Source organism: Tunturiibacter gelidiferens (assembly GCF_014201335.1).
Lineage (GTDB): Bacteria > Acidobacteriota > Terriglobia > Terriglobales > Acidobacteriaceae > Edaphobacter > Edaphobacter lichenicola_E.
Map to the genome: position 1 here is coordinate 346,028 of NZ_JACHEB010000006.1, position 48,948 is coordinate 394,975.

General features: G+C 55.2%; 31 protein-coding genes and 1 pseudogene (1 of these 32 running past the window's edge). 11 read left to right on the plus strand and 21 right to left on the minus strand.

What is annotated here, in order from left to right; translation table 11 throughout:
- Window positions 1-1,576, plus strand: partial view of a TonB-dependent receptor gene (locus HDF14_RS14670; protein ID WP_221304698.1) — the final stretch only. The gene continues 1,898 nt to the left of window position 1, outside the view; the window shows 1,576 of its 3,474 coding nt (coding positions 1,899-3,474); its start codon lies beyond the left edge, outside the window; it ends in the stop codon at window positions 1,574-1,576.
- 95 nt (window positions 1,577-1,671) lie between these two features.
- On the plus strand, window positions 1,672-3,981 hold the full coding sequence (locus HDF14_RS14675) for a GH92 family glycosyl hydrolase (RefSeq protein ID WP_183977974.1): 2,310 nt from the start codon (window positions 1,672-1,674) through the stop codon (window positions 3,979-3,981).
- Window positions 3,982-4,154: 173 nt separating this feature from the next.
- Here the strand turns inward: HDF14_RS14675 and HDF14_RS14680 are convergent, their stop codons facing one another.
- Both HDF14_RS14680 and HDF14_RS14685 read right to left on the minus strand, forming a co-directional pair.
- Entirely contained in the window at window positions 4,155-4,850 is a 696-nt protein-coding gene (locus tag HDF14_RS14680; RefSeq protein WP_313899585.1) for a response regulator transcription factor, read from the minus strand.
- The gene (locus HDF14_RS14685) at window positions 4,847-6,292 is read right to left on the minus strand and encodes a sensor histidine kinase (RefSeq protein ID WP_183977978.1); all 1,446 of its coding nucleotides are present in this window, start codon (window positions 6,290-6,292) and stop codon (window positions 4,847-4,849) included. Before HDF14_RS14685 ends, HDF14_RS14680 begins: the two co-directional genes overlap by 4 nt.
- Window positions 6,293-6,422: 130 nt before the next feature.
- Between HDF14_RS14685 and HDF14_RS14690 the strand changes: the two genes are divergently transcribed.
- Complete coding sequence (locus HDF14_RS14690; protein ID WP_183977980.1) at window positions 6,423-9,953, plus strand: carboxypeptidase regulatory-like domain-containing protein; 3,531 nt, start codon at window positions 6,423-6,425, stop codon at window positions 9,951-9,953.
- A 493-nt stretch (window positions 9,954-10,446) separates the two neighbouring features.
- Here HDF14_RS14690 and HDF14_RS14695 read toward each other — a convergent pair whose 3' ends face one another.
- Window positions 10,447-10,845, minus strand: a complete 399-nt coding sequence (locus HDF14_RS14695) for a hypothetical protein (protein WP_183977982.1) — start codon at window positions 10,843-10,845, stop codon at window positions 10,447-10,449.
- 390 nt (window positions 10,846-11,235) lie between these two features.
- On the opposite strand from HDF14_RS14695, the gene HDF14_RS27595 reads away from it, so the two are divergent.
- Window positions 11,236-11,745, plus strand: coding sequence for a GNAT family N-acetyltransferase (locus HDF14_RS27595; protein WP_406707223.1), 510 nt, complete (start codon window positions 11,236-11,238; stop codon window positions 11,743-11,745).
- Window positions 11,746-12,259: 514 nt separating this feature from the next.
- On the opposite strand, the gene HDF14_RS14700 is transcribed toward HDF14_RS27595, so the two are convergent.
- Window positions 12,260-12,934 (minus strand): MBL fold metallo-hydrolase, encoded by a 675-nt coding sequence (locus HDF14_RS14700; protein WP_313899591.1) that lies wholly within the window; start codon window positions 12,932-12,934, stop codon window positions 12,260-12,262.
- On the minus strand, window positions 12,909-13,133 hold the full coding sequence (locus HDF14_RS26070) for a hypothetical protein (protein ID WP_221304699.1): 225 nt from the start codon (window positions 13,131-13,133) through the stop codon (window positions 12,909-12,911). The genes HDF14_RS14700 and HDF14_RS26070 overlap by 26 nt, the downstream gene beginning before the upstream one ends.
- A gap of 81 nt (window positions 13,134-13,214) precedes the next feature.
- Here HDF14_RS26070 and HDF14_RS14705 point away from each other — a divergent pair, with 81 nt between their 5' ends.
- Window positions 13,215-13,886, plus strand: a complete 672-nt coding sequence (locus HDF14_RS14705; protein WP_260698285.1) for a TetR family transcriptional regulator C-terminal domain-containing protein — start codon at window positions 13,215-13,217, stop codon at window positions 13,884-13,886.
- Window positions 13,886-14,440, plus strand: coding sequence for a protein adenylyltransferase SelO family protein (locus HDF14_RS14710; RefSeq protein WP_260698286.1), 555 nt, complete (start codon window positions 13,886-13,888; stop codon window positions 14,438-14,440). The genes HDF14_RS14705 and HDF14_RS14710 overlap by 1 nt, the downstream gene beginning before the upstream one ends.
- Here HDF14_RS14710 and HDF14_RS14715 read toward each other — a convergent pair.
- Complete coding sequence (locus HDF14_RS14715; RefSeq protein ID WP_183977984.1) at window positions 14,399-15,451, minus strand: AraC family transcriptional regulator; 1,053 nt, start codon at window positions 15,449-15,451, stop codon at window positions 14,399-14,401. The genes HDF14_RS14710 and HDF14_RS14715 overlap by 42 nt on opposite strands.
- Before the next feature lie 530 nt (window positions 15,452-15,981).
- On the opposite strand from HDF14_RS14715, the gene HDF14_RS14720 reads away from it, so the two are divergent.
- Together HDF14_RS14720 and HDF14_RS14725 are read left to right on the plus strand one after the other, a co-directional pair.
- Window positions 15,982-19,458 carry an Ig-like domain repeat protein gene (locus tag HDF14_RS14720; protein WP_183977986.1) on the plus strand — a complete coding sequence of 1,159 codons (3,477 nt, stop codon included), beginning with the start codon at window positions 15,982-15,984 and terminating at the stop codon, window positions 19,456-19,458.
- A gap of 277 nt (window positions 19,459-19,735) precedes the next feature.
- Window positions 19,736-20,827, plus strand: coding sequence for an IS110 family transposase (locus tag HDF14_RS14725; RefSeq protein WP_221304700.1), 1,092 nt, complete (start codon window positions 19,736-19,738; stop codon window positions 20,825-20,827).
- A gap of 1,104 nt (window positions 20,828-21,931) precedes the next feature.
- Here the strand turns inward: HDF14_RS14725 and HDF14_RS14735 are convergent.
- The 11 genes from HDF14_RS14735 to HDF14_RS14785 all read right to left on the minus strand — a co-directional run bounded on the left by HDF14_RS14735 (window position 21,932) and on the right by HDF14_RS14785 (window position 38,376).
- Window positions 21,932-22,588, minus strand: a complete 657-nt coding sequence (locus HDF14_RS14735; RefSeq protein WP_183977988.1) for a bifunctional 4-hydroxy-2-oxoglutarate aldolase/2-dehydro-3-deoxy-phosphogluconate aldolase — start codon at window positions 22,586-22,588, stop codon at window positions 21,932-21,934.
- 18 nt (window positions 22,589-22,606) lie between these two features.
- The gene (locus tag HDF14_RS14740; RefSeq protein WP_183977990.1) at window positions 22,607-23,725 is read right to left on the minus strand and encodes a sugar kinase; all 1,119 of its coding nucleotides are present in this window, start codon (window positions 23,723-23,725) and stop codon (window positions 22,607-22,609) included.
- Between the two features lie 30 nt (window positions 23,726-23,755).
- Window positions 23,756-25,108 (minus strand): amidohydrolase/deacetylase family metallohydrolase, encoded by a 1,353-nt coding sequence (locus HDF14_RS14745; RefSeq protein ID WP_313899586.1) that lies wholly within the window; start codon window positions 25,106-25,108, stop codon window positions 23,756-23,758.
- 90 nt (window positions 25,109-25,198) lie between these two features.
- A complete protein-coding gene (locus tag HDF14_RS14750) occupies window positions 25,199-26,803 on the minus strand; it encodes a PLP-dependent transferase (RefSeq protein ID WP_183977992.1) in 1,605 nt (534 codons plus the stop codon).
- Between the two features lie 65 nt (window positions 26,804-26,868).
- Entirely contained in the window at window positions 26,869-27,342 is a 474-nt protein-coding gene (locus HDF14_RS14755; RefSeq protein WP_183977994.1) for a RidA family protein, read from the minus strand.
- A 47-nt stretch (window positions 27,343-27,389) separates the two neighbouring features.
- Window positions 27,390-28,670: an aminotransferase class V-fold PLP-dependent enzyme gene (locus tag HDF14_RS14760; protein WP_183977996.1), complete on the minus strand. Its 1,281-nt coding sequence runs from the start codon at window positions 28,668-28,670 to the stop codon at window positions 27,390-27,392.
- A 32-nt stretch (window positions 28,671-28,702) separates the two neighbouring features.
- Entirely contained in the window at window positions 28,703-29,485 is a 783-nt protein-coding gene (locus HDF14_RS14765) for an RraA family protein (RefSeq protein WP_260698287.1), read from the minus strand.
- Window positions 29,486-29,626: 141 nt separating this feature from the next.
- The gene (locus HDF14_RS14770) at window positions 29,627-33,025 is read right to left on the minus strand and encodes a TonB-dependent receptor (RefSeq protein WP_313899587.1); all 3,399 of its coding nucleotides are present in this window, start codon (window positions 33,023-33,025) and stop codon (window positions 29,627-29,629) included.
- A gap of 208 nt (window positions 33,026-33,233) precedes the next feature.
- Entirely contained in the window at window positions 33,234-33,857 is a 624-nt protein-coding gene (locus tag HDF14_RS14775; RefSeq protein ID WP_183978000.1) for a response regulator, read from the minus strand.
- Window positions 33,854-36,751, minus strand: a complete 2,898-nt coding sequence (locus HDF14_RS14780) for a sensor histidine kinase (protein WP_183978002.1) — start codon at window positions 36,749-36,751, stop codon at window positions 33,854-33,856. The genes HDF14_RS14775 and HDF14_RS14780 overlap by 4 nt, the downstream gene beginning before the upstream one ends.
- A gap of 332 nt (window positions 36,752-37,083) precedes the next feature.
- Complete coding sequence (locus HDF14_RS14785) at window positions 37,084-38,376, minus strand: MFS transporter (protein WP_183978004.1); 1,293 nt, start codon at window positions 38,374-38,376, stop codon at window positions 37,084-37,086.
- A 327-nt stretch (window positions 38,377-38,703) separates the two neighbouring features.
- Between HDF14_RS14785 and HDF14_RS14790 the strand changes: the two genes are divergently transcribed.
- Window positions 38,704-40,236 carry an FAD-binding protein gene (locus HDF14_RS14790; RefSeq protein ID WP_183978006.1) on the plus strand — a complete coding sequence of 511 codons (1,533 nt, stop codon included), beginning with the start codon at window positions 38,704-38,706 and terminating at the stop codon, window positions 40,234-40,236.
- A 21-nt stretch (window positions 40,237-40,257) separates the two neighbouring features.
- Complete coding sequence (locus HDF14_RS14795) at window positions 40,258-41,382, plus strand: lactonase family protein (RefSeq protein ID WP_183978008.1); 1,125 nt, start codon at window positions 40,258-40,260, stop codon at window positions 41,380-41,382.
- Between the two features lie 25 nt (window positions 41,383-41,407).
- On the opposite strand, the gene HDF14_RS14800 is transcribed toward HDF14_RS14795, so the two are convergent.
- From HDF14_RS14800 to HDF14_RS14815, 4 genes are all read right to left on the minus strand, one after another.
- Window positions 41,408-42,496 carry an oxidoreductase gene (locus HDF14_RS14800; protein WP_183978010.1) on the minus strand — a complete coding sequence of 363 codons (1,089 nt, stop codon included), beginning with the start codon at window positions 42,494-42,496 and terminating at the stop codon, window positions 41,408-41,410.
- Window positions 42,497-42,975: 479 nt separating this feature from the next.
- Window positions 42,976-45,666, minus strand: a complete 2,691-nt coding sequence (locus HDF14_RS14805; protein WP_183978012.1) for an ABC transporter permease — start codon at window positions 45,664-45,666, stop codon at window positions 42,976-42,978.
- A 10-nt stretch (window positions 45,667-45,676) separates the two neighbouring features.
- Window positions 45,677-46,021, minus strand: coding sequence for a PadR family transcriptional regulator (locus HDF14_RS14810; RefSeq protein ID WP_183978014.1), 345 nt, complete (start codon window positions 46,019-46,021; stop codon window positions 45,677-45,679).
- 283 nt (window positions 46,022-46,304) lie between these two features.
- Window positions 46,305-48,398: an MBG domain-containing protein gene (locus tag HDF14_RS14815; RefSeq protein ID WP_183978016.1), complete on the minus strand. Its 2,094-nt coding sequence runs from the start codon at window positions 48,396-48,398 to the stop codon at window positions 46,305-46,307.
- A gap of 445 nt (window positions 48,399-48,843) precedes the next feature.
- Between HDF14_RS14815 and HDF14_RS27840 the strand changes: the two are divergent.
- Window positions 48,844-48,948: pseudogene (locus tag HDF14_RS27840) on the plus strand (IS110 family transposase); the annotation flags it as partial.

Consider the following 48,948-nt stretch of genomic DNA (forward strand, 5'->3'; position numbering starts at 1 on the left):
CGCGGCCCTCGGCGTTTTCAACACCTACTCCGAGATCGGTCCGCGCAACGAAACTCCCAGCCGCGCTAACATGTTCGAGTTCTTCGCACAGGACTCCTGGAAAGCTACGCCGAAGCTGCACCTCGAGTTCGGCATGCGATACACCAGCATTCACCCCTTCTACAGCATCTGGAACAACGCCGGAACCTTTGATCCCGCCTTCTACAATCCTGCTACTGCTGTAAAGGTGAACCCCACAACGGGTAATCCGAGCGCTGGCAGCGGTGACCCGCTCGACGGAACCGTTCTATTTGGCAATGGCTTTCCCGCCAGCGCAAACTCTCACGTTCCCATCGCCGTAACTGGACAGTACAACAATCTCTTCCACGATCTTCCGCGGGGCTACGTTCATGTGCAGAAGTACCTCTTCCAGCCGCGTCTCGGCGTAGCGTATTCGCTCAACAATAAAACGGTTCTTCGCACTGGCTTCGGTCGCTACACCAGCCGGCAAGGGACCTCAGACAACGTATTTCTCGGCGGCTTCGCACCGTTGCAGCAGGTGGTTTCGATCACAGGCGGCAGCGTAGACAACCCCGCTGGCACTGCAATCGGCACCGGCTCCTTCCCAACGCTTTCCGGCGACATCAACCAACAGTCCCCGCAACCTGAAGCCTACATCTGGAACGTATCTGTCGAGCGTGACCTTGGCTTCGATACCGTCGCTGATGTCTCCTACGTGGGCCGCCACTCTTTGCATCAGCAGTTTGAATCCGACGTGAACCAGGCGCCCATCGGAACCGCGCAGGCCTTCGGCACCAACGGTGTCAACGCTCATCGTCCGTATCTCGGTTACGCTGCTATCACCGAGGTCTATCAAGGCGACACGGCCTTCTATCAGGGCCTGCAGATCGACGTGAATCATCGCTTCAGCCACAGTCTCGGCTTCGGAGTCGCGTACACCTACGCTCACTCCCGCGACTGCGGCTCCTTCCAGAAGAACATCCTACCCAACGCCGACGACCCCAAAGGACTCTGCGGCACAGCCGACTACGATCTCCGCCAGGTCCTCGTCCTCAACTCCGTCTACCGCATCCCCTTCCGCAGCGGCAACCGCATCGCCAACGAAGCTCTCGGTGGCTGGCAACTCTCACAGGCCTATCAGTTCCAGACAGGCACGCCGTTCAACGTCGCAACCAGTCAGGACATCGCTGGCGTCGGCGCAGGCTTCCAGGGACAATTCCTTCAGATCGCTCCTGGCGCTACGCTCCACGGCAACGGAAAGTTTTCAAACGGCAAAGACAACAACTTCTGGTTCAATCCCAGCGCCTTCTCACTGCCTGCTGCCGGAACGTTCACCTCACAACACAACCGCAACCTGATCTACGGTCCCGGCCAGGCAAGCTTTAACGCAAGTCTGCAAAAGCGCTTCGCAACCTTTGAAGGTCAGGCACTCTCCTTCCGTTTCGACGCCTTCAACTTCCCCAACCACCCCAACTGGGCCGCACCAGACTCCACCTACACCGACGCAGCCTTCGGCAAGGTCACCAGCAAGACCGGCCAACGCGCCATGCAGGCCAGCCTTCGCTACTCCTTCTAACGCTCTAACATTGCAACAGCGCAAGAGCGGGGCCTGCGTAGACAGTCCCCGCTCCTGAAAATCTTCACGGCACTCAAGACATCAAGGGACCCATCATGCAAGCAGCAGTGCACCATATCATCAAGCGTTCCATCCGCCTCTCCCTTACCGCACTCCTGCTTGCAGTTCCACTCGTCGCACAAAAATCAACGCCCGACTACACCCACAACGTCGATCCCTTCATCGGCGTCGACTGGGGCGGCAACACCTTCGTCGGCACCGCCATCCCCTACGGCCTCGTCAAACTCGGTCCCGACATGGAGACCTTCGATGGCCGCCGCTCCGGCTTCGGCTACTCCAGCAACGGAGTGATCCTCGGCTTCTCTCACCTCCACCTCAGCGGCGCACAAGGCAAGTACGGCAACATCCTCGTCGCTCCCGTCACCGGCCCCCTCGACCTCAACGACATCAAATCCCCCCGCACCGACGAGGTCAACCAGATCGGCTTCTACGCCGCGAACCTCACCCGTTACAAAATCAAAGCTGAGCTCACCAGCAGCCGCCGCGTCGGCTTCCACCGCTACATCTTCCCCGCATCACAGCAATCTCACCTCACTATCAACGTAGCCCACGCGCTCGACCTCGGCCCTAGCTCCGAGTCACAGCGCTTCCTCGGCGCGGAGGTCCACCTCACCAGCGATCACGAAGCTCAAGGCATAGCCCGCTTCACCGGCGGCTGGAACAAGGGCGGCGAGTACAAGGTCTACTACTACATGGTCCTCGACACGCCAGCCACCACCGCACAAACCTGGACGGGCACGACCCTCACCTCCGCCAAAGACGCGACAGTCACCACCGACACCCCCATCGGCGCCACCTTCAACTTCACCACACACGCCAACCAGATCATCCAGGCCAAAGTAGGCATCTCATTCATCAGCGCCGATCAGGCAAAACAAAACGTCGAACACGAAATCCCCACCTGGAACTTCGCCGCCACCCACTCCGCCGCGACAGCTTTGTGGAACACCGAGCTAGCCAAGCTTAGCCTCACCGGCGAGACCGACTCCCAGCGCCGCCAGCTCTACACCGCGATGTACCACATCATGCTCATGCCCACCGACCGCAGCGGTGAGAACCCCGACTGGCAATCCAACGAGCCGTACTACGACGACTACTACGCCATCTGGGACACCTACCGCAGCTCCAGCCCTCTCCTCACCCTCATCTCACCCGACCGTCAGCGCGACATCATCCGCTCCCTCATCGACATCTACCGTCACACCGGCTACATGCCCGACGCCCGCAGCGGCAACGACAACGGCCGCACTCAGGGCGGCTCCAACGCCAACGTTGTCGTAGCCGATGCCTACGTCAAGGGCCTCAAAGGAATCGACTACGAGACCGCCTTCGCCGCCATGGTCCACGACGCCGAAGTCCCTCCCGCCAACGCCCAAAAAGAAGGTCGCGGCGGCCTCAAAGACTACAACGAAAAAGGCTACATCACTCTCGCCGACGAGCGCTCCGGCTCCCGCATCGCCGAGTACAGCTACGACGACTTCGCCATCTCCGAAGTTGCCTGCGGCCTCGGCCACCAGAAAGAAGCCGCCCTCTACGCCAGCCGCACCCACAACTTCGAGCACCTCTGGGACAAGGACATGACCGCCGAAGGCTTTCACGGGTTCCTCCGCCCCCGCAATCCCGACGGCACTTGGGCCGCGCCTTACCTCGTCGTCCGCGGCACCTGGCCCGACTTCTTCTACGAGGGCGACATCTGGACCTACTCCATCTATGCCCCGCAAGACATGCGCCGCCTTATCGACATGGCCGGCGGCAACGAGACCTTCGTCCGCCGCCTCGACTGGATCTTCGGTCGCCGCCACTTCGACGTCACCAACGAGCCCGGCTTCCTTATCCCCGTCCTCTACAACTATGCCCTCCGCCCCGACAAGACCGCCGACATCGTCCATCTCCTCCTCGAAAAAGCCTTCACCGACACCCGCGCCGGCATCCCCGGCAACGACGACTCCGGCGCCATGTCCAGCTGGCTCATCTTCTCCACCCTCGGCCTCTTTCCCGTCGCCGGTCAGGACGTCTACCTCATCAGCACCCCCAGCATCCCTGACGCGTCACTCGCTCTCGCCAACGGCAAAAAGCTTCGCATCATCGCAAAGAACCTCGACCCCAACGGCCTCAACCGCTACGTCCAGTCGGCCACGCTCAACGGGGCCGATCTCCCCAACGCCTGGTTCCGCCAAGCCCAAATCAAAGACGGAGCAACGCTGACTCTTACTATGGGTTCCGCCCCCTCTACTTGGGGCACAACCACTCCGCCCCCCTCCATGAGCGACTCAAACACCCACATCTGCTCAGAAACTGAAACTAAGGACGCATCCGTCAACCCAACGCCATCGACGCGGCACTAAGTGTTATAGAACAAGTCTGATGCTGATTTGCAAAAAGCGTTCTTCAAAGAACGGACGGGGTGATCCGTTTCGGCTTTTCGATAGTGATCGGCCAATCCACGATAAGAATGGTCGTTAGAAACAACATTTTTCGAGATCTCTTTATTGTCTATTGCAATAGCCATCGCGGCCCGTTATGCTTCACGAAAGCGATAGCCGATATGGCTTTCGGTCAAGATATAAATGGGGTGAGCAGGGTCGTCTTCAATTTTCTTTCGCAGTTGATTGATGACAACTCGCAAATATTCGCGCTCGTTGCCGTAGGGCGGTCCCCATATGGATCGCAGCAGATTTTCGTGCCTGACGGGTCTGCCGGCATGCTCCATCAAACAACGGAGGGTCTCGTATTCTTTTGGAGCGAGGTGGATCTGTTCACCCTTTTTCTCCACGAGGCGGCGATTGGGGTCGAGCGTGATGTCGCCCACGATGCTGATCAGATCTGGCTCTCCCATCGGTGCGCGGCGACGCCGGATGACTGATCGTAGCCTTGCGGTGAGCTCACGGATCTGAAACGGCTTCGTGACATAGTCAAATGCACCTGCGTCTAACGACTCGACGATATCCTCTTCATCGTCACGAACAGTGAGCATAATGATCGGCAGTCCCGGAAAAATTTGACAGATTCTTCGACACGTCTCCTTGCCTCCCATGCCGGGCATATTGATATCGAGGAGGACCGCGTCATAGCTTACCATGCGCAATTGCACGAGGGCCTCCTCCCCATTGTGAGCCTCCCCAATCGCAAATCCTAACGCTCCCAATGTTTCGAACAGGCTCTGGCGTATTCCTGCATCATCTTCAACGACGAGCACCTTGCTTTTCTGATTCACGCTTTCTCCTTTGCCATGCAGGGTAGTGCGATAGCGAACGTTGTTCCATTCACTTGATCGCTTTCCACCCATGTTCTGCCGCTATGCGCTTCAGCGATGCGCCTCACTACGGAGAGACCGATCCCGGTGCCAGAGATCGTCTTCACCGACCCAGAGCAACGATAAAAACGTTGAAATACCTTCTCTTTTTCGTCATCGGGGATAAACGAGCCTTCGTTTTTGATCCTGATGATCAGTTCCGCTTCTTCTTCCTGAACCGCGATGGCCACCTGAGAGTTGGGACGACCATACTTCGCAGCATTGTCGAGCACTTGGAAGAGGGCCATTTGAAGAAGCTTTCCATCTCCATATATGGCCTTGTGCACCGAGCTCATTTGGAAGTCAATGAAATGCCCATCCAGTTCCTGGGACGATTCCATAATGGTGCTGTGGATCAACCGAGCTACGTCGACTTGCTCGCGCTTGACCCTTAGATCGCCGCTATCCAGCTTCGCGGTAAGCAGCAGATGATTGGCGAGGTCGCTGAGGTGTCCCGCATGGCGGTCAATCAAGCCAACCAACTTTTCTTCAGTGCCCGACAGGGTGTTCATCGCGAGCAGACCGGAGCTCGAAGCTCTGATCGTCGTAAGCGGGCTCTTGAACGCATGTGCGAGGCCGTCCAATATGGCCGAGCGTAGCTGCTCGCTTTGTTTTGCAGCTTCTGCACTTGCTTCGGTCGAGAAGGAACGTGCCCTTTCGATTGCAACTGCGGCAAGCGAGGAGGCTGCATTGATCGAGGCTGAGTCGAGCGAATGCCCGCAGAGGAACAAGTATCCAATAGGCCGGGTTCCTAGCCGAAGGACGCGCCGGGAGACACCTGTGTTCAAGTCATCGTCATTTGTTTCGAGAAAGAAAGCTGAGCGCACTTCGTCATCGGAGAAATCACAATCTCCACTCTTCCACTGATGCATCTCATACGCGTTCCAAAGGGCTACCCCTTTCACTCGCAGGCTGGAACGTATGAGATCGGCGAGTTGCTGATCGACCGCCGCATCCCGATTGAGGAGCAGAATATTCTGGCTGAGTTCGTAAAGCTTCTGCTGTTGAGCCTGGCGCCGCTCTAACTCGCGAGCGTGGTGGCTCACTCGGTCGGAGAGACTGCTGACAACCAATGCGGTTGCTTCAAAGACCAGCAGAGCGATCCAATCGTGCGAATCTGTTATGTAGAACTGGAACAAGGGTTGGGTAAAGAAGTAGTCAAGACAGGCAACAGACAGAATTGAAACGAGGCTCGCTTCGAATAACCCCCAGCGTAGCGCGATGACAACTACCAGAAAGAGATGAATGGAGGTTGCGGCGGAGAGATTAAAGTGAAGGCGGTAGGAGAGAAGAGTCAACAGCATTCCAGCGGCACAGCCGCCGGCAATCCTGCGTAGGACCACCTGGATTGGTTTGGCAATCATTCGGTCGACACTGCCGGAACTATAGCGATTGAGGCATAAACAAACCGTTAAGAAGAAGCTTATGCATTGCTGATGGTGTTCACGGTTCACTGAAAGTGTCGGTCTTTTCCGGCATACGAGGTGATTCGACATGAACTTACTGAGAGGCCTTCTTTCACTAGACACAGCGGCACGCACGTCCCTTGCAGAGGATATGGCCGTGTCGTTTCAACAGCAGAACGAGGTTCAGCACACCCTCAGGCGGGGGGGACGAAGCGTTCTGAGACGCGTTGCGTGCAGCGTCATCTCCATGATTATTTGTGGTCTGTTGTTAGCCGCGGGACCGTTGGCTCATGCGCAATCGACGTTTGGTAGCGTCAGAGGCAATGTATTGGACGCAAGCGGAGCGGCCATTCCTGATGCGCAGATTGTGCTGCGCAGCTCAGATGAAAATACAGAACGAACCGTCGATACGGATACTTCAGGCGGCTTCGTCTTTGAGAACGTAAAGGCCGGCAAGTACACGCTACGTGCTCATCGCGATGGCTTTGCCGATACTGTTGTGTCGGGAATTTCAGTAGAAGCGCGACAGGACTTGAGACTTGGCGCCACACTCAACGTGGCGGCACAGTCGACAACTGTGGAGGTATCGGGAGCAGCCGACCAAATCAATACGGAAAATGGAACGATCAGCGACTCGAAGACGAATGTCGAAATGACGCAACTGCCTTTGAATAACCGCGCAACCACTACAAGTCCGCTCGGTGCGCTTGGCCTGTCTCCCAACGTTCAGACAGATAGTTCTGGCAATATCGCTCTCGGCGGAGCGAGTTCCTCGATGGTGAATTTCTCCGTCGATGGGATTTCAACTGCTAACGTGCGGCAGAATGGGGCGCTGCAGGACGCCTATCCTTCACAGGAAGGAATTGCTGCAGTTAAAGTGACCGCATTCAACAATAGTGCGGAGTTTTCCCAGGTTGGCGATGTGACCTTTACCACCAAGAATGGGACAAGTCAGTATCACGGGAGTGTCTTCGAGTATTTGCAAAACCAGGCGCTGGATGCCGATCCGTATGGCGCTAGCGGAAAAGCCCCCAAGAAGTTCAATACGTTCGGCTTCTCGTTGAGCGGGCCAATTGTGATTCCACATCTGTATGACGGGCACAGCAAGACATTTTTCTTTGCAGACTATGAAGGCAACCGGCGCAGCACTGCGGTGTTCCAGCAATATGTCGTTCCGACTGCGGCGGACAGGAGTGGCAACCTCTCCGATATAGGTGGTCCTACGATTCCATCGACCCAGATTAGCCAGACTGCTAAGGCGCTGCTTGCCTATTATCCATTGCCGAATGTGGCAGGCGCTGTTAACCAGACACAGGCCATCAACTATCAAAACTTTCAAGCCACTCCTGCGCGCACCGACGGTGCGGACGTCCGGGTCGATCAGACGATCTCTTCCAAGCAATCGATTTACGCGCGCTTTAGCCGCAAGAACATCACCACGGACTTCGCGAATCTCTTTCTGCCGGATGATTCGGATTCCATTCACAATCGGAGCTTGTTGATTTCGCATACCTACACGATTACCCCAAAGCTGCTGAATGAGTTCCGCTACGGCTTCACGAATGTTACGACCAGCGTCGACTTCCCGATTCAAGGTTCCACTGCGCTGAGTCAGTTGGATCTCACAGGTGTCGATATCAGCCAGCATCCATCAACTCACGCATTCCCTACCTTTAATTTCAGCGCGGGCACGCCTTTTCCAGTCATTGGAAGAGACAAGGCTGGGGTCACGCAGTCGAAGACGACGCAGTTCAGCGATAACCTGACCTACACCTTCGGCAAGCACACGGTGAAGGGTGGGATCGATATCCGTCGCGTTCGGTACTTCGATCTGGAGAGCTTCGCCCCACAGTTCGCCTCAGATGATTTCGGCGCCTTCATATTTCAACCATCGTATGGAAACGCCCCAGGCGATCAGTTTACGGGCAACGCCTTTGGCGACTTCCTCGAAGGCGCGCCAACCACACTTTACTTCGCTGTCTCGAGCCCGGATGTTGGAGGCACCGCCACGCAATTTAGTTTCTTCGCTCAGGACGAATTCCAAGTCAACAGCCGGTTGACGCTCAGCTATGGTCTTCGCTGGCAGATTCTCCCCGGCTTTCAAGAGGACGGCGGCAATCTGGCGAACTTTGATCAACGGAATAACTCGATTGTCGTTCCTGATGCTTTGGCGGGATACCTCACCAGCCAGAACATCACCTCTTCCAATGTTGCTTTCCAGCAGTCTTTCAATGCGTGCCCATCGGGCACGACTGCGGGATCGACCGTTCACGGGTTGCCGTGCACCGGCTATATCACGGCCAGCCAGGATGGATTGCCGCAAAGTCTGCGCCAAACTTATAAAGGCGACTTCCAGCCGCGCATCGCGATTGCCTATCGTCCGTTCAACGACACCAAGACCGTGGTGCGTGCCGGATTTGGCGTCTATACGATGACAAACCTGGGACCACTTTCATTCAACAACAGCGGCAACCCAACCTCAAATCTACACACGTATTCCAACTCCAACAGCGCCGGACCGAATACGCCACAGATCGTGTTTCCGAATACGGCACCTGCCACCTCCGGCGGCCCAGCCTTCGGCGGCGGCGGACTGGACCAGGGGGTTGATCCCAACTTCCGCGACCCTCAGTCAAACCAATGGAACGTCACCGTGGAACGCCAGCTCTCGAACGCAACATCGCTTCGCGCGAGCTACGTCGGCATGCACACTTACAGGCTGAGCATCACCGAGGATCTTAACCAGATTCCCGCCAGCACGACTCCGTACAACACGGGAGCAACGGCTGGAGTTTTCGTGGATTCCCGCGCGCCCTACCAGAATTGGACGACGCTGCTCAGCACGTTCAATGCAGGTGAGGCAAACTATCACGCGTTCGAGTTGCAGGCGACGCATCGTTTGGAGCGTGGGCTCTACGTGGATGCAAACTACGCCTACGCAGAAAATGAGGCTGACAATCAGGGTGATGCACCGAGCGCGTTCGCCGGTGAGGTCAATTACGGACTTCCCATCGCCGATCGTTTCCACATCAAGCAAAATCTGGGCAATGTTTCCGGTACTAGGCGCAACCGTATGTTGCTCACTGGGATGTATCAGCTGCCTTTTGGCAAGGGCCGACAGTACATGAGTAACAGCACAGCCCAGGACATATTTCTCGGTGGCTGGGATCTGACAACCGTCACGCTGCTTGAGACGGGCCCATGGCTTACCCCCAGCATCAGCGGCTCTGCCGATCAGTCGAACACGAACGTCGTCAATCGAAGCGCTTTGTTGCGTCCGGATGTGGTGCCGAGGGGTACTGCCGGAGCTGTGACCTACAACAACCTGTCCTTCCTGACGACCCCAGCAGGGGTAGGTCGCTTCGGGAATGCAGGAGTTGGAATCGTTCAAGGGCCCGGGACAGCCACAGTGAGCCTCGGAGTGGCAAAACGGTTCGCTATCACCGAGCAGGTCCATGCGCGGTTCGAGACTACCTTCACGAACGTTTTGAACCACACCAACTTTGCTCCACCCGTGACTGCGATCGACAACTCGCTATTCGGGCAGCTGACTGGACCGCAAACTGCGGAGAACGCTGGAAATCGGACGGGACAGGCGGCGCTCAGAATCGATTTCTAGTTAGATTGTCTGTTAGTGAGGCGAAGTAACCGTTTTGTGAACTCAGATAGTCCAAAGGGACGGAGCTGCTGGCTGGGCAGCAGCGGCGGATTATCCCGGTTAGATGGCAGTTGTTTTTCAAGTTCTTGATAAAATAGCCGGATCGCTTATCTAGAACCGATGAGGCATAAGAAGTCGGCTTATCAGAGGAATACCGTTGGGTACGGCGCCCAATGGGCCGCTTTATATGCAGTCACAACAGCATGCACAAGCAAGCTGTACGTCTCCTGTCCGTAACGCGTGAGTACAGGCTACGCCAACTTCTGCAAGCACGTTCTCGGCACTTATCATTTAGAGACGCGTAAACCGGGGTCGATGAGTGCCTTGGCCTGTTATCGCTCATTGAGGTGGCAGTTTTTTGGCTGGAAGAGCCTTCATTTGTTGGGTGCCCGCGAAAATCGAAGACCAAGCAGAACGCACCAGATTGGAAACAGCGTAAATCCAGGAAGTCCGCCTAACCCCAATCCGATATGGAATTCATATCATCCCCGTAGGCCATAGGGCCTTTGGAAAAAACAACTAGTCCACCATTGAAGAAGAAGTTCAGTCCAACGCCAAACAGACAGATTCTCGCGATCCCACCCAATATCCTCATCCGGCCACGCAGCGCTCGTGGGTTATTCCAATTCACAGCAGCGAGCCACAGGCCAACAAGGCCCATCGGGATCATGAAGAGAATGTCCGACACGGCAGCACCGAATAGAACTACAAATCGCAGAAGCCCTACGCCACCCAAAGCCACAACCCCGAGGATCATCCAACTTCGACCGAGGCCACGCCATCTCCACCCTCCAATGCGATAGAGCCAAATCGCCACAGGAATCATCAGCAGCGCCTGTACCATTGAGGACAAAATTGGACTGTCAAGAGTAGCTTGCCCTGCGGCGCCACCACACCCGAGTCCTGCATCTGGAGTGCCGGCGTCACAATGTAGGCGACCAGGCATGCGAACGAGAAAATGCCAAACATGCCGCTCACAATCGCCGCCCATGGCGTTGAGTAATGTATCGCGCTGCTCCTGTTCCCAATTGTTAAAGGAATCATCGTCTGTTGGGGACACTAGGCGGGAGCGCAAGCTGGCTCCGCCAGACGCTGTGGTCGCCAAAGCCGTGATCTTTTGAAGAGAACCGGGAGAGTCGCGAAATCACCCTACCGTTCTAGCTATGTCTGAAGCCAGAGGCTGCATCAACTCCTCTCCCACGGATCGACTGGTGAGCATAATATCGACCCATGACCGAAAAAAATGGATAGATCGTCTACGAATTTTCAGCTGGAACCCGCGCTACGCGAGCAGTCACCGATCCTCGCGAGTCTGCTTGAGTTATATTCACACGACTTTAGCGAGTTTCACCCTTTGAGCATCGGGCCGGACGGTAGATTCGGTTACAAGTCACTTCCACTGTACTGGAGTCAATCAAATCGTCATCCCTTCCTGATCCGGTCTCAAGCCAAGCTTGCAGGGTTCGCCCTGGTGAAGAGAGGTTCAGAGACTTCTGATAATCAGGAGGTTTGGGACATGGCGGAATTCTTTATTCTCCGAGGTTGCCGCAGACACAGAATAGGAACACTCGCCGCGCAAGAGGTGTGGAGGCGCCTTCCAGGCCCGTGGGAGATTCGAGTAATGCAATCCAATCCTTCGGCGACATCCTTCTGGACACAGGCGATTTCAGAATTTATTCGCGAGTCGATCCAGCCGGTCAAGATTGAGAAGGATGGCAAATCCTGGCAACAATACTCGTTCAGATCGGAATGAGTACGTTAGCCATAGGCGTTCCGGTACCGACAGGAGACTTTAGTGGTTTAGGTCCTCGGGATCTCGTTCCGTGCACAACAAAAGCGGAAGTGACGTGTTGAGGTCCAACGTCGCTTGGTGTAAGCTCCAAAGCACCTTGGAAGCCATCCTCCCCTCCCGCGAGGTAGAGGATGAGGTCAAAGGACAATCTTCAAGCACCGGATTCGCCGAAATCCACGCCGTCAGCATGAAGCGCCTTTCAAAAGTTGAAGCCGCTGACGATCCTTCAGACGGGGTACGAACAGTCGCCGGCCATGAGTGTACGAGGTCGTGAGACCTTATCGACCCATCTGCATTCAGCTTGACAAGTGAATCGGAGATTTATCATTCGCTGAGACATCCGTAATAAGCAAATGGCAGCAACCCGCTGTCCGACAAGCCGGTTATACGTCCAAGTGCCGAAATCTGGATCGACCTGAACCAGTCAATGAGAGTGCATGGGCCTGTTATCGCCATACGTCGATTGGTCCAATCGTTAACCGCTAGGCACTCTTTTTACCAATCTTCGCGCCGCCCCATAAGGAGCCGGGATTTGCGCGATCAGGGTAGAGTTCAAGCATGGCATCACAAAGTTCGCGGATGGTGGTGGTGGATTCATCCAGACGATTGAAGTCGCGAAGATACTGCCTCGTCTCGGCGATGATGCGAGGCTCGTCTTCATTTTCTGGAATCTTGTGCCCAGCAATGACGGCTCGGGGGTTAGCGTCTCGAGTTTATCGAGCGTGTCTATCCATTCGCGTCGGCTCTCCGTGTTGGTCTCCGCGAGACAGGGATGAATTCCGTTGTAGACAGTGTCTCCACCTACGAGCAGTCCGACCGACGGAACATGCAGGCACGTCGATTCGGCAGTGTCCGTCTTCCCCGTATTCACCACGATCAGCTTGTGTCCTTCGAGCTCCAATTCGTTGCTTTGGAGAGGATCGGCGACGGGGAGATGCTCCGGGATTTGACCAAGAAAAAGTTTGCGCCAAAAATCCTCTAAGGACGTAGGAGACACTTGCTGGCGCATTGCCTCAACGACTTCCGGGGTCGCAACAGCTTTCACGTTCGGGAAGCGCTCCAGAAGTGAGCCAACTCCGAAGACGTGGTCACCGTGTCCGTGCGTCAGGTAAATCGCGGTAAGATTATTTCCACTCCTTGATGACCCAATTCAGCAAGGCCTGCGATTGGAGGATTGTCAGAAACGTATCGACAAGGACAGCATCTCGTTCACCATAGATGAGCGTCGACGAGTTCGATACCCACATCAATGCCTCCTTACCAGGGGGAAGATCGCGGCTTAGGCCAGGGCGCTTACTGGTAAATACATCCCATTTCAGCATGCCGTCACTTGTATCGGTTGCGTTCATCCCGGTTCCCTTTGCGTGTAAGTGATACCTCTTGAAAAATATAATATGACCGGTCATCTTGCATTAATTGAGCAATAAATCATGGCCTTCCATTCATCGTCGACGAAAATAGACTTGGAGCACATGATGGATTCTCGTTCGCCCGTAAAGAGGGGACCAAAGCCTAAAACTGGTACTCGAGAGAGGCTTATCCAGTCGGGGATACAGACGATCCACGCCAGTGGATCCGGTGGGACCAGTGTACAGAGCATTGTCGAGGCCGCCGACGTACCAAGGGATCCTTTTACAATTTTTTTCCCAAGTAAAGAGGCGTTCGCAGCGGAGGTCATCGATGCGTATTCGAACCGAGCCCAGCAAAGGCTGCGCGGCTTTCTCCTGAATCAAGCTATTACGCCACGGGCTCGATTGGAGGCGTACTTCGATGACAGGATTGAAGCATTCAGGACCGCTCAGTACGTTCGTGGATGTCTGATGGGTAACTTCAGCGCTGAAGCTGCGGATCAAAGCGCACTGATACGTGACCGCCTTACGAAGCATTTTGGAGTCTGGTGGGAACTCCTTGAGGCTTGTATTGCAGAGGCGCAAAAACAAGAGGAGCTTAGTGATCAAATCTCAGCATCGTTACTGGCCAAGTTCCTCTTGAATAGTTGGGAAGGTGCCCTGTTGCGCATGCGTGCCGAGAAAAGCGATACCCCACTGCTTGACTTCAAAAAGATCGTTTTCAAGAAGCTTTTTGAGAGACCCAGATCTTGATGTCTCTGGCTGCCTCTTTAGTTGAATGGAGTGGTAACGAAGTCTCATTCCATTTCATCGAATCACGATCGGCGATGGGAAGCGTTTGCCGATTCTCCATTACCGAACTCTCGATAAGTGCTAAATCGCCGATGCACTCATTTGTAGTTACCCCGCACCTTGTGAAGCTGAATCTGGAATTGGCCCATAGCCTTGAGCTCGCCCCGCACGCGCTAGCGTGTGAACAAGGAGTGCAAATCCTAGCAGGCAACCGAGTCGCCGAAGGGTCCGAACCCCTTGCGCTCGCCTATGCCGGGCACCAGTTCGGATACTTCGTGCCGCAGCTCGGCGACGGCCGCGCGAATTTGCTAGCGGAGGTGATGGGGCGTGACGGCGTGCGCTACGACATCCAGCTCAAGGGCTCCGGTCCGACTCCCTTCTCCCGCCGTGGCGACGGCAGAGCCGCACTCGGTCCGGTCCTGCGCGAATACATCGTGAGTGAAGCAAGGGCGGCGCTCGGCGTGCCGACCCATTCATTTAATGTTATCGGCGCAAGTGTCCGCCTCGCGTCCTAGCTTCGTTCTCCACTGGCTCGGAGTTACCCCGGCCCATCGCACAAACCCACGCGTGAGTATGCTCGGATCGGCATAGCCAACTATGGTAGCGATATCAGCGATTTTCAGCTGGGTGCAGTCAAGTAATTGCTGAGCATACTCGCACCGTGTGTCATCCAACGCCTCCTGAAATTTCATCCCAGAAGCATCCAGCCGGCGGTCAAGAGTACGCCGGCTCATACCCAACTGTCGCGCAATCGCAGTAGCAGAAAAGCAACCCCTTATGAGCGCAACCCGCAGTTCGCGCTGAAGCTGCGTGACTATATCAATACCGCCAGCGTGCCATAGGACCTGAACTTGCTTCTCGAGGACAATTCGTCGCCGAACGTCGGCGCCCGCGACAGGCTGATCAAGCATTCTTCGCGGAAAAACCACAGCGGTTTGATCCGCATTGAAGGCAAGCTTGACCCCAAATGCATGTCGATAGTGGGATACATTTCTCGGCTCGGATCGGGCTAGTAGAACTTCCAGAGCGGATGCGTGGCCTGTACCGGCGAGCTCGCAAAAGATAGTGAATGCTCCCATGGCAGCGCCGTCGCAGATTAGATACTGACCGGGCACGTTTGGCTGGTAAACAGCGTACCCGAAGAACGCTTGCATCTTGTCTTCCAGCAGATAGGTGACGCCTCCGTGAGCGTTTCGATGCTGATTGATCGCAAAATCCTGCAATGCAACGCGGAGCGTCGGAGAATTTCGCATCAGCTCGCCGAGAAGTCCAAGAGTTTCGGTCCGGATCTGGCGACCGATCTCCAGCCCAAAATGTGAACACCGAGTCTTCTCGCAGGACAACTGCGAGAGCAGTCCCATTGCTCGGTAAGGAATCATTCCATCCGGATCCTCAAGCGCGGACGCGGTCAGACCAGCAGCGGCCAACACTTCTAACGGGTCTACGTCGAAGCGCCTTAGAAGTTCAGGCAGGCAAGAGAGAAAACCCACTCTCTGCAGGTTCTCGGGTAAATGCGGTCGAAGCATCTCGTTAGCTCCTCTTCCGAAATGGAGCTACCTGTCCCAACAAATATCTGGATATTTTGTCCATTATAGTCAAGTGCTCCCGCGCGAGTCAGACTATAGTCGATTTCGCACTCATAACCAGCCCGCTCACCTTATGAACCATGCCCCAAAACTGAACGCGCGCGCTTGCGCGTGTTCGGTGCGGCAATGGCGCAAGACTGCGATTGTGCCATGAGGAGTTCAGAGTTGGTCTGGACAGCAAACTGCTTTGATGTGTACGACTACGCCTCCGCGGAACCATTTTGCCTGCGCATCTTCGGAGGTGTGACTAAAGTCAACAAACAGATCCACCGCTTCGCTTGATCAAAAGCCCCCGGCAATCACCGGAACTAATCAGGCCTGAGACCGGCGTGTCGAGGATGTTCCGCAGTTGGCACGAACTCGCTCCTGCATCAGGTTTGGTCATAGCAGCAGGTCCATAGAAGGACAAGCAACATTGATAGGAGAAACTCATGTACAGAAACAACCGTTGTAGAAATGTCGCGAAGATTATGTGCCTTGCAATAGGCGTGGCTTTCGGTCAAGCAGCACGGGCTCAATCACGGATTACTGACTCGATTCAAGGCGCAGAACACACCGCCGTCAAAGGCAGCACTCCAGACCGGCTAATCTCGATGAGCCAAGACATCGGCCGGCTCTCCTCAAGTCAGAACCTTGGTCGAATGGTACTATTGCTGGCGCCTACGCCGGCGCAGGATCAGGCCGCAGCCGATCTTATCGCATCACAGCATGACTCGTCTTCTCCCTTATTCCACAAGTGGCTGACCCCAACCGAATTTGGCCAACAGTTCGGAATCGCCGATACGGATTCTTCTCAAGTCAGCGCGTGGCTTCAGAGTCAAGGTCTGAACGTTCACCATATCTCACAAAGCCGCCGCTTCATCGTTTTCAGTGGCAATGTCGCACAGGTTGAGAACGCGTTCTCGACACAGATGCACTCTTATTCCTACAAAAATAAAACGTTCATCTCGAACTCCAGCGATATTCAACTTCCTGCAGCCCTACGCAACGTAGTCAAGGGCGTCGTTCGACTGCATAGTAATCCGTCTTCGCCTGCTATTTTGAGCGGAACAAAGGTACATTTTAAAAAGGCGGGTGGCCAATTTACCTTTGACGACAGTTCGCATGGAATCGCCCCTGCCGACTTCGCGAAGATCTATAACGTGCAACCTCTCTACAATGCTGGAATTAACGGGATGGGCCAGACGATCGCCATAGTCGGTCGCAGCAATATAACCATTCAAGACATACGTGATTTCCGCAATCTTCTCGGGCTTCCGGCGAATGATCCTCAGGTCATTATCAACGGAGACGATCCCGGTATAACGACAGATGTTGACGAAGCCACGCTCGATGTCACCTGGTCGGGCGCAGTAGCTCCGATGGCAAAGATTGATTTCGTCATCTCTCAGAGCAACTTCGCTGATGGAGTCGATGTCTCAGCAGAGTACATTGTCGACAATAATCTGGCCCCAGTCATGAGCACCAGCTATGGATCATGTGAAACCGACCTGGGCCCGGTCGAAAATGCCTTCTACAATTCCCTCTGGCAACAGGCAGCTGCGCAGGGAATTACCTCATTTGTATCTGCTGGAGACAACGGCGGTGCAGGCTGTGACGCTCCTGCTGGCGGAGTCTACTCTTCCGGTGTCCTCGCTGTGAACGGAATTGCATCAACGCCGTACAACGTCGCGGTTGGTGGTACGCAGTTCAACGATACAGCCAGCCCCAACAAGTATTGGAGTGCGACAAACGATCCAACCACCGGCGAGTCTGCGCTCAGCTACATTCCAGAGACGGCATGGAATGAAAGCAGTAACGATCCCAATGATGTTTTGCTCTACGCTGGTAGTGGTGGCGTAAGCAGTCTCTACGCTAAGCCCACCTGGCAGACCGGGGTGGGTGTTCCGAATGACGGAGCACGCGACCTGCCTGACATCTCCCTCACAGCTTCACTTCACGATGGGTATCTCGTATGCCTAAATGGCAATTGTGGTTACGGCGACTACTTCTTCACCTTCGGTGGCACCTCTGCCTCGAGCCCAGCCGCTGCCGGCATTATGGCACTGGTCAATCAGAAGATGGGCGGTCAGCCGCAAGGGATGGCCAACTACGTCTTCTACGGACTTGCCAAAGTCCCTGGGATCTTCCACGACACGAGCAAGGGCAACAATAAAGTACCCGATCCAAACGGCCAGTACACCATCGGCTATGATGCAACTTCCGGCTACGACCTGGCAACCGGACTTGGCTCGATGGATGTCAACGCCCTGGTCAACCATTGGAAGTCTGCTGCATCCAGTGGAGCTGGAACCGGTCTTACTCTTGCGCTTGGCCCCGGACAAAAAGCAGCCGTGGTTCATGGTAAGTCAATCAGCTTCCAGGCCACCGTCGCCTGCGCCGCTACTGGAACATGTGTTGCTCCAACCGGCGCCGTAGCTCTTTCGGCTGCTTCCTCGACCGCCGCAACCATCGCAGTAGGCTCGGGCGAACTCATGCCGCAGATAGGTTCCAGCGAAGCTAACATTCTCACCTCCGCCGTTCCCGGCGGCAACTATAACGTGAGTGCTCGCTATAGCGGTGACGGCAAATACGGCCCAAGCACTTCTAACTCGGTTCCTGTGACCGTCTCAGCGGAGAAGAGCCAAACATTTGTTGGGTCGGTTGGCGGTGGAACATTCGCAACTGGTCCCATTTCGGTGGGATACGGCTTGTCCTGGCCTGTCGGAATCATTGTGGCCGGAAATTCCGGATACGGCTTTCCTTCTGGTTCGATGACGATGACAGCGGATGGCGTACCGATCACAAACGGAGGAGTTTACAACTACGCAACCGGGGTCTTCGCCCCCAGTACCATGACGTTGAACTACGGCGAGAAGACTATTACCAAAGCTGGACTTCCAACAAGTCAGTCGAGCACTATCTCTTACGTTCTCCCCACGCAGGCCTTGGGCGTAGGTTCTCATCAGCTAGTGGCAAGTTATCCGGGCGACCCGAGCTTCGGCGCCAGTCAGGGAAGTTATAGCTACACGGTGAGCCAGGCACAAGGGCTCATCGAGGATTTCTTTCCTGTCGGGGACACCGTCGTGAACACCCCTATTCAGCTCATCGCACAGATCGGATTTACGAGCGGCGGCTTCGCACCTTATGGGGGAGTAATTACTGTCTCCGACATCACCAGCGGGAAAGCCGTTGTGTTGGGCAAGGGCAAAGTCGACAGCACGCTGTACGGCGGCTACTGGACGACTAACGTCACCATTACTACTCCGGGCACACGAACCCTAAGGTTGGACTATACCGGCGACAGCAATGTCAAAGGCACATCGTCGACCTACTACGTACCGTTTACAGCCACGGATTCTTCCTATGTGAACTTCAGCACGGACATCACGTCCTCATTCGGTGGACAGCCCGTCACCCTGACCGCTTCGATCGGCTCAAGTGTCCCGTTGCACGTCGCTACTGGAACGGTCACCTTCTACAACGGCACAACCGTTATTGGATCGGCTAAGCTTCCCAAGAGCGGAACCGTGGTCCTTGTCACTCGCAAGCTCGCTGCTGGTAACAACAGCTTGACAGCAAGCTATTCGGGCGATGCCATTCTCACGTCTTCTGTGTCGTCCCCTATTCCGATGGCGGTCGCAGACTTCATCCTCCAAGTCTTACCTACGTCAATCAAACTCAAGGAAGGCAGCTCCGAAAGCGTTACTCTTAATCTCATCCCACAGGGTGGTTTCACGAGTCCGATTCAACTAGCCTGCTCGAATTTGCCTGAAGATGTCACCTGCAAATTCAGCAAGTCGACTGTCACTCTCGGTGGCATCAATCCTGCTACAGTATCCCTGACCTTCAAGGCTGCCACATCCGCGGAGGTTATCCATAAAGCCGTCTCAGTCATCATTACAGGGACTAGTGTGGTTGGAACCACTCCAAAGCAATCCACGCTTGACCTAACCCTCAAGAAATAGCAAGAGCAATTCGAATCTTCTAGGCAAGGCGTCACCATGATGTGGCGCCTTGTCTAGTTAAGTTTCGCCAAGGCTGGTATCGGTTGCCCCCTGTCGACGAGAAGAGGGTGATACTCATTGAGCCGTCTCACCGCTGTCTGGTTTGCACGTGTGTGATCAACAAAACGAAAGTTAGCAGCTCTATTTCACAATTGGTGATAAACCGCCGAGTCACTCATCGAGGAATTATAAGTACCGACAAATGGAATGAGAAGGGTGCCTTAGAGGAGACTGAGGCATGAGCAAACAAGGAGCTGTTCTCGCAACCAAGAAATCAGCCAGGAGGGTTCTGGTTGGAGCGACGACCGTTGGCGTGGATTTAGGAGACCAGTGGAGTCATTACTGCATACTCGATGAAGATGGCGAGATTACAGAAGAGGGCCGCTTCCGAACGAGTGAAAGTGGAGTGGCAAAGCGCTTTGAAGATATGGATCATGCTCGAGTTGCCATGGAAGCGGGTACTCACTCGATCTGGATCTCTGAACAGCTGAAGGAGTATGGGCATGAGGTGATCGTCGCCAACGTCACCGAATTGCATGCCATCAGTCGTAACGACAGCAAGAGCGACCGGACCGACGCAGAAAAGCTTGCACGGTATGCCCGACTTGATCCGAGGATCCTGCGTCCAATTACCCATCGGACGGTGGAGCAGCAACAGGCACTGACTATGATCCGAGCGCGGGATGTTCTGGTTCGTCTGCGCACGGCGGTTGTGAATGCTGCTCGTGGCTTGGCCAAACCATGCGGATATCGTCTGCCAGCGTCATCGACTCGAAGCTTCCCGGCGCGTTGCGCCGGCCTGCTTTCGGAAGGACTGGCGGCTGCACTGGAACCGCTGTTCGCGCAGATTGCGCACATGAACGCACAGATTAAACTGTACGATCGCGCGATCCTGAAGCTGGCAACTGTGACCTATCCGGAGACCCAGGCACTGACTCAAGTCCACGGCGTCGGCCCGCTGACGGCAGTTACTTATGTCTTGACTCTGGGTAGCAAGGAACGCTTCGAACGAAGTCGTGACGTCGGCTGCTATCTCGGCCTTCGACCGAAACGAAGCCAATCCGGTGATCGTGATCCGCAACTGAGAATCACGAAAGCTGGTAATGAATACCTACGGCGGCTCCTCACTGAATGCGCCAACTTCATCCTTGGCCGCTTCGGTAAGGACAGCTCGTTGAGACGGTGGGGACTCCATTTGGCCGAGCGAGGCGGGAGGAATGCCCGGAAGAAAGCAATCGTTGCTGTTGCGAGAAAACTGGCAGTTCTGCTTCATCGTCTCTGGGTGACGGACCAACCTTATGTTCCCCTCCATGAAGCTCAAGCTGCTTGAAACAGGAAAGGATCTCTGATGTTGCGATCACACCGTGTCACGATGACTGCGAAGCCGACTTGACCTTCGAGGTCGACCGATAAATGGCAGCATCGATCTCTCGTTGGACTCCAAAAGGCACAGAGCCAATGGCTCACTCATAGTGCGAATAGAAAGTTGGTCGGAGAACAACATGGTGCGAAGCGGAATCTCAACCAGATTCAAGACTGGAAACCAACAATGACTTGACGCTGGCACCCTTCTCATAGAAAGTCGGCTTCTCGTCACCAACGTCGGCTCGCCGACTGACTGTTGCCAAAACGGCCCATTCACCGCCAACCGAGAGCGGGAGCAACAGTCTTGAGTATCGCGAGGACATGCACGTTATAGGCAACTCCCAATTGGTTCGGAACCGTAAGCAAAAGAGTATCTGCTCAGCAACAGCCTCGTCGCTCCGAACTTGATCGATGAGAATATCTGGTTCGGCAGCGTAGGGGACTCGCCCGTTCTACCTAGCGGATCACACCAGTGCACGTTCGAGATGAGTTGGCTAAACCATGCGGTTCGGTAAACTCATCCGTTTCAGTAGTCGAAGTAGGATTACGAGCTCTCGACTCTTGTGTTCGCGATCGCCCCAACTACCGCGTAGGGTGTGGACCGCAAGGAATCCGCTTGGGAGGCCGTTCTACGGTTGACGCAGATATCCGGCTCCGGTCGTGAATCAAAAATCCTCGCAACAATGCCGCGAGGTAGCTAAATCTTCGGCTCCTTGCATGGTAGGTTCCGGCAAAGAGGACGTCTCTAAGCAGGAAATCACAGCTAGTGAACCAAACGCGGTAGGACATTTTTCCACATTGATACCCGGAGTGATACCCACCGAGAAATGGGATTCATGCGACGATTTAGCACGAGCTTTCTCGCACTCGCTAACCCGAGAGAGCCGAAAACCTCGGCACGCTGCTGATACGCTTTCGGGTCGATGATCGCCGTCTTGCGCGGCCACGTCTCCCATTTTGGGTCTGTATCTGGTCAGCAGGTTTTTTGGGGAGAGACGTTGGTATCAACTTAAAGGTTAACAGTCCCGAGAACAGCTCCCGTTTTTCGTTCAGAATAAAGTGTAGGTGATTAGCGGCTTTCGTGGAATGCGCGAACGATACGCAAATACTCTGCGCCCTTCTGTGTGATGTGTGGGGTTCGTCCCTCAGCGACCGCTTTGGGATCTACCAGGTCGGCACCAATGCCGAGCGCGAACGCTCCGGCCTCTAGAAAGTCGCGCGCAGTGGCCAGCGAGATGCCACCGGTCGGGATCATCTCGATCTGTGGCAGTGGGGCCTTGAGACTACGAAGATATTTTGCTCCGCCCATAGAATCGGCGGGGAAGACCTTGATGACGTCGGCTCCGGCGCGCCACGCTGTCACGATCTCCGTCGGAGTCAGCGCGCCGGGCATCACCGCGATGGAGCGTCTACGACAGAGCTCGATGGTTGGAATGTCGAGTGCCGGGCTCACGATAAACTCTGCGCCCTGATCGATGCAGCGGTCGGCCGTCTCAGCATCGAGCACCGTTCCCGCGCCCAGCAGCAGATGTGGACGTTCCTGGCGAAGTCTTCGAATGACGTGCATGGCGTCTGGCACGGTCATGGTGATTTCGAGGACCTCGATGCCTGCGTCCGCGATGGCGAGCGAAAGCGCGAAAGCGTCTTCTTTCGATGTGGCACGCAGTACCGGCACCAACGTGTTGGCGCGTATGTGCGACAGGACTTCGGATTTGGTTCGTGGCATGAATACTCCAGAATCTTACTAACGGATGGTGTTTCTTTGTTTGCCGCTCATCAGCGACTCCACCTCGTGGAGCCTCATCCTGGAGGCATCGCCGGGCGTAGTCATTGCAAGTGCGCCGTGCGCAATCCCGCAGTCGAGCGACCACTTCAAACCCTTGTGATGAAGCAGGCCGTAGATCAGGCCGGCCGCGAAGGAGTCTCCGCCTCCGACGCGATCGAGAATATCAAGTTCTGAGAAGTGAATGCCCTCGTATGCCCGCCCCTGGGTGGAGGCGAAGCCACCCCAGCCGTTGCGACTCGCAGAGCGAGGATCACGCACCGTCGATGCGATGACCTTCAGATTCGGAAACTCTGCGCTCATGCGACCGGCCATCTCGGTGAAACTAGGCAACGTGTGCCAGGCCGGACCGTGGGAGTGTAGCCCAGCCGTCGCGACCAGGTCGCCCTCATGGCCGAAGAGCACATCAACCAAGGGCGCCAGCGAGCGGTTGATTGCTACGGCACCCTGGCGGCCACCGCGTGTACTCCACAGCGATGCGCGGTAGTTACAGTCGAAGCTGATGACCGTTCCGTGGCGGCGCGCTGCAGTCATCGCCTCGCGAACGACCTCGGTTGTGGACTCGCTCAATGCCGACATGATGCCGCCAGTGTGGAACCAGCGTACGCCCTCTGTGCCGAAGATCGTGTCCCAATCGACCTGTCCGGGTGCAAGCTGCGAGATGGCCGTATGGCCGCGATCCATCACACCTGTACCGGGCCGCACACCAAAACCGCGCTCGAGAAAGTAGATGCCGTTACGTGACGCGTTGCCAACGCCATCGAAGACGCGCCACAGAATGTGCGAGGTGTCGACACCACCCTGCAAAATCAGATCTTCGACGAGACGGCCGATGGGATTGTCGACAAGGGCCGTGACGATTGCAGTCCGCTGTTCGAAGCATCTACGCAGTCCGCGAGCTACGTTGTACTCCCCACCACCCTCCCACACGCGAAAGCTGCGTGCGCCGACGATACGGTCCTCACCCGGATCGAAGCGAAGCATCACCTCCCCTAGCGAGAGCACATCCCATCGGCACTCACCGGCAGGCCGTAGTGTGAGCTCGGGAATGCTATCGCCGTGCTTCGTCTCCTCGTTCATCGTTGGCCCCTAAAGTTCCGCTTCCCTATTTTAGTGTTCAGTTTCTACATTTGCTCCAGCGTGGGGACGCGGGGCGAAGGTGGTCCATCGGTACGCTTCTTTCTCGTTGAGGTCAGATTTTGCAGTCCACAGTGTGGCACTGATTCCGTTGAGGTCGTATACGATCTTTCCATCCTTGACGGTGAGTTCACACGTAAGCTTCTGATTGCCATCGAGCCGTTTATTCACCATGTCCGTGAACCCAAACTTGCCTTTTTCCAGTCGAAGTACAGCAACGTCCGCAATTGATCCCTCGGAGAGATTTCCAAGCTCTTCGTGACGAATCTCATGAGCCGGATGAGAAGTCATCTCTGCAACAACCTCCTTGAGCGGTACACCCGCAGCCATAATCTTATCTGCGACGTTCAACTCGTCTTTCATAGCCGCGTTCATGCTGGTGATGTGAAGATCGGTTGAAATGGAATCAGGGATAAATCCATCCTTGATCATTGGAACTGCGAGCGACCATTTGAAGCTGCCACCTCCCTGCCCCACGTCGAAGTAGATGCCACGCTTTCGACCTTCTATGAGAGCTTTGCTCGGGCCCAGGGTGACGGGATCTTGCTCATGCCGGAGACCCGAGTACATATGAGTGTAAATATCGCCAGGTCGAAGCTTCTGTGTCATCAGATCATAGATCGGCCGCGTTGGGCGATCGGCGCCGAAATCGACCATGACGGGAATGTTTGCACGGGTTCCAGCGATAACGGCCTGCTCAACCGGAGTCCACTCGGGCCCTTCAAAATGCGCAGTCTTGATTCCGACGATTGTGTTTGGATACTTAAGAGCCATCTGGGCAGTTGCGACGCCATCCATGTCCGCAGTGTTCTGCTCGTACTTCCCTCCACGCATTCCGGCGCCTACGATGTTGAGCATCGCAAAAACTCTGGTCTTTGAACGGTCAATGATCCGGTCTTTGAAGTCTTCGAAGTTGCGCCAGCCGGAACATCCCGCGTCAACCACAGTCGTCACGCCCACCCTGAACGTGAAGCCATCTGGCGGAACGCTGTTATCACCGGCATAAGAGTTACGTTCTCCCGTTCCCGCGTAGACGTGAACATGAATGTCAATGAGGCCGGGAGCAACATAGAGCCCGTTGACGTCGATGGTCTTCAGGGCGTCCGTTGAAGGGATGTGAGCGGCGACCTTTGCAACCCGGCCATCTTTAATGGCTACATCCATCACAGCGTCGATGTGGTTTTTGTCGTCGAGCACATGGCCGTTGCTCAAAAGTAGATCGTACGCCGGCAAAGTATTCTGGGCGCACATACGACGGGTGGTTGTTGTCAGGGTAAATACCAAGCAAGAAAGCGCTACACCGTGTTTCCAGGAATACAGACTCATGACTCCCCAATCATTGTGAGTAGATACGCAAAAGTTTCGGTACTTTCAGTTCCGGTTGTCACAGATACGGATCTTTGACGACAGTCACGGTCAGACACGAGTCGCATTCCAGGTCGCGTCGCCATATTCGCCCATCTTGACCGTTCCGGCGATTTTGTTGCCATGCACCATTCCACGAAACGTCCACGGAATTGTGTTTCCACTTACAGCCATGCTGCTGTGTAACTCGAGCTGGTCGGCGTGAATCGTGCCTTTCAGTTGAGCTTTGTAGAGTTCACCCTGCTGTTGACCCGTAATATCTCCACCGCTCTGCTCAAGAATGAAGTGCTGCTCTCCGACTCCGCGTGAATATTTAATAGCAACATCCCATCTTCCATTTACTGGCGCGGGGGCTCCGGTTGGAACGACAGGATCTTCGTAGTGGCCAGGCTTGGTGAGGCCCTCGTAGATAGCATCTGCGATGATGCGGTCCTCGCCTTGATCCATCATGTACGGCATGATGGTGATAGAGCTGTCCATACGAGCAGGACGAGTGCCTGTGCCGCCGTCGACAAGGATTCTTGGTGTGCCTGCATCAAGACGCGCGACAAGTTCGGTGCCCGTAATCTTCAAGACGTTCGCGTCCCAATGTATTAGAAGGCGCGGTGACCGATTGGAGAGGTCTTCCGGCTGGAGGTGCTCGGTCGTGACTGAAGGCAATCCTTTCACTCGCCTTTCGATGAATTGAAGCCAGGAGAGCCATTCCTGCTGCTCTGCGGCGTGATCGCGTTTGTACCACTGACGCACCGCAGCCAGCAGGCCCATGATCTCTTCCTTACTGCACTTGTATGCACGACCATAGTTGTGGTGAGGTGCCGCCTGGAAGTAGGCGGCACGACAGAGATCTTTTTGCCCGATTAGCATCCCGGAAGACTGTGGCCCGCGCATGCACTTGCCACCCGAGTAACCAACCAGAGTAGCTCCATGCTGAATGTGGATGTTTGGAACGAGCGGCTCTTCGGCGGCGGCATCCACGAAGACTGGGATAGCTTTCTCCTTCGCGATCGAACAAATATTGGGAATACCCAAAGCACCTTTCTCAGCCTCTGGTCCGGACAGAATGTAGATCATTGCGGTACGCTCTGAGAGTTTGCTGCGAAGCTCTTCTTCGGAGTTCACTTCAACGATCTCTACTCCCGTCATGCGAACGCCGAAGTCGTAAGGATTTCGAGAGTGCATTGGAATGATGACCTGGTCCCGGGCCTTGATGTAAGGAAGAGCCTGAGACTTTTCCGGGTCGGTTCCTGCAATACATGCAATGGTAGCGAGCGCAATCGCGGCTTCACATCCGGTTGTAGCAATTCCCCACTCTGCCCCAGCGAGCTGTCCCAATTCTTTTCCGACGGCGTCCATGAGTTCATCGAGGTTCACGAAGTAAAACGATGCGTCGTACATCGCCTGTTTAACTTGAGGCAACGACCGAGAACCGCTGATGATTGTGAAGGTGCCGCGGCCGTTCACGATAGGACGAACACCAATTCGGGTGAAGAGATTATCTGTCTCCGTGCCTTCATGGGTGATCGACCGCGGAACAGACGCCTTTAGCTGCGCCGTCGCCAGGGGTGAGATCGAAGTCACAGCACCAAAAGCAGAGAGCATACCAGACTGTTTGAGAACTTCCCGCCGTGACCATCGTGCGGTGCGAAAGAGAGACATTAGAGCTCGTTTCCTTTTCTTAAGTGAATCGTGTTTATGGAGTACACCGACGGTAAAGCAGGGAGTCAGATGTAGGCGATGAGATCAATCTCGACGAGTGAATTTCCTGGAATGCCTCCGGCCGGAGCGATCGTAGTGCGCACAGGAGGGATCTTTCCCCAACGACCGGCGTAGACGGTGTTCATCTTTGCCCAGTCGTTGATGTCATTTAGATATACGTTGACTTTGAGGACTTTCTCCATGGAGGAGCCTGAACCGATCAGATTTTTCTCGAGCTCATCGAGAACATGCTTCGTGTGTTCTTCAATGGTCCCTTGAAAGTGTGCGCCAACTCCAGCCAGAAAGAGAAGATTGCCGTAGGAGACCGCGCTTGAGAACAGAGGAACCGGGTCTGACGCTGGTTTGGTTGGATAAGACTTTTTCTCGAGCTTGCCAGTCACCTGGGCTTTCGCTGTTCCCGCGAGGGCTGCGCCTCCTGTTGCTACGACGGCCGCCTTGGCGGCATTCTTGAGAAGACCTCTTCTGGATTGACTTTCCATGACCGACTCCTTCTTCCGTTTTAATGGATCGAACGACGTGTGATGTTCTAGGTGTTATGGCTAGAAAGAACTGCACGAAGCTGACGGCCTACGATCTCAGCTTCGCCGGGCTGCAGCATCCATGTTCCTACGACAATAGTGTTCTCGTTAGAGTGTGAGCCGAAGCGCCCGGATGAGCCGGTGGCAGGATTGAGTTCAATGCGAGGACGCTGCGCTCGTAGCCGCTCCTGCACCTGTTTCGGGGTGATACCGACGACCTGCGGATCATACGAAAGCATTAGATGCGGCACGTGATTGGCAATCTCAGGCACGAAGATCTCCGTCTTCATTGTAGGAATGGACTTAACTTCACGAATGATCAAATCGGCGCGGCGCTTATATTCCGCTTGATCTGCCTCGTCATTTTGATCGAGAAGCCAGTCCACTGCAGCGACCATGCCAACGATCTGTTCCTTGGCCACCTTCATACCACGGCCCACGGCGTCGGAGTTTGGATTGTTGCTCTCCATTGCCAAATCGATGAGATGTTTTTTGCCGAGTAGCAATCCAGCATTTTGTGGACCGCGTATTCCCTTCCCGCCAGAGAAACAGACTAGGTCGTAGCCCATGCCCGTGTACTTCCATAGATTCTCGATCGGAGGCATATCTGCCGCGGCATCCATGTGGCAAGGCACGTTATGTTGATGTGCAACCTCAAGCCAAGTCTGACGATCAGTCTCGCCGCCTTCCGCCGAGTTAAAGAAATTCGTCATGATCGTCTTTGGAGAGAATGCACGCCTGTACTCGTCGAGCGTAGTGACCTCGACGATGCGTACACCACACAGCAGCATCGCGTGGTCATACTCATAGCGGTGTGCTTTCTGAACGATTACCTCATTCTTCATGGAGCCGACACTCTCCGGAATAAGGTTTGCTGCGATACCGTTCGCGTTCGCGAGGCAGGCAGCAGTTGCGAGCGTGAGCGCAGCAGAAGCCCCGGAGCTCACTAAAGCTGCTTCGCATCGAAGCCGCTTGGCAATATACTCGCCCGAAGCTATTTGCAGATCTTTCAAGACAACGGGATGCAGGGCCGCCTGCGCGACAGCACGCTGTACCTGCGGAGGCATAACTGCGGCAGTGAGATAGGTGTAGGTTCCGGCGGCGTTGATTATCTTCTCGACACCGAGCTTTGCGTAGTAGTCATCCGCAGATTGTGCCTCCGATGTGGTTGAGAGAGCGTTGGACTTCGACGGCAGGATTGATGATGCACCCAGAGCTGCCAGTGCGGCCTGTGACCAGCTAAGAAATCGTCTTCGTGTCAAGAGCGCTGAATCTTGTGCAGAGAACATCAACAAAGCCTCCAGTGGTCACATGGTTCCTATCAGATTCTGCCAAATTGACGGACAGCCTCTGTAATGGAGTGAAACTTTTCAATAAAGGGATACATGGAGTGTTCGCTGTTATCCAGCTTCTGTGCCAACACGAGGATATCAGCGGCATGCTCACGCGGCACCACGACGACGCCGTCCTGATCGGCAACGACGATATCGTTGGCAGAAACCGTGACTCCATCGCAAACGATGGGTACATTCACTCCGCCGAAGCGATAATGACTGACCGAAGTGGAGGGTACTGGGCCTGTTGAATAGACCGGAAAGCCGATACGTTTGAGCTGCGGCAGATCGCGGACTCCTCCATCGATAACCGCGCCGGCGAACCCCCTGGCAAACATGGCGGTGCCCATAAGTCCACCCATGCCGGCAATATCTGCCCCGTCCTCTACCTGCATGACATACACGGATCCAGCTCCGCCTGAGTCGATCGCCTGAAGCATCCCGGTTAGTGCCGCCGGATCGTGGTTCTCTTGTTTAGCCAGTTTTACTGTAAGCGCCACACCAGCAAACTTTGTGGGAAACACTGATTGCATACGATGCGACATATAACGCTTTTCATGCAATAGTTGCTCGATCGCGTCGGAGACAGAAGCAGCTTCGACATGACGATACGCATCGATCATAGCCATCGGATCCGCGGCATATTCTGCTGAAGTCTTCTGTGCGTCGGCATTCACTTTCTGCACGAAGCTAAGCATCGTACAACAAAGAAAAACTGCAGCAGCTATACCAGTGATGCGACGAATCCAACTCGTTTTGTTCGAGGTCATTATTGAAAGGTTCTCCTCCTCAAAATAATAGGTCTTTGCACCATCGCTGTGATCGACCTCTCGAAGTTTCTACCGCTTCCTCGATGTGCTTAAGGCAGCAGTCGACGGTATTGCCGGCTGCTGCCCAAAGCGAATAGATCGCTAAAAGATGAACTTGCCCGCGAGTTGCAGCGAACGAGCTCCACTCAACTCACCGGGGAGTGTCTGGACCCCGATAACTTGACCGAATCCACTGGTACTCACCGCAGTGCTCGACTGAGACGCCGCGTTGAGAGTCGGGTTTCCGCTTCCGTTGGAAGAGTTCGGATTCGCCGCACTCGGATGGTTGAATACGTTCAAAGCCTCTGCACGCAGTTGAATTTTCATCCGTTCGCCCAGTCCGAAATTTTTGAAGAGCGACAGATTGTCATACGAGAAGCCAGGTCCATGAAGAGTATTTCTTGAGGTGTTTCCGAAGGCGTAGTTGAAAGCAACTGGAGCTCCCGAGGCGCCCAGCGTTTGCGGGGCTACAGGAAGTGTGTAGGCCGTTGCATCGATGCACGACGTCTTGTTGCCTGTAATGTAGTTGTGCAGACTGCAGTGAGCGCTCGGCAGGTGGACGAAGCTCGGCCGTGTCGTACCTTGATCGAACCCCGCGCTGTTATAGCCGAGCACTACGTTGAAGGGCATTCCGGTCTGCAGATTGACGATGTCATTGAGCTGCCATCCGCCAAGCGTCTCCTGAACCCAGCGGTTTCTGTCCTTGAAGGACGGCAGATCGTACGTCAACACTCCGACGAACCGATGACGGATATCCCAGTTGGCGTTGCCGTAGTCGGACTTGATATTGAATGGCTGCGTAGCTGTACCACCGCCGTTCGAGTCTGAGCCTATATCCAGATCATGAGACCAGGTATAGCTCGCCTGTCCCGATAGGCCATAGAGAAGCCGCTGACGGAATATAGTGGTTAGTCCGTTGTAGTGAGAGTAGGCGATGTTATTGAGATCGCGTATTGACCCGAAGAGCGGGTTTGGCCGCAAAGAGTTGAGTGTCGGCTTTGTGGCATACGACGCAATCCCGTCCCCGGTAGGACTCGTCGGCAGATTTGTGTAATCGCTAATATCCAGGTGGAGAGAGTGAGAACCTAGATACTGAAGCTCGAAGGCCGCCCCCTTCCATAGTTCCTGGCCAACGCTCACGTTCCACTGGTAGCTGCGTTGTGTTTTGTTGTTTGGATCGTACTGAACTGCGCTCTGAAAGGTGCCAGGAGTACCGGCGATGGGAGAGGCGTTGCCAGCCCCAGGGGTTGGATTTGTGAATGACAGAAGATTCGCTGCTGTCGTGCTGTATCCAATGAAGGCACCCAGTGGATAGTTGCTGCTGAGCAACGTAAAGCTGTTAAGCTGGTTGGCGTTGTAATAGAAGCCCATCCCACCTCTGATCACAGTCTTGTCGGTCGCGCGATAGGCGATTCCCAGGCGTGGTCCCCAGTTGTCATGTGTTGCGCTGGCAAGCTTGAACCCCGGAGTCGGAGTGAAGCTGCCTGGAGTCAGCGCAGTTGAGGGCGGAATCAGCGCCGTCTCGTTAGTATTCAGCAAACGGGCGTAGCCGTTCAAGCTGTAAGGGACGGTCGGCAGGTCGTACCGCAGACCATAGTTGATGGTCAGCTTTGAAGTAGCCTGCCAGTTGTCCAGAACGAAGAATCCGTCACGCCACTCGGCAACCGAACCCTTGATGGTACTTACAGGTGTCTGATCGCTGGCCGGCAGGCCCAGCGCGAAGTCGGCACGGCTGTCACCCGTCAGTGTTCCATTAAAGGTAAACAAGCCGAGGGATTCATTGGTCGCAGCGCGGCCTAAGGTCAGCTTCCGGAGTTCAATACCAGCCATAATGCTGTGCTTGCCGCGAGTGTAGCTGACTTGGTCATATCCATCGAGCGTGCGGTCATCCTGAAACCAGTTTGTTCCATTGTTTCCAATGTTCATGCCGGTTGCGCTGCTGAGCTGAACGTTGGGGATTCCAAGGTTTCCTGTTGTGGTGTCGAAGTCGAAGCCGGGAATGCCAAGAGAGGTACCGGCTCCCGCGAGGTTGTTCACGTACCAGTAGTTCAGAGAATCCGTCTCAAACTTATTGATACCGAAGTGAAAGTCATTGACGAGTCGGGATGTAATGACGTGAGAGTATCCGAAAGCCAGATTTCGGCTATTACCAGGCCCGTATCCGCCAGCGACCGGAACTTGATTGCCGTTGGCATAGCTTAGGTTCTGCCAGTGATAGCGCACGAAAAGCCGTACCTTCTCTCCGATGTTCTCATCGACCCGTTCCAACGTCTGTGCAATAAATAGGTTGTTCGGGAAGTAGACATTGTTTAGGTTGTTGTTTATCCCCCCGGCAGTCGGCAGTGGCACATATGCTTCGTATTTTTTTGCAATCAATGCCGCAGGAGTCGATAGTTCGCTGGCAGGGATCTGATTATTCACGTAGTAAGCATTATTGTTGTATGGGTCTTTTAGACAGATGCCCGTGCAGGTTCCGTTTGGATTCAGGGTGCCTAGTGCCGAGAAATCGCCGGCTTCCTGCGCCGCCGTCATCACGGTAGAAGTACCAGCGCTCTGTGCCTTTTGATTAAGCTTCTCGTAAGAACCGAAGAAGAAGGTCTTGTTGCGACCGTTATAGATCTTCGGAATCCACACGGGGCCACCGAAGGTAAATCCATATTGGTTGTAGTTTAGAGGCGCCTTCGGCTGCGTAGGAGAGTCGAGAAAATTGTGCGCGTTTAGAGCCGTATTCTTGATGTAGTCATAGACAACGCCATGAAAGTCGTTAGTGCCAACCTTGCTGACGAGGTTGATATGCACGCCCAGATAGGCGCCATACTGTGCAGGATAGTTGCCGCTCTGCATCTGAACCTCGGAGATCATATCCGTGCCGGGTCGTGCTGGAGTGACGTTCCCCAGATTGTTCATGATCGAGACGCCATCCAGAGTCAAGTCGTTCTGAGTCTCACGCTGTCCAGCTCCAATAAAGTCGACGCCTGGAGGGTTCCCGCTGTAGCTGGTCTTCGATCCGATCGTCACGTTCGAGGCGAGCGCAGCCACCTCGAGAGCATTGTGCCCCTGAACCGGAAGATCCTCGACCTGTTTGGTGGAAAACGTCTCCCCCAGGTTCGCGTCGTCGGTGGAGAGCGGAGCCGTGGTAGCGGTGATGGTGACGGTCTCCGTTGTGGATCCGATCTTCAAATCAAAGTCCGTACGCACTGCGAGATCGACCGATACGGGAACGCCTACCGTCTGCTCCTTCTTAAATCCGCCCTTTTCGACGGAGAGATCGTAGACGCCGCTCTTGATGAAGGTAATCGAGTAGTAGCCCTGTGAGTTGGTAGTCGCGGTATACCTCACTTGTGTGGCCTGTTCCGTGGCCGTGACCTGAGCACCCGGAACAGCGCTTCCGCTCGCATCAACGACGGTTCCCACCAGAGCTGTGTTGTTAGCGATCTGCGCGGATGCGCCCGAAACACCGAGAAGACACAACAAACAAATTCGTAAAAGAACTTTGTTCACAGCACGACCTCCGAAAGACATCCGTTGATTTATTCACGCTCCACTCGCCTGGCTTGCGGAGCGAAGGCGGCAGCCCGCCGTCGGCTAGTTCGGCAGGTACAGCGGTTCAAATCCCAGGCTGAGGATTAACAGGGATTTGATTACGGGGTCATCTGATTGTCATTAGGCTGTTGCCATGTCTTTAGCTAGGACAAATGTCCTAGGCTCATCAATTCAGGTGGACAAGTCCGCGCTGAAAGGCGTAGATCGTCGCCTGGGTCCGGTCGCGCGCACCCATTTTGTCGAGCAGAGAGCTGACATGAATTCTCACCGTCTTCTCAGCAATATGAAGATCCTCGGCGATCTCCCGGTTACTAAGTCCTCGCGTAATCCCGATGAGCACCTCGCTCTCGCGTGGCGTTAATTCCAGAACAGGAGTGCGTTCGGCCAATCGGTCCAATGCAAGGTGAGGAAGATACCTTAGTCCTCGATCCACATTCTGAATGGCATTTAGAAGTTGTTCGCCACTCGCATCTTTATTCAGATATGCCATCGCCCCGCTTCGCACCGCCCGATAGATATCCTCGCTTCCCTGATAGTTGGAAAGTACAACAATGCGAGCCGACGAATACTCTTTGCGAATCTGGTCGATCACCTCGAAGCCGCTGAGCCGAGGCAAGCGTAAATCGAGCACCACCACGTCCGGACGCAGACTCCGGTACATCTCGACACCTGTCTCACCATCGCTCGCTTCACCAATAATCTGAATCTGCGAATGACCCGAAAGCACCGAGTGCAGCGCCATGCGCGCAAGAAAGTGATCTTCGATCAGCAACACACGAATCTGTTTCATATCCCTATCCAACGTATAACATGATGCTCCTGCGTTAGTGATTGCCGCGCTGCATTGAATGAAACCTTAACCGTCACCTCGGTACCGGCGTCAGCAGAGGTCTGCACCCGGAATGTGCCGCCAATCTTTCGCGCACGCTCCTCCATCACGGGAATACCGAAGTGGCCGCGGCGCGAGCTGTTCGCCTCCGAGCCTTGAAAACCGTGTCCGTCATCATAGATGGAGAGGCTTAGCGAATCAGCCTCATACCTGAGCAGAATGAGAATCCGTGAAGGGTTGGCGTGACGAATCGCATTCGATACCGCCTCCTGACCAATACAAACCAGATGATGGACACAGCCCGGGGCAAGCGGCTGCTCCTCACCTTCAACCTCAAATGTAGTCTTGAAACTCTCCTGAAGAGGATTTGCTTCGAGGACGCGACGAAGCGCTCGCGACAACAGATTGGTCATCTCGTCTGCATCCCGAAGATCCCAGATGATTCGGCGCGCCTCGGCCTGGCAGTGAGAGACCATGCTTCGAGCCAGCTCACACGACTGTGCCGCAGGAGTAGAGTTCAGATCACTGTCTCGAAACAGCTTCGCCGTGGCCTCGAGCTGCCATGAGATCGCGGCAAACCCAGCCATCAACGTATCGTGGCACTCGCGGGAGATGCGGTTTCGCTCTTCCAACACGATACCGATCCGACCCTTCATCAACTGGAGACGACGTCGAAACAATTGCGTCGCAAGAGCAAGAACGACAAGGCAAAGGCCGGCAGCGAAGTACCACGTTTGATAGAAATAAGGTTTTTGTTTCACTTCAACCGTGCTCACAGGAGAAGTCCAATCTTCCCCGCCAGCCCGGGCCTGCACCTCAAATTTATATTCCCCCGGCGGCAGGCGCCGGTAGCGAGCCGCATGAGCGCGAGTATTAGTCCACTCCGCGTCATACCCTGCGAGACGATAGCGATACTCCACATGCGCCGGATTTGAGAGCAGCTTCGCGTTGAAGAAGAACAGAATGTCGGGCTGCCCCGCCTCCAACTCGATCCGCGAATTGCCCGCTTTTGTATCGGTATCAGCGGCATCGGGATCACTCGATAGTGTCCAGCCTGTGATTGTCGCGGCCGGACTTATCGTCCCTAGCCTCTCCGCCACATCCGTTGTATGCACAAAGCTCTTGGTCGTCGCAAACCAGAGGGTTCCATCAAGCTGAAGCGCAGAAGACGGCTTCGAGGGTCCGCCACACTCTGAAGACCGCATTCCATCCGCCTTCCCCAGTAGGACAACCGAAAGCGGATGCTGGCTTCCACCGATCACAGAATGCAACTCAGCCACGGTGAGGCGCACGATCCCTCTATAGGTACCAAGCCACAGGTGGCCGTCCTGATCCTCCGTCGCCGTGCTCACCGGCTGTGTAGGTGCGTTGATATTGGCAGGTAGCGCAACCGCATGATCCTGCCTGATCGCTACGATTCCACCGGCTTTGGTCCCCGCCCAGAGATACCCTCCGCTGTCGAGCACGAGCGAGAGCACATAAGGATGAGGAAGGCCGGAGATTGCTGATACCGTTCCGTCCCGGACACGGTAGAGACCATCACTCGTTCCGACGAGAATAGAACCGTCTCGATCTTCAATCAGGCATGTAATCAGCTTCGTCTCGACGAACTGTTTGCGGTTTTCTTGATCCGGCTGTCCCTGCGGAAAATACAAAATCCCTGTGTAAGTGCCTACCCACAATCCTCCGTGACTGTCGGCAAGAATAGAGCTGACAGCATTGCCTGGCGACTCGTTGCCAAGCAGATAGTGACGATACGATTGGCCGTCGTAACTGTAGATTCCATTGAACCAAGTTCCTATCCACATTCGCCCCTTCTGATCTTCGGCAAGGGCTCGGATCGCCGTAGTGATAGGCATACCAGGGGGAGTAGAAGGAATGAGTTGACCGTTGTGCCGCCGAAACAAACCGTTTCCCCACGTGCCAAGCCACAAATCACCGCGGCTATCCGCAAATACATTGGCGGCGTAGGAGGCGTGAAAACCCTCAGGCTCTCCAAATGGCGCGAGCGCCCCTTTATGCCATCGGCTCAGGCCACCGGAGAGCATACCGACCCAGAGGTTCTGTTCATCATCCATAAATAGAGTTCGGATGGAGTCATCGGGAAGCCCACTATGCGAGCCCCAATGCGAAAGGCCGTCTGCAGCAAAACGCCACACACCAGCATGGCGGGTACCCATCCAGAGATCTCCGGTAGCGTCCCCGAGCAGCGCGGTGATCGGACTTGCGAGAGTTGCACGCACCACTGGATCGAATGCAGCCACCTCTCCGCATGACGTGCACTTGCGTGGAACAAGCTGCATCAGATGAGTCATTGTTCCCACCCAGATCCGCTGGGCCGCATCGCGATAGACTGCGACTTCGATATCGGAGGCAGCCGTTCCGACCCGATAACGTTGGACCTTACCGCCTTGCCAGTGGTAGAGCCCTGAAGAGGTAATGAAAAACATCCCCCCATGACCGTCCTCGGCGAAGGGCGTGGTGATATCGCCGGAGATCATTCCGGCACCCGCAACGGCCTCGAGGTGATTGCCAACAATTCGCTCGATCCCGTTCTGAGTAGCGATCCACAGCACCCCTTGTGCATCTCTATAAAAAGTTCGAATGCGTTCGTTATGAAATCCGGCCTGCTCGCTGATCGGAACAGTTCCGGATGCTGTACGGTGCAGTATCCCGCTGCCGTCGGTTCCAATCCAGAGATCGTCGTTGCCTTCGGGAAGCACCGCATTGATAGCTTCATTGTCGGCAAGGCCACCGACCACGATGGGAAGACTGTGAAAGTGCTGTCCGTCGAAGGTGGCGAGTCCCGATCCGGTAGCCAGCAACAGCAATCCATCCGGCCGTTGCGCAATCATCCTGACATTATTGTCAGGCAGTCCGTCCTCTATCTGCCAGTCTTGCTTCTGGTACTCGGAAAGTTTGAGTGAAGACGATGTCTGGGCTTTTGCCCTGCCTACGAACCCTGCAATTACGCAAAGAAAAATAGACAGAATCAGCGCACTTCCACAGCGAAACTGGTTCGCAGCCGAGGCCAGACGCACGTGCCATAGAAGACACTTTGTTGGCGCGCCGTAAGGACGGCGCCCCAATCGAACGGGATGGAATCGCCTGATCAATATCTAGATAGATCTCAAGGCGAACACATATTTCTGTTCGTTGCAAGGGAATACGCTCTGAACGGATCCGTCTAGGCGTCGAGCGGACGTTCTGGATGCACGGTCAACCAGCAAAGTGCCCCGATCACCGCCAAAACCGCAGCAAGAGCAAAGGAAGTTGTCCAGCCGAAGCGCTGAGCGATCCACGGAGTTAGTGACGCAGTCACCGCCCCCCCGATCTGCCCTCCCATATTCACCATGCTCGAAAACACTCCGGAGCTGCGACCTGCGATATCAATGGAAACGGACCAGAACGAGCTCTGCGACAGATACAGCGCGCCGGCCCCGCCTGCGAGGATGACTCCTGCAAGCTGCGGACTATGAACCATCGATCCGATCACCAAAAAACACGCCGTCGCAACAAGCGCCACCGACGCAAGACCAGCGCGGCCAACACGCAGACCGTATAAATCCGTCAGTTTGTCACTGATCGCCCCCCCGGCTAGACAGCAAATCGTCATCGACAGGAAAGGAAGCATCGAATAGCGCGCACTCGATTTGAGATCGAAGCCCCGCACCTGTGCCATATAAAGAAAGAACCAGCTGAAGAAGATCCACGCGACGTAGCCGAAGCTGAAGTAGCCGATCATCAACGCCGGAAGGTCACGGCGATGAAAGATTGCACGCCACGAAATCTCAACCGTTTCGGAGCTGAGTGCGCGGTGCTCTTGAACGGATCCGTTGATTCCGGCATGAATCTCGCTCAGCTCTAGCGGTCCAACATCTGGGTGCTCTTCAGGCGTATCTCGCGAGTAACGCCACCAGATAGCTCCTGCGATCAAACCGACAATAGCACTAAACCAGAAGGCTGCACGCCATCCGTGGCGGGCGATCAGCCACGTAAGCAGAGGTGGAGTTAGGCCGCTCCCCGCGCCGACTCCAGCAAAGATAAGCCCGTTGATAAAACCACGCTCGCGGGTTGGAACCCATCGAGCAACAAACTGATTCGCCGCAGGATAAATCACTGCCTCGCCCGCTCCCAGAGCAAACCGGATCGCAATGAACAACATCACCGCGTGGGCTATTCCTGAAGGCAGCGTCGCCGTCAACGCTGTTGCTATCCCCCACCACAAAACTCCAAGAGTAAGAACCCGTCGCGGACCAAAGCGAGCCGCAAGCCATCCCGCCGGAAGCTGAAAGCCTGCATATCCAATAAGAAATGCGCTGAAGATCCAGCCCAGACGCTGATTCCCTAGTCCGTATTCTTTACTGATCTGTATCCCGGCGATCGAGATGTTGGTTCGATCGAGAAATGCGACGCCACTCAGAACAAAGAGCCAGAAGGCAAGCAGAAACCTGACTCGGGTATGGCGTTCGAAATACACTGGTGGTCCTCCTTACCGCGACACGTGCTGACAGATCTTGGCAATCGATTTCTGACAGAGCGCTTTGATCTTCTATTGAACAATGCGTTAAGCATTTCTCTTTAGGACTTATGACCTATATCGCTTGCAATGACTTCGTCTAATGAAACTTTCCGCTACCTCTTCTTCGTCGACAAAAATTGGAAGCCGACAGCTAGGTCATTTAGCCTATCTGGAAACTTGGCGCTCGTCCGTTGACAGACTACAGGCGTTGCTGTCGAATTCGCTCTAGCCACAGATACATACTGCCCCTTGCATTTTTAGTGCGGCCGAAACGGAATAAGCAAGATGCCCATTATCATCACACGCGACGATCGGCGGTATGCGAGTTTGCAAAAAGGTCACAATGCGCGATTTCCGGAAACCGAGACCGACGCCGCAAAACGAATCTTCTTGTGTGAAAGCTCCGCCGACGCGGCCGACGCGCTTGAGCACATTGTGAGCGCTGGCCTGCGGCCAACCATACGCAGCGGAGGGCACTGCTACGAGGACTTCGTCGCAAATAATCCCGGCGGAGCCATTCTGGATCTCAGCCTTCTCTCCGGCGTCAACGACGGCAGAAGTGCTCCACCCTATCGGCTTGGCCCAGGCGTACAGCTCTGGAACGGATACCTGGAGTTGTACAAGCTGTATGGTGTAACGCTTCCAGGAGGAACCTGTGGCACCGTCGCGGCAGGTGGCCACATCAGCGGTGGAGGATATGGTCTCTTATCGCGGCTCCATGGTCTCTCTTCCGACTGGCTGACTGCCGTGGAGATCCTGACGGTCAATGGAAGTGGCAAGGTCATTCCTCGCCGAGCAGACGCGCATCACGAGGCTGATCTCTTTCGTGCCTGCCGGGGTGCAGGAGGCGGTGGCCTGGGCGTAATCACCTCCTACGAATTCGACAACCTCCCGCAACCTCCAGCGGAGGTCATCGAAGCTTACATCTCCTTTCCATGGGAGGGCATGACAGAAGAAAAATTCGTAACACTTTTGAAGACATTCGGAGAATACTGGGAGACTCGTGGCAAGCATCCAGACACTTGGGGAATGTTCTCGGTCCTCGAAGTCTCACATCAGGCAGGCGGGCACATGGGCATGTCTGTACAGTTCTGTAACCCCGACGGCAGATGCAGCGATCTGACCGTACTTAACGAGTATCTTGACCGCTTCCTTCAATGCGGCTCCCCAGCATCTCCGGCAGATGGCACAGGCCACGCAGGTCTCTCAGCCAGAAAGGACGCAGGCGAATCGCTCTGCTCTGGAGCTCACACCGTCCGCCGACGAGACTGGCTTGACGCGACAGGCGGCAACAACGGCTCCGGCAGAAGCACTCGCGCCAAATACAAATCCGCCTATATGAAACGCGGTTTCACGGAGGGCGAAGCTCGTTGCATTTACAAACATATGACCCGGACAATCCCTAACGTTGATCTCCGTGGCTCAGTGATCGAGATGGACTCCTACGGCGGAGCAATTAACCGCAAAGAGCTCCTCGAAACAACCTCGGTCGCACAACGGTCCTCAGTACTCAAACTCCAGTTCATGACCTTCTGGGGGAATCCCGAAGACGATGCCGGAAGACTTCAGTGGATTCGCGACCTCTACAAAGATCTCTACTCTGGCACCGACTCCGACCCCGCTCACAAAGAAACTCCCTGGTGGAACTCTCGCTACGAAGGCTGCTACATCAACTACCCTGATCGCGATATGCTCTCTTACACCTATTGGCCTCAGCTCTACTATGGCCCGGGAGAACTCTACCCATTCCTTCAGGCCGTGAAGCGCAAGTACGATCCAAACAACATCTTTCATCACGCCATGTCGATACGGCCCTGAAGATGCCCCAGAGGAACTCCGATGAAGCAAGACTCCTCTCTCAATCGCAGACATTTCCTTCGCATCGTAGGCGCTGCTCCACTCGCGCTGCGAACGAGCTGGGCACGCCAGCTTCCACCGTCTCCGCGTCTTGCATTCGTCGGGAGCGGGTGCGACGAGATTCACGTCTTTCAGATCGACGGTCCCAAATGGACGCTCAAACAAGTCGTTGCTTCCGAAGCTCCCGTCTCCCTCACGGTCCATCCGAATCGCGGCATTCTCTACGCCGTCAACCAGGTAACCAGCCACCAAGACCTGCCCACAGGCTCAGTCGAAACCTTCGTCCTCGCGCCAGACGGCAGATTTACCGCATTCGGCAAGACTTCTCTCTCGCTCTCCGCTATCCTTCCACGGCATCTCGCTCTATCACCCGATGGCAGAAGGGCCATCGTAGCGATTCATGGGGGCGGAGCCTACAATCTGCTTTCTATCCCCGGCGGCGGTCAGCGTCCACAGGTAGCAGAAATCCTCAAAGAAACGGGCTGCGGGCCCCATACACTGCATCAGCTCTCCGCCCATCCCAACATGGCTGTCTTTGACACGACCCAAGGCCGTGTCCTCACGTCCGACACGGGAAGTGACCGAATCAGTGTCCTCGCGGTGAACGAAAATAACCTCACAGTGCATCAGAGATTCTCCACAGACCCAGGAAGCGGACCCGCCCATCTCGCTTTGCATCCCAAAGGAAATATTCTCTTCGTTGCGAATCAACTCAATCGTTCCCTCTGCAGTTACAAATACGACGCGGAACAGGGAAAAATTCTCCACCGCATACAACGCATCACTGAAGATACCGGCGGATCTTTGGCTCTCCACCCATCAGGCCGCACTCTCTACACTATCGGCGGTGAGCAGGATGATGTCGTCCAGGTCTGGTACATCGATCCAATCATCGGCAGACTCAATCGACTCCAGAGTTGGCAACAGAACGCCGGAAGATCCATTGCCTTAACTGCAGAGCGCGATGCTCTCTTTGTCTTAAGCCATACCCTCAATGGCGTGCTGCGTTTTGCAGCAGACCCCACCGAAGGACGTCTTAGTGCCCCCACATTGGTCGCAGAAGTCCCTAAACCACTGAGCATCGCGACAGTTTACGGCCCCGCATAATTTAGACATCCTCATATTCGCGCCATCAAAACTCAGGATGAGCTCGACCCCACTGAGCAATCTCGTCTGAACTCAATGGGAGCGTCAGCACACTTCCCTGCTCAGCCGAACGAAATGTTGTCTCCAGCACAGCCATCACCGCAACGGCATCAATCGCAGGGATCGAGGCCTGCTGCCCTTCGAGTATGGCGTCTCGAATCTGCATGTAATACATCTGCTGATTACCCGGCGGCGCCGGAATCTCTGTGCAGTGGCCCGTCTCACCGTCGTACAGAAAACCGGGGTCAGGGTCGAGCCCGAACCCGGGACTGCCGGGTATCATACCTTCCTTCAACTGCGCCTCCTGCACATCTGCGCCATACTTCAACCAGCTCGCTCGTGTCCCATGAACCACAGACCTTGGACCGCCTCTCGAGACCAGCAAAGACGCATGAAGAATAATCCGCATGCGTTCATAGTTCAGCTGAACATGAGCCCAGTCGTCTGTCTTTCCGCCTTCACGCAAAGTAGCAAAACTCGCGCTAATAGATTGTGGGAGGCCGAAGAGATAAAGCGCCTGATCGATAAGATGTGGCCCCAGATCAAACCACAACCCCGCGCCTGGGCCCTCATCCTCGCGCCAACGCTGGCGAACGCGAGGCCGGTAGCGATCCATGTGGCACTCATAGTGTGAAACGACACCAAGCGCGCCCGACTGCAGCACCGCACGTGTAGCTTGAATCTCGCTCTCCCATCGGCGGTTGTGAAAGACCGAAATCATTCTTCCCTGCTCCTCCGCGATCTTTAGCAGAGAACGCGCCTCGGCGAGCGTTACAGTGAACGGCTTGTCGACGACGACATCCTTCCCTGCGCGCAGAGCAGCCGAAGCAAGCGAAAAGTGGCTGTCATTAGGGCTTGCGACCACCACTAGATCGACCTCGGGATGTATCGCCACCTCTGCGGGAGAGCAAACTGTGACTCCAGCTGAGTCCTTCCGCACAACATCAGGCCTACTTGAGCCCACCGTTGTCAACGTAAGCCCCGGAACCGCGAGGATCAGTGGCGCGTGAAAGATCTTTCCTGCATACCCGTAGCCGATCAGGCCAACACGAATTCTTCTGGAAGTTCCGTTCATTACACCTTTCGCGATGACTACTCTTCAAATTCAGAATGGAAATGTGACGTTTCTAAAGTGTTGTATAGCAAAGAGGATGAGCGCTCCAAATTTGAATGCTACATGAGGTAAACGAAGATGCTCCACCGATTTGAAGAGACAACTGCACGCGACCATTTTGAACTCGGGCCGAATGGCAACCAACCAACAGCAACGCATCAGTCTTCTCGGTCAGTTCAGATTGCCGGCAAAAAGCCCAAGCGAACCCTGCCATTCTGATCGGCAATCGCAGAATGCAGCAGCTTGTCTCCGGCATATAGTGGCAACGGGGTCGCGACAGCAGGCGTGTTGTCAAAGAAAACCTGCGAATCAAAAGCTTCATCGCTGTGCAGGTTTATCGGTGACGGTGGCGGACAATCGCCTGCCCAAGCAATAAAACATGCGGTAAGGACGATTAGGAGTGCCGCAAGTCTCAGAATTACTATCTCCCCGCTGCCTAATTATTCGGCTCGAAGCGCATCGACGGGGTTGACAGCAGCCGTGCGCCGCGCCGGCAGATAGCTTGCCAGTACCGCTGCAGCAACCAGGGCAACTGGTACGACTGTGAACGTGATCGGATCAAGCGGGCTGATGCCAAACAATAGCGTTCGCATCAGGCGCATCAGGCCGGCTGCAGCGCCAAGGCCAACAACGGTGCCAATGCCGGTAAGCACCAACGCTGAGCGAACGAACATCCATAGCAGCTCGCTCTTGTTTGCGCCGAGCGCCATCCGTATACCGATCTCGCGTGTGCGTTGCGAGACCGCATACGAGATCACTCCGTAGATGCCGAGGATGCCTAGAGCAAGTGCCATCGTTCCGGCGACTGCCAGCATGACGAGCGTGAACGAGGTACGTGCCATGGATTCGCTGTAGATATCCTGCATCGTACTGATTGCCGCAACCGGCAGATTCGAATTCACCGACCAGACGGCCTGCTGCATCTCGTTGATGAAGGTCTCCGTGCCGGCCCGGCTGCTCCGCAAGGCGAAGTAGGCGGTGCGTCTTGCATCGAGAGGTCCAGGACCATAAAGATTGGCCATCATCGAAGGCCAGTACACGGTGGCGGGCGAGCTCTGATTGACACCGTTCTCGCGTACATCCTGGACCACCCCGACCACTTCATGCCACGGCATGCTGGGAAATTCGCGGAAGCGCTTGCCGATGGCCGCGCTGGACGATCCCCAAAGTTCGCGGGCCAAACTCTCAGACAGGATCGCCACTGGTCTCAGGCTGTAAATGTCGGACCACGCAAAATCCTGTCCTGCGACGAATCTTGTACCGGCGGTATGGAAATACCCCGGCGAGACATAGTTGAACAGACGCAAGGGAGGTTCTTCGCCTTCATAATTCTTTCCTTCGAGGTAGATCCCATCCCAGTTCGGTTCGGCTCCACTCATGGGAACGGAAACGGCGAAGCCTGCGGAGGTGACCCCAGGAATTGCGGCCAGCTTATCCTGAATGCTGTTTTGAATCCGCACGACGGTCTGCGGATCGCGAACCAGCGTCTCCGGAATCGAAATACGCATCACCTGCAACGAGGGAGGATCAGAGAAGCCGGGATCTACGTTGCGCATGACATTGAATGTGCGGATCATCAGTACGGCGCTGATGAGCAGTACCAGGGCCATGGCTACCTGCGCGACGACCAGAAGATTCCGGCCGCGCTGCCGCTCGCGGCTCACGCTTGCCGTTCGCATCGCGCCGATCAGCGGTACGGCTTGCCGCGAGGGAGCGTAGCGGAGCACAGGAATTAACCCGAAGAACAATCCGGAGAACACTGACAGCATCAGAGTGAATGCAAGCGACCGGCCGTCAAGCGAGATCTCGCTCAGGCGCGGCAGATTTTCCGGTCCAATCGCAATCAACAGGCGCAGTCCTGCATAGGCAACTCCCACGCCCACGGCACCGCCCAGCAGGCCAAGCGTTACGCTCTCCAGCAAAAGCTCACGCGCAACCCGCCATCGTCCCGCGCCGAGCGCCGAGCGGACCGCAAGCTCCTGCTGGCGCCCATCGGCACGTACCAGCAACAGGTTGGCCACGTTGGTGCACGCGATCAGCATTACGATTCCGATCGTCGCCATGACGACCCACAGCACGTTACCGACACTGCCGACCACTTGCTCCTTCAAAGGCAGAAACGCCGGGGTGATCTTCCATTTCAGATACCAGTGCGAATCGGTGCCCGGACCGTTCGTCCACGAGTCCATCCAGACGTTCAGCAGACGCGCCACATCGGCGTCAGCCTGCGAAATTGTAACGCCCGGGCGAAGCCGCCCGATGCCGTGGTACGCAAAAACGGCCAGTGACTGCTTGACCGGATCGAAGGCCACAGGCACCAGCAGATCGAAGTCGTAACCGACCACCTTGAACCCGCGCGGCATCACACCGGCGATCACGCGCGACTGGGAGTCAACACTAATGGTGCGACCCACCACACCCGGATCGCCGCCGAAGCGCCGCTGCCAGTATCCATAACCGAGCATGACGCGCTGCGCTCCGTGTGGGTCTTGGTCTGCTGCGGTAAGCCATTGCCCGGCGGTGGCAGGCACGTCAAGCGTCTGGAGAACGCCGTCCGTAATCACCGCTGTATTGACCTGCTCCGGCTTTGCGATTCCCGTGATGCTTGCAGTTCCAGGCAACCACACGCCCATCGATTGGAAGGATCGATTATGCGCGGCAAAGGTGAGATACATCGAGGGCGACATGCGCAGTTCATCCCGGAAGTCGGTCAGCCCCGGCGCGCCGGGTGCGTTCAGACGCATCGCAACCAGTTGCTCCGGCTCAGAGTACGGCAGCGGTCGCAACAACACGCTGTTGAGCACACTGAACACAGCTGTATTCGCCCCGATGCCAATAGCAAGCGTCAGCACCACCGTAATGGCAAATCCCGGTGACCGTACTAGTCGGCGGCACACATGCTTCAAATCCATGAGCAGCGATTCGAGTCTCTGCCACTGCCACACTTCACGGCTCCGCTCACGGAGGAGTGTCACATTGCCGAAGTCGCGACGCGCGGTTCGTTCGGCTTCATCGCGTGCCATACCCTCTTCCATCAGTTCATCGATCCGCTCAGCGATGTGCTCCTGAATGGAGACAGAGATGTCGTCATACCGGCGATTTCTGAAGAAGAAGCGGCTGAACCGTGACATTCAAGTCCTCCTATGTTTTCGCTGCGGCAAGCACACGGGTAAATCCTGCAAACATCCTCTCGAAACTGACAACTTCGCTTTCGAGATGACGAATACCTGCCGCAGTGAGCCGATAAATCCGTGTTGGTCTACCCTTGGACGAGGTTCCAGTCTCAGATTCCAGCCAGCCTTCCTTCAGCATTCGTTGCAGTGCCGGATAGAGCGAGCCCTCTTCCACCTGGAGCAGGTCGTCGGAAACCTGCTTGATGTGCTTCACCAGCGCATAGCCATGCATTGGCTTCAGCCGCAGCGATTGCAGAATCATGACCTCCAGTGCGCCGGGGAAAAGGTCGCGATGTTCTGGATTTTTCGCCATGCTGGGAATTTTAGGATCAAAATACCTATTTTGTAAATAGGTATTTTGCAGATGATTCCGATAGTGAACGTAAGCAAGCCAAGAATCCTGGCAGCCAACACAGGAATTATCTGCAACGCAGTAGCGTCCAAGCCTGCGACAAAAAACGGGGCCATCTGCTGATGCAGAGGCCCCGCTTGGCACAACGTAAAGTAAACGAGCCACAGTTACAGTCAGCTGTTGGATATGGTGACAGTTGCGGTGTAGCCAACGGATGCCGAGCCGGTCATCCTGGCCGATGTGGTCACCGTAGTCGGACTAAGAGCGTGCCGCTGACAAAATTGAAAACGTAGGGAAAGTTACTTGTCACCGACAGCGTTCCTTGACCGACCCTAATCGGGTAGAGGCCGGGCAGGCTGTACGTCTTAGCGGTCGTAGATAGAGCCGGAGCTCCACCCAGTACCGCTGCTGTGTCTCCATTAACAAACCCGCTGTAGCTCACGGAGAAAGGAGGATTTTCTGCTCCGAACGCCCTCGCGGCATTGTTTGCTCTCACCGTAATAGGAGTAATGCCATAGAACGGAAGGTAGGCCGTATTGTTGCCACCGGGTCCGACGGAGGCGCCTTGGTCATTGACCACATGCGCTATTCCAGAGCCTGCCAACGAGCTCAGGTTGTAGGTCAGCGCATTGTTCACTGTAACTCCGCGAGTGATGGGCACAGTAATCGCACTATCCAAAATGACAGGTGCCGATGTGAAGTTGGAATAAATACCCAGACCATAAGCCTTGTGAGTCTTCACGCCCTGGGAAACCGAATAGGGCGAAAAGCCTCTGGCGCTTCCATTCATCCATGCGTCCTGACTCGGAACATCATACGGCGCTTCATCTTGAAAGAAGATGGTCTCGCCGCCGTTCCCATTCCACACAACCTGGTTCTGCTGATAGTGCTCGACGGCCAGGCCGCTTGCGAGGACATTGTCTCCATTCACAACCAAGCCATGCGCTGCTACGTTACTAGTCCATCCAGCTCCGGCACCGTGATCGGCGCGCCATAGCCACAGATTGTCGAGAATGACGTCGTTGCTATCGACCTCTACGCTAGTGGTTGCAGTTCCCTTAACATACCCGCCAACACGAACAAAAATGTCGGATAGGGTTGTCGGGTTCCATGCATGGCTAACCCTGCGGCCACTCGGTCTACCTACCTGCAACAGGACATCAGCATTGGCCGTCGTCGCGTCGATCAGTAGGCCGCCAACTTGAACTCCGTCCACATCGGCAATGGTGATAACGGGTGTCCCCGCCTGTGAGACGAGGTCCGCATATCCGATGCCCAATACGACCGTATTCGGTCTCGTCACATTGATGGAGCCGGAATAAGTGTAGATTCCGGGAGTCAAGATGAGATTCTTGCCCCAAGCCAAGGCCTGATTGATTTCAGCCAATGTGCTTGTGGGAGTGGCGATGAAGAACGCACTGATCGGTAAAGAATAGCCGTATCCTAGGCCTCCCCCGCTCCACGTTGTACCCCTTGAATTGTTCCTTACTGCAGGAACAAAGACATTGAAATTTTTGCTGCGGTCGACGTAGATGAAAGGTATTTCGCGGGATTTCGGAGTTCTGTCCAGAACGGTGTTGTCTGGGACTGTACGGGGGTCGGCGAGGGCGAAGGTCGGTGGCGGCGCCCCTACAACGCCGGAGAAGACCATGTTATCGATATGGCCCTGGTTCCACACATTCAGTACATCGTCCCAACTGCCGAGTTCGCTGTTGCGCGTGTACCACTGTTGTTGAGCGCAGGGGTCCATATAGCCCGTGACGACGATGTCGGCAACGAATCCGCCGCTGGCCCATCCGCAAATCGTCCCGCCAGGTAGGAGAGCTGAACCGTCCATCTGCAGGTTGCCATTTATCTGCAACCGTCGCAGAGATGTCCCTTGGGAAACACCCCATTGAAGCGTATTTGGGGGATTGTTCTGCGAGTCGTTGTGGCCAGGATTGAAAGTTAGATTCGCCATCGAGCGCCAAAACACTGTGGTCATGCTGGTGGAGACAGGGCCGCTGTAATTTGGTGTGATGTAGCCGTTGATGGTGACGTCGCGGGGGCTAGTGCCAAGTCCATAAACAGCCTCATTGAAGCCGATCTTGGCAGTGACGTCGTACGATCCCGGCATAAAGAAGACTGCGGCACGAGCAGTGCCGAACTGTGACGTTCCAGAAATTGCTTTTGAGTTCAGTGCGGTATTGACGTCACTGATTGGCATTGTCGGGTCGATTATCCAGACATTGGGTCCAAAAATCGAGTTGTTTACCTGGGCGGTGACAGTACGAATTCCGCCGAGGAGAGTGATGACCGTAACGCTTGCGCAGGCAATTCTCTTCAGTAAAGCGCTCATTGCGAAAATCCTCATTTTTGCAGGCTGTGGGTTAACGTACACGTTGACAAGGGGAGACTCCGCCCGTCGCACCTTATCGGTCGAAGACACGCGGGGCCGAGGTTGTGATTTATTTCATGCGGGCTTCAATGAGTCCTAGGAAAACGTTTGACTAGCGCCTGGGAAGGACGGGGAGAATTTTTGTTCGGCATGACTACATTGTCAAGTTAATTTCTAGTTCGGCGATTCACAGCCATTTTGTACGCAGCAGCAAAATAATTTTGAGAATAGTGGCGCAGAATTGGGTATCGATAAACGCGCTCTTCGTCAGTTGGCCGTGTGCCCGATGGCCAGACAAGTGGCGTCCCGTAGTTCCTTGAAAACGGGGTTACTGAGATGGTCCGCCGCTTGATCACCTGGTTTGGACTGGGTGATCTTGTAGGCAGGTATAAGGAGGATCATCGATATGCAGATTGGCTCGGTAGGGATAGATCTTGGCAAGACGAGCTTTCACGTGGTGGCGCTTGGCGATAACGGCAAGGTGCTGCTTAAGAAGAAGTTCTCTCAGAAG

What these genes read in the sequence shown, in the direction of transcription:
- HDF14_RS14775 (WP_183978000.1), bottom strand. Translation starts at nt 33,857, where the DNA reads ATGAAACAGATTCGTGTGTTGCTGATCGAAGATCACTTTCTTGCGCGC.
- HDF14_RS14675 (WP_183977974.1), top strand. Translation starts at nt 1,672, where the DNA reads ATGCAAGCAGCAGTGCACCATATCATCAAGCGTTCCATCCGCCTCTCC.
- HDF14_RS27595 (WP_406707223.1), top strand. Translation starts at nt 11,236, where the DNA reads ATGGATAGATCGTCTACGAATTTTCAGCTGGAACCCGCGCTACGCGAG.
- HDF14_RS14815 (WP_183978016.1), bottom strand. Translation starts at nt 48,398, where the DNA reads ATGAGCGCTTTACTGAAGAGAATTGCCTGCGCAAGCGTTACGGTCATC.
- HDF14_RS14755 (WP_183977994.1), bottom strand. Translation starts at nt 27,342, where the DNA reads ATGGAAAGTCAATCCAGAAGAGGTCTTCTCAAGAATGCCGCCAAGGCG.
- HDF14_RS14750 (WP_183977992.1), bottom strand. Translation starts at nt 26,803, where the DNA reads ATGTCTCTCTTTCGCACCGCACGATGGTCACGGCGGGAAGTTCTCAAA.
- HDF14_RS14780 (WP_183978002.1), bottom strand. Translation starts at nt 36,751, where the DNA reads ATGATTGCGCAACGGCCGGATGGATTGCTGTTGCTGGCTACCGGATCG.
- HDF14_RS14740 (WP_183977990.1), bottom strand. Translation starts at nt 23,725, where the DNA reads ATGAACGAGGAGACGAAGCACGGCGATAGCATTCCCGAGCTCACACTA.
- HDF14_RS14745 (WP_313899586.1), bottom strand. Translation starts at nt 25,108, where the DNA reads ATGAGTCTGTATTCCTGGAAACACGGTGTAGCGCTTTCTTGCTTGGTA.
- HDF14_RS14685 (WP_183977978.1), bottom strand. Translation starts at nt 6,292, where the DNA reads ATGATTGCCAAACCAATCCAGGTGGTCCTACGCAGGATTGCCGGCGGC.
- HDF14_RS26070 (WP_221304699.1), bottom strand. Translation starts at nt 13,133, where the DNA reads ATGAACGCAACCGATACAAGTGACGGCATGCTGAAATGGGATGTATTT.
- HDF14_RS14795 (WP_183978008.1), top strand. Translation starts at nt 40,258, where the DNA reads ATGAAGCAAGACTCCTCTCTCAATCGCAGACATTTCCTTCGCATCGTA.
- HDF14_RS14720 (WP_183977986.1), top strand. Translation starts at nt 15,982, where the DNA reads ATGTGCCTTGCAATAGGCGTGGCTTTCGGTCAAGCAGCACGGGCTCAA.
- HDF14_RS14765 (WP_260698287.1), bottom strand. Translation starts at nt 29,485, where the DNA reads ATGACCTCGAACAAAACGAGTTGGATTCGTCGCATCACTGGTATAGCT.
- HDF14_RS14710 (WP_260698286.1), top strand. Translation starts at nt 13,886, where the DNA reads ATGTCTCTGGCTGCCTCTTTAGTTGAATGGAGTGGTAACGAAGTCTCA.
- HDF14_RS14790 (WP_183978006.1), top strand. Translation starts at nt 38,704, where the DNA reads ATGCCCATTATCATCACACGCGACGATCGGCGGTATGCGAGTTTGCAA.
- HDF14_RS14810 (WP_183978014.1), bottom strand. Translation starts at nt 46,021, where the DNA reads ATGGCGAAAAATCCAGAACATCGCGACCTTTTCCCCGGCGCACTGGAG.
- HDF14_RS14715 (WP_183977984.1), bottom strand. Translation starts at nt 15,451, where the DNA reads ATGCTTCGACCGCATTTACCCGAGAACCTGCAGAGAGTGGGTTTTCTC.
- HDF14_RS14690 (WP_183977980.1), top strand. Translation starts at nt 6,423, where the DNA reads ATGAACTTACTGAGAGGCCTTCTTTCACTAGACACAGCGGCACGCACG.
- HDF14_RS14705 (WP_260698285.1), top strand. Translation starts at nt 13,215, where the DNA reads ATGGCCTTCCATTCATCGTCGACGAAAATAGACTTGGAGCACATGATG.
- HDF14_RS14735 (WP_183977988.1), bottom strand. Translation starts at nt 22,588, where the DNA reads ATGCCACGAACCAAATCCGAAGTCCTGTCGCACATACGCGCCAACACG.
- HDF14_RS14760 (WP_183977996.1), bottom strand. Translation starts at nt 28,670, where the DNA reads ATGTTCTCTGCACAAGATTCAGCGCTCTTGACACGAAGACGATTTCTT.
- HDF14_RS14805 (WP_183978012.1), bottom strand. Translation starts at nt 45,666, where the DNA reads ATGTCACGGTTCAGCCGCTTCTTCTTCAGAAATCGCCGGTATGACGAC.
- HDF14_RS14725 (WP_221304700.1), top strand. Translation starts at nt 19,736, where the DNA reads ATGAGCAAACAAGGAGCTGTTCTCGCAACCAAGAAATCAGCCAGGAGG.
- HDF14_RS14800 (WP_183978010.1), bottom strand. Translation starts at nt 42,496, where the DNA reads ATGAACGGAACTTCCAGAAGAATTCGTGTTGGCCTGATCGGCTACGGG.